Annotated in this window: 56 protein-coding genes and 2 tRNA genes (1 of these 58 running past the window's edge); 31 read left to right on the top strand and 27 right to left on the bottom strand. The window is 69.0% G+C overall.

All coding sequences use genetic code 11. The features are described from left to right. Positions 1–70 carry the end of a M48 family metalloprotease gene (locus PV646_RS39950; protein WP_500347814.1) on the top strand. Its footprint begins 800 nt before the window's first position, so the window shows 70 of its 870 coding nt (coding positions 801–870); its start codon lies beyond the left edge, outside the window; the stop codon is at positions 68–70. Positions 71–101: 31 nt separating this feature from the next. Here the strand turns inward: PV646_RS39950 and pgl are convergent, their stop codons facing one another. Genes pgl through tkt form a run of 6 tightly spaced genes read right to left on the bottom strand, consistent with a single transcriptional unit; the run spans position 102 to position 8237 of the window. Next, on the bottom strand, positions 102–881 hold the full coding sequence (gene pgl / locus PV646_RS39945; protein ID WP_500347813.1) for a 6-phosphogluconolactonase: 780 nt from the start codon (positions 879–881) through the stop codon (positions 102–104). Next, complete coding sequence (gene opcA, locus PV646_RS39940) at positions 878–1891, bottom strand: glucose-6-phosphate dehydrogenase assembly protein OpcA (RefSeq protein WP_500347811.1); 1014 nt, start codon at positions 1889–1891, stop codon at positions 878–880. Before opcA ends, pgl begins: the two co-directional genes overlap by 4 nt. After that, positions 1888–3375 carry a glucose-6-phosphate dehydrogenase gene (zwf, locus tag PV646_RS39935; RefSeq protein ID WP_500348285.1) on the bottom strand — a complete coding sequence of 496 codons (1488 nt, stop codon included), beginning with the start codon at positions 3373–3375 and terminating at the stop codon, positions 1888–1890. The genes opcA and zwf overlap by 4 nt, the downstream gene beginning before the upstream one ends. Positions 3376–3425: 50 nt before the next feature. Next, positions 3426–5012 (bottom strand): phosphoglucose isomerase-related protein, encoded by a 1587-nt coding sequence (locus PV646_RS39930; RefSeq protein ID WP_500347809.1) that lies wholly within the window; start codon positions 5010–5012, stop codon positions 3426–3428. A gap of 25 nt (positions 5013–5037) precedes the next feature. Next, positions 5038–6150, bottom strand: a complete 1113-nt coding sequence (gene tal, locus PV646_RS39925) for a transaldolase (RefSeq protein ID WP_500347807.1) — start codon at positions 6148–6150, stop codon at positions 5038–5040. Beyond that, entirely contained in the window at positions 6147–8237 is a 2091-nt protein-coding gene (gene tkt, locus PV646_RS39920; RefSeq protein WP_500347805.1) for a transketolase, read from the bottom strand. Before tkt ends, tal begins: the two co-directional genes overlap by 4 nt. Positions 8238–8490: 253 nt before the next feature. Between tkt and PV646_RS39915 the strand changes: the two genes are divergently transcribed. From PV646_RS39915 to PV646_RS39905, 3 genes are read left to right on the top strand one after another with little or no spacing between them, the layout of a single operon-like run. Next, positions 8491–9423: a heme o synthase gene (locus PV646_RS39915; RefSeq protein WP_500347803.1), complete on the top strand. Its 933-nt coding sequence runs from the start codon at positions 8491–8493 to the stop codon at positions 9421–9423. 22 nt (positions 9424–9445) lie between these two features. Then, positions 9446–11458 (top strand): hypothetical protein, encoded by a 2013-nt coding sequence (locus PV646_RS39910; protein WP_500347801.1) that lies wholly within the window; start codon positions 9446–9448, stop codon positions 11456–11458. Positions 11459–11490: 32 nt separating this feature from the next. Then, a complete protein-coding gene (locus PV646_RS39905; RefSeq protein WP_500347800.1) occupies positions 11491–11739 on the top strand; it encodes a three-helix bundle dimerization domain-containing protein in 249 nt (82 codons plus the stop codon). Here the strand turns inward: PV646_RS39905 and PV646_RS39900 are convergent. The 4 genes from PV646_RS39900 to PV646_RS39885 all read right to left on the bottom strand — a co-directional run bounded on the left by PV646_RS39900 (position 11723) and on the right by PV646_RS39885 (position 14230). Continuing rightward, a complete protein-coding gene (locus tag PV646_RS39900) occupies positions 11723–12085 on the bottom strand; it encodes a hypothetical protein (RefSeq protein WP_500347798.1) in 363 nt (120 codons plus the stop codon). The two genes, PV646_RS39905 and PV646_RS39900, sit on opposite strands and share 17 nt — an antisense overlap. After that, positions 12049–12657 (bottom strand): HD domain-containing protein, encoded by a 609-nt coding sequence (locus PV646_RS39895; protein ID WP_500347797.1) that lies wholly within the window; start codon positions 12655–12657, stop codon positions 12049–12051. Before PV646_RS39895 ends, PV646_RS39900 begins: the two co-directional genes overlap by 37 nt. 103 nt (positions 12658–12760) lie before the next feature. Beyond that, a complete protein-coding gene (locus PV646_RS39890) occupies positions 12761–13408 on the bottom strand; it encodes a hypothetical protein (RefSeq protein WP_500347795.1) in 648 nt (215 codons plus the stop codon). A 6-nt stretch (positions 13409–13414) separates the two neighbouring features. After that, positions 13415–14230, bottom strand: coding sequence for a hypothetical protein (locus PV646_RS39885; protein ID WP_500347793.1), 816 nt, complete (start codon positions 14228–14230; stop codon positions 13415–13417). Between the two features lie 519 nt (positions 14231–14749). Here PV646_RS39885 and PV646_RS39880 point away from each other — a divergent pair. Continuing rightward, positions 14750–15283: an FKBP-type peptidyl-prolyl cis-trans isomerase gene (locus tag PV646_RS39880; protein WP_500347791.1), complete on the top strand. Its 534-nt coding sequence runs from the start codon at positions 14750–14752 to the stop codon at positions 15281–15283. 65 nt (positions 15284–15348) lie between these two features. On the opposite strand, the gene PV646_RS39875 is transcribed toward PV646_RS39880, so the two are convergent. After that, positions 15349–16290 carry a quinone oxidoreductase family protein gene (locus PV646_RS39875; protein ID WP_500347789.1) on the bottom strand — a complete coding sequence of 314 codons (942 nt, stop codon included), beginning with the start codon at positions 16288–16290 and terminating at the stop codon, positions 15349–15351. A gap of 143 nt (positions 16291–16433) precedes the next feature. Here PV646_RS39875 and PV646_RS39870 point away from each other — a divergent pair, with 143 nt between their 5' ends. Then, positions 16434–17222, top strand: a complete 789-nt coding sequence (locus PV646_RS39870) for a glycoside hydrolase family protein (RefSeq protein WP_500347787.1) — start codon at positions 16434–16436, stop codon at positions 17220–17222. Here PV646_RS39870 and PV646_RS39865 read toward each other — a convergent pair. Then, positions 17219–18805: a DUF885 domain-containing protein gene (locus PV646_RS39865; protein ID WP_500347785.1), complete on the bottom strand. Its 1587-nt coding sequence runs from the start codon at positions 18803–18805 to the stop codon at positions 17219–17221. The two genes, PV646_RS39870 and PV646_RS39865, sit on opposite strands and share 4 nt — an antisense overlap. A 36-nt stretch (positions 18806–18841) precedes the next feature. Between PV646_RS39865 and PV646_RS39860 the strand changes: the two genes are divergently transcribed. Both PV646_RS39860 and PV646_RS39855 read left to right on the top strand, forming a co-directional pair. Further along, entirely contained in the window at positions 18842–19132 is a 291-nt protein-coding gene (locus tag PV646_RS39860) for a hypothetical protein (protein WP_500347783.1), read from the top strand. Next, positions 19129–19974 carry an ATP-grasp domain-containing protein gene (locus PV646_RS39855; RefSeq protein ID WP_500347781.1) on the top strand — a complete coding sequence of 282 codons (846 nt, stop codon included), beginning with the start codon at positions 19129–19131 and terminating at the stop codon, positions 19972–19974. Before PV646_RS39860 ends, PV646_RS39855 begins: the two co-directional genes overlap by 4 nt. Here PV646_RS39855 and PV646_RS39850 read toward each other — a convergent pair. Next, positions 19940–21256, bottom strand: coding sequence for an aminotransferase-like domain-containing protein (locus tag PV646_RS39850; RefSeq protein ID WP_500348283.1), 1317 nt, complete (start codon positions 21254–21256; stop codon positions 19940–19942). The genes PV646_RS39855 and PV646_RS39850 overlap by 35 nt on opposite strands. 70 nt (positions 21257–21326) lie before the next feature. Between PV646_RS39850 and PV646_RS39845 the strand changes: the two genes are divergently transcribed. After that, entirely contained in the window at positions 21327–22109 is a 783-nt protein-coding gene (locus PV646_RS39845; RefSeq protein WP_500347779.1) for an alpha/beta fold hydrolase, read from the top strand. Here PV646_RS39845 and PV646_RS39840 read toward each other — a convergent pair. Together PV646_RS39840 and PV646_RS39835 are read right to left on the bottom strand one after the other, a co-directional pair. After that, the gene (locus PV646_RS39840; protein WP_500347778.1) at positions 22095–23672 is read right to left on the bottom strand and encodes a monocarboxylic acid transporter; all 1578 of its coding nucleotides are present in this window, start codon (positions 23670–23672) and stop codon (positions 22095–22097) included. The two genes, PV646_RS39845 and PV646_RS39840, sit on opposite strands and share 15 nt — an antisense overlap. Next, positions 23669–24079 carry a DUF485 domain-containing protein gene (locus PV646_RS39835; RefSeq protein ID WP_500347777.1) on the bottom strand — a complete coding sequence of 137 codons (411 nt, stop codon included), beginning with the start codon at positions 24077–24079 and terminating at the stop codon, positions 23669–23671. The genes PV646_RS39840 and PV646_RS39835 overlap by 4 nt, the downstream gene beginning before the upstream one ends. Before the next feature lie 334 nt (positions 24080–24413). On the opposite strand from PV646_RS39835, the gene PV646_RS39830 reads away from it, so the two are divergent. The 7 genes from PV646_RS39830 to PV646_RS39800 all read left to right on the top strand — a co-directional run bounded on the left by PV646_RS39830 (position 24414) and on the right by PV646_RS39800 (position 31049). Further along, positions 24414–27038 (top strand): nitrate- and nitrite sensing domain-containing protein, encoded by a 2625-nt coding sequence (locus PV646_RS39830; protein WP_500347775.1) that lies wholly within the window; start codon positions 24414–24416, stop codon positions 27036–27038. Then, the gene (locus PV646_RS39825; protein ID WP_189155995.1) at positions 27035–27454 is read left to right on the top strand and encodes a roadblock/LC7 domain-containing protein; all 420 of its coding nucleotides are present in this window, start codon (positions 27035–27037) and stop codon (positions 27452–27454) included. The genes PV646_RS39830 and PV646_RS39825 overlap by 4 nt, the downstream gene beginning before the upstream one ends. Before the next feature lie 3 nt (positions 27455–27457). Further along, complete coding sequence (locus tag PV646_RS39820; protein WP_500347773.1) at positions 27458–28003, top strand: DUF742 domain-containing protein; 546 nt, start codon at positions 27458–27460, stop codon at positions 28001–28003. Beyond that, positions 27984–28601 carry a GTP-binding protein gene (locus PV646_RS39815; RefSeq protein ID WP_189155997.1) on the top strand — a complete coding sequence of 206 codons (618 nt, stop codon included), beginning with the start codon at positions 27984–27986 and terminating at the stop codon, positions 28599–28601. Before PV646_RS39820 ends, PV646_RS39815 begins: the two co-directional genes overlap by 20 nt. 139 nt (positions 28602–28740) lie before the next feature. Beyond that, positions 28741–29349, top strand: coding sequence for a Uma2 family endonuclease (locus PV646_RS39810; RefSeq protein ID WP_500347771.1), 609 nt, complete (start codon positions 28741–28743; stop codon positions 29347–29349). A 122-nt stretch (positions 29350–29471) separates the two neighbouring features. Further along, positions 29472–29936 (top strand): GbsR/MarR family transcriptional regulator, encoded by a 465-nt coding sequence (locus PV646_RS39805; RefSeq protein WP_500347770.1) that lies wholly within the window; start codon positions 29472–29474, stop codon positions 29934–29936. Between the two features lie 9 nt (positions 29937–29945). Continuing rightward, the gene (locus tag PV646_RS39800; RefSeq protein ID WP_500347768.1) at positions 29946–31049 is read left to right on the top strand and encodes an ankyrin repeat domain-containing protein; all 1104 of its coding nucleotides are present in this window, start codon (positions 29946–29948) and stop codon (positions 31047–31049) included. On the opposite strand, the gene PV646_RS39795 is transcribed toward PV646_RS39800, so the two are convergent. Genes PV646_RS39795 through PV646_RS39785 form a run of 3 tightly spaced genes read right to left on the bottom strand, consistent with a single transcriptional unit; the run spans position 31028 to position 33646 of the window. Then, a complete protein-coding gene (locus PV646_RS39795; protein ID WP_500347766.1) occupies positions 31028–31942 on the bottom strand; it encodes a COX15/CtaA family protein in 915 nt (304 codons plus the stop codon). The genes PV646_RS39800 and PV646_RS39795 overlap by 22 nt on opposite strands. Before the next feature lie 19 nt (positions 31943–31961). Further along, positions 31962–32720 carry an ABC transporter permease gene (locus tag PV646_RS39790; RefSeq protein WP_500347764.1) on the bottom strand — a complete coding sequence of 253 codons (759 nt, stop codon included), beginning with the start codon at positions 32718–32720 and terminating at the stop codon, positions 31962–31964. Then, positions 32717–33646: an ABC transporter ATP-binding protein gene (locus PV646_RS39785; RefSeq protein WP_500347762.1), complete on the bottom strand. Its 930-nt coding sequence runs from the start codon at positions 33644–33646 to the stop codon at positions 32717–32719. The genes PV646_RS39790 and PV646_RS39785 overlap by 4 nt, the downstream gene beginning before the upstream one ends. A gap of 177 nt (positions 33647–33823) precedes the next feature. Here PV646_RS39785 and PV646_RS39780 point away from each other — a divergent pair, with 177 nt between their 5' ends. Further along, positions 33824–34399 carry a DUF998 domain-containing protein gene (locus PV646_RS39780; protein WP_500347760.1) on the top strand — a complete coding sequence of 192 codons (576 nt, stop codon included), beginning with the start codon at positions 33824–33826 and terminating at the stop codon, positions 34397–34399. After that, positions 34396–36381, top strand: a complete 1986-nt coding sequence (locus PV646_RS39775; protein WP_500347758.1) for a glycosyltransferase — start codon at positions 34396–34398, stop codon at positions 36379–36381. Before PV646_RS39780 ends, PV646_RS39775 begins: the two co-directional genes overlap by 4 nt. 60 nt (positions 36382–36441) lie before the next feature. Here PV646_RS39775 and PV646_RS39770 read toward each other — a convergent pair whose 3' ends face one another. From PV646_RS39770 to mptB, 4 genes are all read right to left on the bottom strand, one after another. After that, positions 36442–37284, bottom strand: coding sequence for an oxidoreductase (locus PV646_RS39770; RefSeq protein WP_500347756.1), 843 nt, complete (start codon positions 37282–37284; stop codon positions 36442–36444). Between the two features lie 83 nt (positions 37285–37367). After that, positions 37368–37895, bottom strand: a complete 528-nt coding sequence (locus PV646_RS39765; RefSeq protein ID WP_500347754.1) for a TetR family transcriptional regulator — start codon at positions 37893–37895, stop codon at positions 37368–37370. Positions 37896–37900: 5 nt separating this feature from the next. Further along, positions 37901–41575 carry a patatin-like protein gene (locus tag PV646_RS39760; protein ID WP_500347752.1) on the bottom strand — a complete coding sequence of 1225 codons (3675 nt, stop codon included), beginning with the start codon at positions 41573–41575 and terminating at the stop codon, positions 37901–37903. A gap of 71 nt (positions 41576–41646) precedes the next feature. After that, the gene (gene mptB, locus PV646_RS39755; RefSeq protein WP_500347750.1) at positions 41647–43194 is read right to left on the bottom strand and encodes a polyprenol phosphomannose-dependent alpha 1,6 mannosyltransferase MptB; all 1548 of its coding nucleotides are present in this window, start codon (positions 43192–43194) and stop codon (positions 41647–41649) included. Between the two features lie 124 nt (positions 43195–43318). On the opposite strand from mptB, the gene PV646_RS39750 reads away from it, so the two are divergent. From PV646_RS39750 to PV646_RS39715, 8 genes are read left to right on the top strand one after another with little or no spacing between them, the layout of a single operon-like run. Then, positions 43319–44008: a helix-turn-helix transcriptional regulator gene (locus tag PV646_RS39750; protein WP_500347748.1), complete on the top strand. Its 690-nt coding sequence runs from the start codon at positions 43319–43321 to the stop codon at positions 44006–44008. Then, positions 44005–45459 (top strand): Fe-S cluster assembly protein SufB, encoded by a 1455-nt coding sequence (gene sufB, locus PV646_RS39745; RefSeq protein WP_439660038.1) that lies wholly within the window; start codon positions 44005–44007, stop codon positions 45457–45459. The genes PV646_RS39750 and sufB overlap by 4 nt, the downstream gene beginning before the upstream one ends. A 1-nt stretch (position 45460) precedes the next feature. Continuing rightward, entirely contained in the window at positions 45461–46618 is a 1158-nt protein-coding gene (sufD, locus tag PV646_RS39740; RefSeq protein ID WP_500347746.1) for a Fe-S cluster assembly protein SufD, read from the top strand. Further along, positions 46615–46929 (top strand): non-heme iron oxygenase ferredoxin subunit, encoded by a 315-nt coding sequence (locus tag PV646_RS39735; protein WP_500347745.1) that lies wholly within the window; start codon positions 46615–46617, stop codon positions 46927–46929. Before sufD ends, PV646_RS39735 begins: the two co-directional genes overlap by 4 nt. A gap of 37 nt (positions 46930–46966) precedes the next feature. Continuing rightward, positions 46967–47740, top strand: a complete 774-nt coding sequence (gene sufC / locus PV646_RS39730) for a Fe-S cluster assembly ATPase SufC (RefSeq protein WP_500347743.1) — start codon at positions 46967–46969, stop codon at positions 47738–47740. 26 nt (positions 47741–47766) lie between these two features. Further along, the gene (locus tag PV646_RS39725; protein ID WP_500347742.1) at positions 47767–49044 is read left to right on the top strand and encodes a cysteine desulfurase; all 1278 of its coding nucleotides are present in this window, start codon (positions 47767–47769) and stop codon (positions 49042–49044) included. A gap of 1 nt (position 49045) precedes the next feature. Further along, entirely contained in the window at positions 49046–49486 is a 441-nt protein-coding gene (gene sufU, locus PV646_RS39720; RefSeq protein WP_191303847.1) for a Fe-S cluster assembly sulfur transfer protein SufU, read from the top strand. Positions 49487–49518: 32 nt separating this feature from the next. Further along, positions 49519–49869 carry a metal-sulfur cluster assembly factor gene (locus PV646_RS39715; RefSeq protein ID WP_500348282.1) on the top strand — a complete coding sequence of 117 codons (351 nt, stop codon included), beginning with the start codon at positions 49519–49521 and terminating at the stop codon, positions 49867–49869. A gap of 52 nt (positions 49870–49921) precedes the next feature. On the opposite strand, the gene PV646_RS39710 is transcribed toward PV646_RS39715, so the two are convergent. Beyond that, complete coding sequence (locus PV646_RS39710) at positions 49922–50494, bottom strand: NUDIX hydrolase (protein WP_500347741.1); 573 nt, start codon at positions 50492–50494, stop codon at positions 49922–49924. Between the two features lie 386 nt (positions 50495–50880). Here PV646_RS39710 and PV646_RS39705 point away from each other — a divergent pair. The 4 genes from PV646_RS39705 to PV646_RS39690 all read left to right on the top strand — a co-directional run bounded on the left by PV646_RS39705 (position 50881) and on the right by PV646_RS39690 (position 52480). Continuing rightward, positions 50881–50953 (top strand) — tRNA-Leu (locus PV646_RS39705). Between the two features lie 87 nt (positions 50954–51040). Further along, a tRNA-Ile gene (locus tag PV646_RS39700) sits at positions 51041–51118 on the top strand. 59 nt (positions 51119–51177) lie between these two features. After that, complete coding sequence (locus PV646_RS39695) at positions 51178–52029, top strand: DUF72 domain-containing protein (RefSeq protein ID WP_500347740.1); 852 nt, start codon at positions 51178–51180, stop codon at positions 52027–52029. 4 nt (positions 52030–52033) lie between these two features. Further along, a complete protein-coding gene (locus PV646_RS39690) occupies positions 52034–52480 on the top strand; it encodes an NUDIX domain-containing protein (protein ID WP_500347739.1) in 447 nt (148 codons plus the stop codon). On the opposite strand, the gene PV646_RS39685 is transcribed toward PV646_RS39690, so the two are convergent. The 4 genes from PV646_RS39685 to PV646_RS39670 all read right to left on the bottom strand — a co-directional run bounded on the left by PV646_RS39685 (position 52471) and on the right by PV646_RS39670 (position 56932). Further along, positions 52471–52881: a CBS domain-containing protein gene (locus PV646_RS39685; RefSeq protein WP_500347738.1), complete on the bottom strand. Its 411-nt coding sequence runs from the start codon at positions 52879–52881 to the stop codon at positions 52471–52473. The two genes, PV646_RS39690 and PV646_RS39685, sit on opposite strands and share 10 nt — an antisense overlap. A 78-nt stretch (positions 52882–52959) precedes the next feature. Continuing rightward, positions 52960–54048 (bottom strand): carboxylate-amine ligase, encoded by a 1089-nt coding sequence (locus PV646_RS39680; RefSeq protein ID WP_500347736.1) that lies wholly within the window; start codon positions 54046–54048, stop codon positions 52960–52962. 130 nt (positions 54049–54178) lie between these two features. Further along, complete coding sequence (locus PV646_RS39675; RefSeq protein WP_500347735.1) at positions 54179–55888, bottom strand: GGDEF domain-containing protein; 1710 nt, start codon at positions 55886–55888, stop codon at positions 54179–54181. Between the two features lie 87 nt (positions 55889–55975). After that, positions 55976–56932: a lycopene cyclase family protein gene (locus tag PV646_RS39670; protein ID WP_500347733.1), complete on the bottom strand. Its 957-nt coding sequence runs from the start codon at positions 56930–56932 to the stop codon at positions 55976–55978. Between the two features lie 19 nt (positions 56933–56951). Between PV646_RS39670 and PV646_RS39665 the strand changes: the two genes are divergently transcribed. Next, positions 56952–57410, top strand: a complete 459-nt coding sequence (locus tag PV646_RS39665) for a nitroreductase family deazaflavin-dependent oxidoreductase (RefSeq protein ID WP_500347731.1) — start codon at positions 56952–56954, stop codon at positions 57408–57410. Positions 57411–57671 lie beyond the last annotated feature (261 nt).

Genomic DNA, 57671 nt, shown 5'->3' with positions numbered 1-57671 from the left:
CCGATCGCGGATGCTGGCCTCGCACCCGTCGTGCGCGCAGCGGATCACCAGACTGCGCCACAAGAAATAGGCCCCCAGGCCGAAGCCTGGGGGCCGGAAACTCACGCCAGCGGTGGCTTGAACAGAGCGGGTACCGCCGAAGCGGCCGCCGAGTCCAGCAACCACAACGTCCGGCGGCGGCCACGAGCGCCGGCGGCGGGCAGTTGCACCTCGCCGGCACCGTCCAGGGCCATCGCCACGGCGGCGGCCTTCGCCTCGCCGGTGGTCATCAGCCAGACCTCCTGCGCGGACCGCACCGACGCCAGCGTCAGCGACACGCGCGTCGGCGGCGGCTTCGGGCAGTTGCGCACGGCCACGACCGAACGCTCCTTCTCGTGCACGGCAGGAGAGTCCGGGAACACCGAGGCCACGTGCCCCTCCTCGCCGACGCCCAGCATGCAGACGTCGAACGAGGGCACGTCGCCGTGGTCCTCCGGCCGCGCGAGAGACGCCAGCAACGACGCGTACTCCGCGGCCGCGGCCTCGGGGTCGTCACCGAACTTGCCGTCCGACGGCTCCATCACGTGCACCCGCGACGGATCCACCGGGACGTGGTCCAGCAGCGCGGCACGGGCCTGGGTCTCGTTGCGGTCCGCGTGCCCCGAGGGCAGGAACCGCTCGTCGCCCCAGTACAGGTCGACCCGGGACCAGTCCACCGCGTCCCGCGCGGCGTTGCGGTTCAGGTGCTCCAGCACCGCGGTGCCGGTGCGGCCGCCGGTCAGCACGACGGACGCGTGGCCACGCGCTGCCTGGGCGTCGACCACGCGGGTCACCAGGCGGGCCGCCGCGGCGGCGGCCAGCAGGTCGCCGTCGCGGTGCACCACCACTTGCGGATTGCTCACGAACTCGCCTTCGCCTTGGACTTCTTCGACGCGGCCGCACCGTTGGCGGGCTCCGCGGCGGGAGCCTCCTCCGGCTTCGCCGAGCCGACACGGCCCTTCACGACCTTCGCCAGCGACTTGAGCGCCGCCGCGTAGACCTCGTCCGGGTCGAGCCGGCGAAGCTCCTCGGCGAGGCAGTCGCGCACCGAACGACGCTGCAGCGCCACCCGGCGGGAAGGCTGACCCGGCTGGGTCAGCGTGCCGACCTTGCCGTCCGGGCGCAGCAGGTCGACGTCACCGGACGCACGGCCGAGCCGCACCTCCACGATGCCTTCACCCGACGTCGCCTTGAAGCGCTTGGCGGGCACCTTCAGCCGGTCCGTCAGCCACGCGGCGAGCAGGTCCGTGGACGGCGAGTCGGCCTCACCGGTCACGTCCGCCTCGAGGACCTTCTCGTACGGCGGAAGGTCCAAAGAGGACGCGAGCATGGCGCGCCACAACGTCAGCCGCGTCCACGCCAGGTCCGTGTCACCCGGCGCGTAGTGCGCCCGCCGGGACTCCAGGGCCTTGATCGGGTTCTTCTCGGCCGCGGCGTCGGTGATGCGACGCTGCGCGAGCTGACCGATCGGGTCCTTCGAAGGCGACACGGGCGCGTCGAACGGCCACCACGCCACGACCGGGGTGTCCGGCAGCAGCAGCGGCATGACGCACGAGGCGCCTTCCTTGGCCAGTTCGCCGTAAAGCCTCAGAACGACAACTTCCGAGGCTCCGGCGTCGCCACCGACGCGGATCTGCGCGTCCAGGCGGGGAGCCGCCTGACGGGCACCGCGGGCCACGACGATCACGCGACACGGGTGCTCGCGCGACGCGTCGTTCGCCGCGTCGATCGCGGCGTCGGTGCGCTGGCCGTCCTCGGTCACGATGACGAGGGTCAGCACGCGACCCAGGGTCGTCGCACCGCCTTCGTCCCGCAGCCGGACCAGCCGCGAGTTGATCTGGGAGGTGGTGGTCGAGGGCAGGTCGATGATCACGGACGCCTCCAGTGCCTTCCGGTCCTGGCGGTCATCGCGTCCGCCGAGGGCGGACCCCAGGTCCCAGCCTTGTACTTCTCCAGAGCCGGCTCGTCCTTGCGCGCCCAGAACTCCAGCACCGGGTCGAGGATCTCCCAGGAGAGCTCGACCTCGTCGTTCTTCGGGAACAGCGACGGTTCACCGAGCAGCACGTCGAGCAGCAGCCGCTCGTAGGCCTCCGGCGACGACTCGGTGAACGAGTGGCCGTACCCGAAGTCCATCGTGACGTCGCGGACCTCCATCGTGTTGCCCGGCACCTTCGACCCGAACCGGATCGTCACGCCCTCGTCCGGCTGAACCCGGACCACCAGGGCGTTCTGACCGAGCTCCTCGGTCGCGGTGTCGTCGAACGGCAGGTGCGGCGCCCGCTTGAACACGACGGCCACCTCGGTGACACGACGGCCCAGGCGCTTGCCGGTGCGCAGGTAGAACGGCACCCCGGCCCACCGGCGCGTGTTGACCTCGCAGGTGATCGCGCCGAACGTCTCGGTCTTCGACTCGGGCGAGAAACCGCCCTCCTCGAGCAGACCCGGGACCTTCTGGCCGCCCTGCCAGCCACCGGTGTACTGGCCGCGCGCGGTGGTCTCCTCGAACGGCGCCGCGGGACGCGTGGCCGAGAGGATCTTCACCTTCTCCGCGCGGAGGTCGGCCGGCTTGAACGAGACCGGCTCCTCCATCGCGATGAGCGCGAGCAGCTGCAACAGGTGGTTCTGGATGACGTCGCGCGTCGCGCCGATGCCGTCGTAGTACCCGGCGCGGCCACCGAGACCGATGTCCTCGGCCATGGTGATCTGCACGTGGTCGACGTAGTTCGAGTTCCAGATGGGTTCGTACAGCTGGTTCGCGAACCGCAGCGCCAGGATGTTCTGCACGGTCTCCTTGCCGAGGTAGTGGTCGATGCGGAACACCGACTCCTCGGGGAAGACCTCGTTGACCGTGCGGTTGAGCTCCTTGGCCGACTTCAGGTCGTGGCCGAACGGCTTCTCGATGACGACCCGGCGCCACTGGTCGGGTGCCGTCTGGGCGAGACCCGCGCGCTTGAGCTGGTTGACCACCGTCGGGAACGCGCCCGGCGGGATCGACAGGTAGAACGCGTGGTTGCCGCCCGTGCCGCGCTCGGCGTCCAGAGCAGCGAGACACGACGCGAGGTTGTCGAACGACGCGTCGTCGTCGAACGTGCCCTGCACGAACCGGATGCCCTCGGCGAGCTGCGCCCACACGGCCTCGTTGAACGGCGTGCGCGCGTGCTCCTTGACGGCGTCGTGGACGACCTTCATGAAGTCCTGGTCGGCCCAGTCGCGGCGGGCGAACCCGACGAGACCGAAGCCCGGCGGCAGCAGACCCCGGTTCGCGAGGTCGTAGATCGCCGGCATGAGCTTCTTGCGCGACAGGTCACCGGTGACACCGAAGATGACCAGCGCGCTCGGGCCCGCGATGCGGGGCATGCGCTTGTCCCGCGCGTCCCGCAGCGGGTTGTGCCACTTGGCGGATGTGGTCACGAGCCGTCCTCCTGGACTGCCTCGACGAGCTGGGCCAGTCCGGCGATGCGGTCCTCGAGGTGCAGGCGCAGCACCGGGCGACCGTGTTCGGCCAGGACCTGACCGTCGCCGAGCGCCTGCGCGAGCTGCAGCTGCGCCAGCGTGTAGGGACGGCCGGGCACCTCCAGGTCGTCACCGGACTCGCCGGTGATCTGGATGAACACGCCGTTCTGGTGACCGCCCTTGTGGTACTGGCCGGTCGAGTGCAGGAAGCGCGGACCCCAGCCGAACGTGGTCTGCAGGTGCGTCCTCTTCGCGATCTCCGCACGGAGCAGCTCGAACGACGCGTCGTCGATCCTGTCCAAGTACGCCTGAACGGAGATGTAGCCGTGCTCGGGCGCCACTTCAACGATCGCCGCAAGCGCTTCCGCGACGGTGTGCACCTTGCGTGGCGCCCAGTCCGTGCCGTGGCCCTGCACCGGACCGTCCACGAAGGACGGAACCGTCGCGGCGACGGCCGGCGCGTCGAGCAGCGCGCGGGAGGCCTTCTTCGCGGCCTCGACGTCGGGCTGGTCGAACGGGTTGATGCCGAGCACCCGGCCGACGATCGCGGTCGCGTACTCCCACAGCAGCATCTGCGCGCCGAGCTTGCCCTCGACCGCGACGCTCGCGGAACCGGTGGCCGGTCCGATGGCGACGGTCGTGGCGTCCGAACGTGCGTTCACGAAGCCCTCGGCACCCGGACCCTCGACGACGACCGGCAGCAGGCCGGTGCCGTTCTTGCCGGTCGACTCGGCGATGAGCTGCTCGGCCCAGTCGCCGAAGCCCTTGATGCCCGAGCCGGTGTCGGCGAAGACGATCTTCTCGGCACCGTGCGCGTGCGCGGCACCGAAGATCGCGGCCAGCTGGACCGCCGGGTTGTCGACGGAGTCCTCCGACACGAGCTTCGCGACCTCGGCGGCGTCGTCGAGCAGTTCCTCGACGTTCGCACCGGCGAGGTACGACGGCACCAGGCCGAACGCCGTCAGCGCCGAGTACCGGCCACCGACGTTCGGGTCGGCCAGGAACACCTTGCGGTAGCCCGCCTCCTCGGACGCCTTCTGCAGCGGCGAGCCGGGATCGGTGACGACCACGATGCGCGACGCGGCGTTGATGCCCGCGTCGGTGAAGGCCTTCTCGAAGATGCGCCGGTGGCTGTCGGTCTCGACAGTTCCCCCGGACTTGGACGACACCACGATCACCGTGCGCTCGAGGTCACCGGCGAGAGCGTCGGCGACCTGGGCGGGATCGGTGGTGTCCAGCACGACCAGCGGCACGCCCGCGGTCCGCGTGATCACCTCGGGGGCCAGCGACGAGCCGCCCATTCCGGCGAGCACGACGCGGTCGACGCCCTCGGCGTGCAGTTCCTCGCGCAGGACCACGAGATCGGGGAGCAGCGCTCGCGACGTCTCGTGCAACGTCGTCCACGAGAGGCGGATGCCCGCCTCGGACTCGGCTTCCGGACCCCACAGGGTCGGGTCCTGCGCGGTCAGCTTGCTCGGCACCGAATCCGCGACCAGGTCAGCAGCGATCGTGCTGACCTGGTCGGCGTTCGGTGACCTCACGATTTCGACGGAGGTCACTTGGTGATCAGCCCTTCAGTTGAGCCAGTTGGTTCTTCACCGTCTCGAGCAACTCTTCCCAGGACTTCTCGAACTTCTCGACGCCCTCGGTCTCCAGCGCGACGAACACGTCCTGGAGGTCGATTCCCACGGCGGCGAGCCGGTCGAACACTTCCTGGCCCTCGGCAGCGCGACCGGTGACCGTGTCACCGGTGATCTTGCCGCCGTCGGCGACCGCGTGCAGCGTCTTCTCCGGCATCGTGTTCACGACGTCGTTCACGACGAGCTGGTCGACGTAGAGGGTGGGGGAGTAGCTCGGGTCCTTCACGCCGGTCGACGCCCACAGTGGACGCTGCGCGTTCGCGCCGTCCGCCTTGAGAGCCTCCCAGCGCTCGCCCTGGAACGTCTTCTCGAACGATCCGTAGGCGATCCACGCGTTGGCGAGAGCGGCCTTGCCCTTGAGGGCGGTCGCCTCGTCCGTGCCGATCTTGTCCAGGCGCTTGTCGATCTCGGTGTCCACCCGGGACACGAAGAACGAGGCGACGGAGTGGATCGAACGCAGGTCGTGGCCGTTCGCCTTGGCCTGCTCGAGGCCCGCGACGTAGGCCTCCATGACCTTCTCGTACCGCTCGACCGAGAAGATCAGCGTGACGTTGACGGAGATGCCCTCGGCGATCACCTTGGTGATGGCCGGGATGCCCGCCTCGGTCGCCGGGATCTTCACCAGCAGGTTCGGCCGGTCCACGGTCTTCCACAGGTCCTGCGCCTCGGCGACGGTCTTGTCCGTCTCGAACGCCAGGCGCGGGTCGACCTCGATGGAGACGCGGCCGTCCACACCACCGGTCGAGTTGTAGATGTCGCGGAACTTGTCGCACGCGTTGCGCACGTCGGTCGTGGTGACCTCGCGGATGGTCGCCTCGACGTCGGCGCCGCGCGACGACAGCTCACGCACCTGCTCGTCGTAGGACTCGCCCTTCGACAGGGCGCCCGCGAAGATCGTCGGGTTCGTCGTGACACCGACGACGTTCCAGTCGCGGATCAGCTCGTCCAGGTTGCCGCTCGTGAGCCGCTCCCGGGACAGGTCGTCGAGCCAGATGGAAACGCCGGCGCCGGAGAGGGCGTCGAGGTTGGGCTTGCTCACTTGTTACCCCTCACGTTGTCAAGGGAACGGCGTGCTGCGGCGACGACGTTCTCGGTCGTGAAACCGAACTCCTTGAACAGGACCTGGTAGTCGGCCGAGGCACCGAAGTGCTCGATCGACACGATCTCGCCGGCGTCGCCGACGTGGCGGTACCACGGCTGGGCGATGCCGGCCTCGACCGCGACGCGCGCCTTCACCGAGGACGGGATGACCGACTGGCGGTACTCCGCGTCCTGCTTCTCGAACCAGTCGAGCGACGGCATGGACACCACACGCACTGCAACGCCCTCGCCCTGCAGAACCTTTCCGGCCTCGGCCGCCATCTGCAGCTCCGAGCCCGTGCCGATGATCACAACCTCGGGGTTCTCGTCACCGAAGAGCACGTAACCACCGCGCTTGACGCCCTCGGCGGAGGTGCCCTCGAGGATCGGGAGGTTCTGGCGGGAGAGCGCGAGGCCCACCGGGCCGGTCTGCTCGATGACGGCCTTCCACGCGAACGCCGTCTCGTTGGCGTCGCCGGGGCGGACGACCGCGAAGTCCGGGATGGCGCGCAGGGCGGCGAGGTGCTCGATCGGCTGGTGCGTCGGGCCGTCCTCGCCCAGGCCGATGGAGTCGTGCGTCCACACGTACGTGACGGCGGCCTTCATGATCGCGGCCAGGCGCACGGCGGGACGCATGTAGTCGGAGAACACGAGGAACGTGCCACCGAACGGGCGGGTCGGGCCGTGCAGCGCGATGCCGTTGAGGATCATGCCCATGGCGTTCTCGCGGACACCGAAGTGCAGCACGCGGCCGTACGGGTCGGCGCTCCACATGCCCGTGGAGATCTCCGCGGGACCGAAGGACTTCGCGCCCTTGATCGTGGTCAGGTTCGACTCGGCCAGGTCGGCGGAACCGCCCCACAGCTCGGGCAGGTGCTTCGCCAGCGCGTTGATGACCTCACCGGAGGCCTTGCGGGTCGGGACCTCCTTGCCACCCACCTCGTACACGGGCAGGTCGGCGTCCCAGCCCTCGGGCAGCTCACGGGCGATCAGGCGCTCGAGCAGCGCCTTGTTCTCGGCGTTGGCCGAGGCCCACGCGTCGAACGACTTCTGCCACTCGGCCTTGGCGTGCTCGCCGCGCTTGACGACCTCGCGGGCGTGCGCCAGCACCTCGTCGGCGACCTCGAACTGCTGCTCGGGGTCGAAGCCGAGGATCTCCTTGGTGGCCTTGACCTCGTCGACGCCCAGCGCGGCACCGTGCGCGGCACCGGTGTTCTGCTTGTTCGGCGCCGGGAAGCCGATGATCGTGCGCAGCAGGATGAACGACGGCTTGTCGGTGACGGCCTTGGCCTTCTCGACGGCCTCGAGGATGCCCTTGACGTTCTCGCCCGACTCGACGACCTGGACGTGCCAGCCGTAGGCCTCGTAGCGCGCCGCGGTGTCCTCGGACAGCGCGATCGTCGTGTCGTCCTCGATGGAGATCTTGTTGTCGTCGTAGAAGACGACCAGGTTGCCCAGCTGCTGCGTGCCCGCGAGCGACGAGGCCTCGGAGGTGACGCCCTCCTCGATGTCACCGTCGGAGGCGATCACGTAGATGTGGTGGTCGAATGGGCTCTCGCCCTGCGCGGCGCTGGGGTCGAACAGACCGCGCTCGCGGCGGGCGGCCATCGCCATGCCGACCGCGGAGGCGAGACCGGAACCCAGCGGGCCGGTCGTGATCTCGACACCCCTGGTGTGGCCGTGCTCCGGGTGACCCGGCGTCTTCGAGCCCCACTTGCGCAGCGTCTTGAGGTCGTCGACCTCGAGGCCGTAGCCCGACAGGAACAGCTGGACGTACAGCGTCAGGCTGGAGTGACCCGCCGAGAGCACGAACCGGTCGCGGCCGATCCAGTCCGCGTCGGCCGGGTCGTGCCGCATGATGCGCTGGAACAGCGTGTACGCGAGCGGGGCGAGGCTCATCGCCGTACCGGGATGGCCGTTGCCGACGTTCTGCACGGCGTCCGCCGCGAGCACGCGCGCGGTGTCCACGGCGCGCTTGTCGAGCTCGGTCCAGTCGTCAGGCAGATCGGCCTTGGTCAGCCGGGCGATGTCGTCGGTGACGGTCACGGACTTACAGCTCCAAACTTTGTCGCTAGGGCGGGTACGACGGCTATTCGGAATCGATCCCGAAGAGCCTGACCCGCATCTCTCCCACGTCCTCCGGCCAGCCTAGTCCTGGAAGATTCAGATGTTGCTCTGAAAGGTCCCAGGCACGTGTGTGGCGGGGCACACCAGCACCCGAACGGGCTGTGAATTCTTGCCGCAGTTACCATCAGTCGCTGGATTTCCCACCACTTGCAACACGAGGAGCGTTCACGCGATGAGTGCCGGCAGTCTCGTTGCCGAGGCCCCTCAAAGGACGCCTCGCCAGGTAGTCGGCGCCTACGTGGCCCTCACCAAGCCGCGGGTCATCGAACTCCTGCTGATCACCACGATCCCCGCGATGCTCCTCGCCCAGCACGGCCTGCCGCCGCTGTGGCTGATCGCTTGCACCCTCACCGGCGGTACCCTCGCCGCGGGGTCGGCAAACGCTCTGAACTGCTTCATCGACGCCGACATCGACTCGGTCATGAAGAGGACGGCGGCCCGCCCGCTCGCGCACAACGCCATTCCGCCGCGCAACGCCCTGATCTTCGGCGTCGTGCTCGGAATCGTCTCGTTCGCGTTCTTCCTGATCTTCATCAACCTGATGTCGGCCGTGTTCGCGGTGGCGACGATCCTCTTCTACATCTTCGTCTACACGCTCGTGCTCAAGCGCCGCACCTCCCAGAACATCATCTGGGGCGGCATGGCGGGCTGCATGCCGGTGATCATCGGCTGGAGCGCGGTGACGGGCACCGTCGAGTGGCCCGCCCTGGTCATGTTCGGCGTCATCTTCTTCTGGACGCCGCCCCACACCTGGGCCCTCGCGATGAAGTTCAAGGAGGACTACGCCCGAGCAGGCGTGCCGATGCTGCCCGTGGTGGCCACAGCTGCGCAGGTGACGCGGCAGATCGTGATCTACAGCTGGATCACCGTCGTCTGCACCCTCGCCCTCGCCCCCGTCACCTCCTGGCTCTACGTGTCGGTGGCGGCCGCGTCGGGCCTGTGGTTCGCGATCTTCGCGCACAAGTTGCACAACGTTGTCCGGCGCGGCGGATCCACGAACACCATGAAGTTCTTCCACATGTCGAACCTCTACCTGATGCTCGTGTTCTGCGGTCTCGCCGTGGACGCCGTGGTCGGGTTGCCGGTGCTTGGCTGGCCGTTCTAGCTGCACTTCCAGTCGTACGGCTGTGGCGCCCGTTGAGTTCACCGTCACCGGTGGTGAAGGTTCACCACTGGACTTCGTCGCGGCCCTGACGCCCGCCCGTTCGCTCGTCGTGATCACCGATCCGGGCGGGTGGGCGCAGGTCAGCCAGGGGCTGGCCGTCGGCGCGGCCGCGTCGACCGTGGTCCCGACGCAGGTGAAGGTCCTCCGGTTCGCCGTGCTCGACCTGCGGCACTTCCCGTCTGCCGCCGCGCTGCCCTCGCTCCCGGACGTGCCCGGCGACGTGGTGGCGCTGCACGACACGCGCTCGTGGGACTCGGCCCTGGTGGTCGCGTCGCTGCGCAGGCTCGGGCGGCCGGTCGTGCTCTTCACCGCCGTGCACGCGTGGGTGTCCGGAGTGGACACCGCGTCGGTCGTGATGGGCTGGAGTGCGCCGCACGTGGTGCTCGCCGAGCCGACCGGCCCCGGTGAGACACGGGTCGAGGACGCCCTGTGGCAGTTCCGCGAACTGGAGCGGCGGGGCCGCATGACCTACACCTCACTGCCCGCGCCGCCGGTCGTCGCGGACCGGCCCGTGTCGGTGGTGGTCGCGCTTCCGGGAGCCACCCAGGGCATCGCCGGGGCGTTGCGGCCGGGAGCGGACTACGAGGTCTGGGTCCGGGTCGGGGACGGTCCCGTGCTGGCGGAGGACGTGAAGCTGCGGGCCGTGCTGAGCATGTCGGGGCGGCCGGTGGTGGCCGAGACGTTCATGCTGCCCGCCGAGGGGCCGAGCGCGTGGGTGAACTTCGAGGTCACCACGCCGTACGCCGCCGTGCCGTGGACCGGTGAGCTGATCGTCTACTTCGGTGTGGTGCCGGTGCACGTGCAGCAGGTCGTGCTGCCGGTCGGTGCAGGGGAACCGCGCACTCTGCCGCGCCTGAAGCTGTCCCGGACGTTCGCGGACCTACCGCCCGCGCGGGCGGTGTCGGTCCTGGAGTTCGGTGAGCGGGCGCTGGTCGCTTCGGGGGACGTGCCGTCGTGGGTGAGCACGGCCGGGGTGGTGATGGGCCTGCCCGCGACGTCCGGCCTGGACCCCTGGTACGGCAAGGACTTCCCGTCTTACTGCGCCGATCTCGCGCACCTCGCGCGGCAGGGGTCGGCGGTGTACTCGCGGCTGTTCGGGGAGACCGGCGAGGGCCGGCACGCCGCGAAGGTGGCCGACTCCGGACCCGGTGCCGCCCTCCGGCACACCGCGCGGGCCACGGGACGTCCGGCCGGAGTGGTGATCGCGTCCGTCGCCGCCGGCTCGGTGCGGTGGCCGTTGATCTACGACCTGCCGTTCACCGACGGCCCGCACCGCCTGTGCGCCTCGGTCGGCCAGTTCGGTCCGTTCGGCGCGGGCGGGCCGGTTCCTCCGCACTGCCCGGTGCACGACCACAGCGGCAACGTCCTGTGCCCCTTCGGTTTCTGGGGTCTGTCGAGCATCCTGGAACACCCCGTCGGCCCGCTGACGCAGCGGATCTCACCGCGGCCGTGGCCGTTCGAGGTGACGATGGCGGTCGACGCCGGGATGGACCGGGGGCTGACCGACCGGCACGTCACGGAGCTGATGTCGCAGATCCCGCCGGGGTCGGTCACGTCCGCTTACGTGATCCCGGCCGAACTGGGGCGGATGCTGGCGGACGAGACCATGGACGTCGTGCACCTGCACTTCCGTGAGGGGTTCCTCGACGCCGAGGAGATCGCACGGTGGGACCGCGAAGGCGTGTGGCCGCAGCCGCATTGGCCCGTGCGCAAGCCGTTGGTCGTGGGGACGACACCGATGGCCGGGCTCGTGCGGTCGTTCGTCGAGCACGGCGCGTCGGCGGTCGTCTGTCCTGAGGAGGCTGTGCCGCAGGACATGGCCGGCTGGGTCACGGGCATGCTGCTCGCCCGGCTGGCCGCCGGGGTGAGCGCCGGTGAGGCGTTGCGGCAGGTCCGGTGGGAGATGCTCAGTCGCGGCAACGTGATGGGACTCGCGTACGCCTTGCACGGAAGTGCGGATCTGCGGATGCGCTGAACCGCGGGCCACGGCTCAGCGTTTACCTGGGCATGCTGAACTCGGAGGCCCAACTGCGGCAGGCGATCGAAGAACTGGTTCGCCGCTTCGGTGATCGCGTGGAGGACGCGCAGATCGCCGACGCCGCGGTCGAGGCCTACCTCGACCTGCGCCACGCCTCGACCGTGCACACCCACCTCGTCGTGCTCACCGTGCGTCGTGCCGCTCGCGAACTCGCGTTCACCGCCGTCGGCGTGACGATGCCCGTCCAGCAGACGGTCGGCCTCACGCCCGCTCGCTGACCTCCAGGTAGACGGTCTCGGCGCGGCTCACGGCCGTGCGCGCAAGATTCGACAACTCCACGAGGTGTGCGAACGCCTCGTGGAAGTCCATGTCCACGAGAGGTGCCCACGAGAGCGCGACGTCGTGCATGCGTGCCGGATCGGCTTTGACGAGCTGCGCCACGAGGGCTTCGGGGAGCTCGACAACGTTGTCGTCGGACAGAGGCGTCCACACCTCGTTGAACACCTCGTGCCACACGACGACGGCTGCCCGCGGGTCGTAGTCGCCGGCCGCGACCGACTCCCCGCCGCTTGTGATGAAGAACGTGCTCAGGACGCCACCTTGGTCAGCAGGTCCTCGACGCACGGGTCGTCGAGGGACTCAACGATGCACTGCCACAACTTGAGGTTCGTCTCGGCCCACTTGGTGTAGGTCGCGGCGGCCTCCGCATCGTAAAAGTAGTAGCCCTCGTCGGCTTTGCCCACCTGCTCGCCCACGATCTTGTACGCGAGCTCGCGCAGCGTGATGCCATTCTCCTGGAGGTACTTGTGCGCCAGCACGACCGGCGTGACCGGCAGCGCCTTGAACAGCGTGTCCGCGTCGGACAGGGCCTGCGCCTCCAGCGAGATGTCCCGGGACCGGGTGCGCATCTCGGCCTCGATGACGATCCGCTCGATCCAGTCGATGTCGCCCATCGAGACTCCGGCGACGAAGAGGACCTTGCGCCGCAGCGCCGCGCCGTCCGTGGGCAGCGAGTTGCGGCGGACCATGTAGTTCAGGTCGTGCACCAGTGCCGCGACCTCCACCACGTCCCGTGCGGCGCCGTTGCGTTCGGCGAAGTGCACGGACTTGTCGCGGACGAAGCTCACGTGGTGCCACCCGTGGAACTGCAGCTTGGCGGCCAGGTCCTCGCACAGCCGCCTCACGCGCTGTTCCACGTCCGCTATGACAGATCTCGGAATCCTCGTGCGCGTACGCATCATCAGCCCTCCCGAACAGGTGGGCTGATGGTAGGCGTGTTGCCGCGGCCTCGGCGGGCCTTCAGAGGTGGTTCGTCAGATCCTCCAGCCGGTCCTCCACGGGCACGTGACGATGACTGACACCGGTGTCCGGGTCGTAGCTGAGGCTCCACGGATTCACGGCACGTGACTTGACCAGGAACGTCATGGTCCCGTCTGCTGCTCGCGGGATGCGGTGGAACTCGTGCGCGAGCAACATGCCAGTGGCGCCCTCTGTGCACTGAGTGCGGTTCGTGAGCTCCGTGCCCACGATGGAGCGGCCGCCGACGCCGAGCCGGGCGTCGAAACGTTCGTGCAGGTAGGCGCCGCTCAGGATGGTCGTGCAGAAGTGGTAGCGGTGGTTGTGCACCGAGTCGGCGTAGCCGGTCCGCCAGTCGGCCAGCGGTTTGTACTCGTGCAGCCAGAACGTGAACGGTTCGGCCGCGTCGTCGCGCAGGCACCAGGCGAAGTGCGTCGTCGTCTCGCGGGAGTGCGCGATCACCCAGGTCGCCTCCTGGGGTGTGAGGCCGTCGATGTGCGCGCGCAGCTCCTTGCGCAGTTCGGGCCGGGCCGCCCACTCGGTGAACCACGTGCCGACGTCGGTCCAGTGGTCGACGACGGGGAAATCGGCGCGCTTCATCCGGGCGGCGAGCTCCTCGAGCGCGGACAACCCGGTGAACTCGGCTAGCAAGATCGATCAGCTCCTCAACTGAGCAGACGTGGAGAATTCGCGACGGAATGCGTGGAACTTGTCTTCGAGTTCCGTGAAACCGTCTGTGGTGAGTGTTTCGCCGGTGATCTTCTCGAACAACGCCGTGAAGTCGGTTCTCGTCGTCGCTGGCGTGATGGCGAAGTGGTAACCGGCCCTGGAATTGCTGATGCGCAGGAACTCCGCGCGTTCCATGGCGTAAAGGAACGAACTCTCGGTGAACCTGAGCGTGCGCGGATAGGGCCTGAGCACTCCCGCGGTGTTGCTGTAGAGCGTGAGCCACGCGGAGTCGTCGAACAGCTCGAGCCGGTCGAGCGGCGGATCGGAAACGATCGTCACGTCGATTCTCGTGCACCTGCTGCGGGCCGCGTAGAGCCCGACGAGCCCGATGCCGATCTGCTCCTTGAGCCGTTCCTGGATCTCGTCGTAATCGCCGTCCGCGCCTTCGTTGCGCAGCAGGTACCGCGCCCGTCCGCTGATCGCGTTGTCATCGCGCGGATCGGCCAGCACGGCCCTGAGCTCGCACTCCGACTGGCTGAGCAGCACCCTTCCCGCCGCGTACCGGCCGGCGAACCCGCGGAAGCAGTACAGCCGCGTCCGGTCCAGGTCCTGCATCATCAGCTGGTTGAACACCGGGTCGGGCTTGGCCGTCGGCTCGAACACGTGACTGGGGAAGAACTCCCGGTCGAGCGCGCGGTACTCCTGGGTGAGCTCTTTGAGAGCCTTGCGACTCTCCTCGATGACCGGGGCGAGCAGTGCCTTCTGCGCCGCTTTCGACGTGATCAACGTTTGCGTGAAGCTCACCACGGCCGAAATGAGCGTGCCCGTACCCACTGCGGTCAGCAGGTTTCTCGCTGTCCCGGAATCCATTTGACTGGAAATGGCCAGCGACGCACCCGAGGTTACGACGAGTATGAGGAGGAGCAACCCGGTCCGAGTCCAGAACAACTCACTGATCAGGTTGCTGCGGATGCCTCCGGCCTCCGCGGACACGTGTCCCACCTCCTGGGTCACCAGATTGGCCGCTACCCGAACGGACGAATGCGGTCGGTGTCCGATCATGTGCGCGGAGTTACTGTACGCGTCGGTCAAAAGATAAGGAAGCTGCTATTCGTGCGACATTCACGACCGGAATAACCGCCTTTGGACCCAGTTGTCGGCCCGCACTCGTGCACTTCGGTGACGCCCCGTCGCCGCCGCCCCCGGACGTGTCGGATGAGGGTGACCACCCCACCCACATGCACCCATGCCGGGTGTCATAGGCCGGAGGGCCGCGTGGGTTGCTACACGCCGCTCACACCCGCCCGAATACGCTCACCCACCATGCGTAACGTCCTGCTCATCGCTTCCGTGGCGCTCGCGGCCGCCATCGGCCTCACCGGGTGCGCCGGTTCGGCCCAGCCCTCGGCCGGCGGAACCACCCCCGCCGCCGCGCCCACGAACCCCTGCAAGGCCGACGACTTCAAGGTCACCGGCGACTTCGGCGCGGCGCCCAAGGTCGAGATCCCGAGCTGCAAGCCCACCGCCGAGCTCATCATCAAGGACCTGGTACCCGGCACCGGTGCCGAGGTGAAGACGGGCACGACGGCCACGGTCAACTACCAGCTCACGACGTTCTCCGACAAGAAGGTGCTCGACAGCTCCTTCGAGCGCGGGGCCCCGTTCGACGTCGAGAACGTCGGCCAGGCGCCGGTCATCGACGGCTGGAACGAGGGCATCGTCGGCCTCAAGGAGAAGGGCCGCCGCCTGCTGATCGTGCCGCCGACCAAGGGCTACGGCCAGGGCGGTCAGGGCATCAAGCCGAACGAGACGCTGGTCTTCGTCATCGACGGCGTGAAGGTCACCCCCGCCGCCTGATCCACGAACGCGAAGCGGCCCCCGAACCAGCACTCCTGGGTTCGGGGGCCGTCGCTTTCAGTTCGTCACGGCAGGAGCAGCAGCTTGCCGGTCGTGCGGCGCGACTGCAGGTCCGTGTGCGCCTGCGCGGCCTCCTCCAGCTTGTACCGCCCGCCGATGCGCACGTTCAGCTCCCCGGACGCGATCGCCGCGAACAGGTCGCCCGCCCGCCACTCCAGTTCCGCGCGGTCGAGCAGGTAGTGCCCGGTCGACGGCCGCGTCAGGTACAGCGAGCCGCCCGCGTTGAGCCGCTGCGGGTCCACCGGTGGCACCGGCCCGGACGAGGCGCCGAACAGCGCCAGCGTGCCGCGCGGCTTCAGCGAGGCCAGCGACTGGTCGAACGTGTCCTTGCCGACCCCGTCGTAGACGACGTCGACCTTCTCGATCTGCGACGCGAAGTCGCCGTACCGCAGCACCTGGTCGGCCCCGGCCTCGCGGGCCAGCGCCTCCTTCTCGTCGGTCGACACCGTCGCGACGACGGTGGCCCCCTTCGACTTCGCCCACTGCGTCAGCAGCAGCCCGACACCACCCGCGGCCGCGTGCACCAGCACCCGGTCGCCCTCCTTCACGACGTACGTCGAGTGGACCAGGTAGTGCGCGGTGATGCCCTGCAGCAGCGCGGCGGCGGCCAGTTCGACGTCGAGCCCTTCCGGTACCCGCACCGCGGAGGCGGCCGGCACCACGACCTCGGACGCGTAACTGCCCAGCACGCCCATCCACGCGACCTTGTCGCCGACGGCGAAGTCCGCGGAGTTGCTCACCACGACCTCACCCGCGCCCTCGAGCCCGAGGGTGGTCGGCAGCGGGATCGGGTACTGGCCGCTGCGCTGGTAGGTGTCGATGTAGTTGACGCCCGCGGCGCTCACCTTCACCAGCAGCTCACCGTCACCGGCCACGGGCGACGGCACGTCCGCGTGCTCCAGCACCTCGGGGCCACCGGCCGAACGCACCACCACTGCCTTGGGCATCTGTCCTCCTTGATCGACTCAACCCGCTCAACCCAGGTCGCACCCCCGATGTTCCCCGTTCCGAGGGGTGGGAGCCATTCGGCGCCGCTACCTGCGGTGTTCCCGCAGTGACAGGCGGCATCCGGTGCTGGTACGACCGATCCATGCGAAAGACATCCCTGCTGCTGATCGCATTGCTGCTACTGATGGGAGCGCTTCCATCCCACGCCGCCTCGGCCAAGAAGGGCGTGAACGCGGCCGACGACCCCGGCCCGGCCGGTGCCGCCATGGCCGCCCTCGACGCCCGCTGGTACTACACCTGGGCCTCGGACCGCCGGGGCGTCCAGAGCAACGCCGAGTTCGTCCCCATGATCTGGGGCGCGGCCAGCGTCACCGACACCGAACTCGACAAGGCCAAGGCCAACGGCAAGCAACTGCTGGGGTTCAACGAACCCGACATGGCCGGCCAGGCCAACATGACCGTCGAACGCGCCCTCGACCTGTGGCCACGCCTGCAGAGCACCGGCCTGAGGCTCGGCGCTCCGGGCGTCGCGTTCGGCGGTGACGTCGCGGGCGGCTGGCTCGACCGCTTCATGGCCGGCGCGAAGGCGCGCAACCTCCGCGTCGACTTCATCCCCATCCACTGGTACGGCCAGGACTTCTCCGCCGCGGCCACCGGACACCTGGAGTCGTACCTGCGCAACGTCCACAACCGCTACAAGAAGCCGATCTGGCTCACCGAGTACGCGCTGATCGACTGGCGCTCCGGCCGCGCGGTCTACCCGAGTCAGCAGCAGCAGACCGCGTTCATCACCGCGTCGACCAGGATGCTGAACGGACTGTCCTTTGTGGAGCGGTACTCGTGGTTCACGTTGTCCACGAAGACCAGCCCCACCGGACTCTCCACCGGCACCGCGCTGACGGCGGCGGGCAACGCCTACAAACCCGCCTAGTCCTCCCCGAGGGCGACCCGGCGCGCGAGCCCCAGCGGCAGCGCGCCGGAGCCCGCGATCCGGTCGTGGAAGTCGCGCAACGACCCCAGCCCCGCGGCCAGGTACTCGTCGCGGATCAGGTCGATCTCCAACGCACCGGTCAGGTACGACGGCGCCTGCGTCGGCCACGCGCAGTACCGCTTCACCTCACCGGTGGCGGTGCCCGGCGTCAGCGCCGTGCGGGCGACCATGAACGACTCGGCCTCGGCGGGAGTCATGTCGCCGCAGTGCAACGCCGTGTCGACGATCATCCGCGCCGCCCGGAACAGCCGCGCCTCGACGTGGCCCATCAGCGCGCCCTTGGTGGTGTAGTAGCCGACCGAGCGCAGCAGCTTCTCCGAGTACAGCGCCCAGCCCTCGGAGAAGTAGGACGTGCGGAACACCTTGCGCAGCGGGTGCGCCGGGCCCTGCGCCGCGAGCCACGCCGAGTGCCAGTGGTGGCCGGGGTAGGCCTCGTGCACCGAGATCGTCGGCAGCTGCGACCGCGCGTTGGTGCGCAGACGTTGCGTGACCTGCTCACCAGAGGCGTCGTCCGGCGTGAACGGCACGAAGAAGTAGCCGGTGCGCCTCGACGTCAGCGGCGGCGGACCGAGGTAGCTCGCGACCGACATGACCGCCCGCTGGAACGGCGGCGACGCGACCACCTGGCAGTCCTCACCCTCGGGCATCGTCACGAGCGAGTGCTCGATCAACGCGGCGCGCGCCCGCGAGGTCTCCGCCTCGTACTCGGCGCGCAACGCCTCCATCGTCGGCGGGTGGTCGTCCTGCAGCGACGTCATCACCGCACGCCAGTCCGGCGACCCCGCCAGTTCGATCAGCTCGGCCTCCAGCGCCGCGTAGGCGTCCTGGCCGCGCTGGTGCAGCTCCGGAGCTCCGTAACCGAGCAACTCCTTGTCCTGCAACACACTCGAGTAGAGCTTCTCGCCCATCCGCCAGTCGCCGGCCGCCCGCACGGCCAGGTCCTCGAGGAACACCGCGTGCCGGTCGAACGCCTCGGCGGCGGGTCCGGCGGCCTCCAGCAGCGTCGCGCGCAGTTCCGGGGACGACACCTGCAGCGGAAGCTGGTCCAGCAGGAACGACCGGCCCGTCCGCACCTGCCCGAGCGTGCGCAGCACGACCAGCGACGACGCGAGCGACGGGTCGAGGTTCGCCTCGGCGGCGGCGAGCACCGACGGCACCTCGCGCAGCTTGGCGACGGTCGACGTGACCAGTTCGGCCTCGGGCAACAGCCCGTGCAGGAACGGTCCCAGCAACCCGAAGAAGATCATCCCGGAGTACTCGTGCGGGTCGCGCCGCCAGCCCGGCCACGCCTCCAGCGCCGACGACCCGCGCAGCACCGACACGGCGAGATCGCGGTCCACCGACCGCGGCAGCGTCTCCAGCTGTGCCAGCCAGGACTCCTTCTCCCTGGCCCGCTGCTCGAACGCCGTCGCGGAGAAGTCCCCGAAGGTCGAGTAGTGCTCCAGCGAGCCGACTCCGGCCGCGTGCGCGGGGTGGTGGTCGAAGTACCAGGAGAGGAACGACGTGAGGGTGTCGGTGGTCACCCGATGGAAGTTACCCGGTGGTTTTACAGTGTGGGGGTGTCTGATCAAACCACTCAGAAGCGCATCGCGGAGTTCGTGAAGGCCCACGGCAAGCCGGGCACGGCGGTCAGGGCCGTCGTGGAGCCGATCGGCCGGGCCGGCGCGCGGATCGTGCTGGTCGGTGCCGACGGCGCCATGGGCGACGTGATGACCAAGGACGTCGAGTCCGCCACCCAGGCCGTCGAAGCCGCCGACAACGTCGAGCAGGCCGAATGGGACCGCGAGACCACCGCGGCCGCCAAGATCGGCTCTGCTCACCGTCGCAAGATGGCGAAGATGCAGTCGTGAGGGTCGTACTCGTCTCCTGCGATCTCCTGCCCGAGGGTGACGGCGACGAGGAGTCGCTCGTCGCCGCCCTGGTCCGCGACGGCGTCGACGTCTCGTGGCAGCCCTGGGGCGGCCCGGTGGACGCCGACCTCGTGGTCCTGCGGGCTCCCTGGGACTACACCGAGCACCTGGACGAGTTCCTCGAGTGGTGCGAGGGCGTCCCCACGCTCGCGAACCCGGTCTCCGTAGTCCGCTGGAACATCGACAAGTCGTACATGGCCGAACTCGCCTCGCGCGGTGTTCCGGTCGTGCCGACCTCCGTGGTGCGGGCGGGGGAGGAGCCCGCGTTCCCGGACGGCGAGTTCGTGGTGAAGCCGGCGGTCGGCGCGGGCTCGCGCGGTGCGGGCCGGTTCACCGACCACGCCGCGGCCCGCGCACACCTGGAAGCCCTCGGCGTCAAGGTGCTCGTGCAGCCCTACCAGTCCAGTGTGGACGCCAACGGGGAGACCGCTCTGGTCTTCTTCGCGGGTGAGTACTCCCACTCGTTCCACAAGGGACCGATGCTCGCCCAGGGCCTCGGTGAGGCCGAGTCCGGTCTCTACGTCGAGGAACGGCTGGGCAGCATCGAACCGTCCCCGCGGCAGGTCGACCTCGCGAACCAGGTCCTCGACGTGGCCGCCGAGCTGCTCTCGTTGCGGCGCAGCGACTTCCTCTACGCCCGCGTGGACGTCGTCGAGGGCCCTGACGGCGCACCGCTGCTGCTCGAACTGGAGCTGACCGAGCCGTCGCTCGGCTTCCGGCTCACGTCCAGCGAGGCGGCGGCTCGGCTCAGCAAGGCGATCCAGGCGGCTGCCGCGCGGTAGACCGGGCGATGCCCGCGAGCACGTCCAGTGCGGTGCTCAGCACGTCCGGTGGCGGAGACGCCAGTGCCAGCCGGACGGCGTTCGGTGCCGCGCCGACCGCGAACGCCGCCGCCGGGGTGACCGCGATCCCCTCTTGGGCGGCCGCGGCGGTGAACGTGTCGGCGCGCCACGGCGGTGGCAGCTCCCACCAGCAGTGGTAGGAACGCGGATCGGCGCGCACGGTGAACCCGGCGAGCCGGTCCGCGGCGATCGCCTGCCGTGCCGCCGCGTCCGCTCGTTTGGCGAGCTGGATCGCCGCCGCCGTGCCGTCCGCGATGTGGTGCGCGGCAACGTCGACGGCGAACCGCGGCGCCGTCCACCCGCCACCACGCACGGCCGCGGCGATCTCGTCGAAGAGGCCGGGCGGAGGGACGACGAATCCGAGCGTCAGCCCCGGCGCGATCCGCTTGGACAGGCTGTCGACCAGCACCGTGCGGTCCGGCGCCAGCGCGGCCAGCGGAGGTTCGTCGGCCAGGAACGTGTAGACGGCGTCCTCGATCAGCGGGACGTCCAGTTCCTCCAGCGCCGCAACGACTTCCGCCCGCCGGTGTGGAGGCATCGTGACGCCGAGCGGGTTGTGCAGGACGGGCTGGAGGTAGACCGCGCGGACCGCCGCCGCGCGCAGGGCGTCCGGCAGCACGCCGTGTTCGTCCATCTCCAGCGGGACCGCGGTGATGCCGAGCCGGCCGCAGATCGTGCGCACCACCGGGTAGGTCAACGCCTCGACCCCGAGCCGTCCGCCGACGGGGACGAGGGCCCCGATGGCCGCCGCGAGCGACTGCTTCCCGTTGCCCGTGAACAGGATCTGCGACGGTGAGGGGCGCCATCCGTCGCGTGCCAGCAACTCCGGCACTGCGGCACGAGCGGCGCCGGTCCCCGTCACACCGCCCGCCTGCAACGCCTCCGCCAGCACGTCCGGCCGCAGCATCGTGGTCAGGCTCGCCGACAGGAGTGCGGACTGTGTCGGCAGCACGGGAAAGTTCAGCTGCAGGTCGACGGGTGCGCCACCGGGATCGGCGAGCGCGGGTTCCGCCGCCCCGGCCCGCACGAACGTGCCGCGGCCGACCTCGCCGACCGTCAGCCCGCGCCGCGCCAGTTCGCCGTACACCCGAGCGGCGGTCGACGCGGCGATGCGCCGGCGCCGGGCGAACGCGCGTTGCGGCGGCAGTCGTTCGCCAGGCCTCAGCCGTCCGGCCGTGATGTCCGCGGCCACGGCGTCGGCGATCCGCCGGTAGTCCTCCACGAGAAGCCCCATTGCACCGAGAGCAATGTTTTGATTGTACCGAGCGAAACCCCTGGTTACGGTCGGGATCATGAGCACCGCGAACGTCAACGGCATCACCGTCGGCTACGACGACGAAGGCACCGGCGAGGTGTTGGTGCTGGTGCACGGCCACCCGTTCGACCGCACGATGTGGCGCCCGCAGGTGGAGCACTTCAGCGCGAAGGGGTGGCGCGTGATCGCCGCGGACCTGCGCGGCTACGGGGAGACCACCGTGGTTCCCGGCGTCACGCCACTGGACGTCTTCGCCGCCGACATCGCCGCGCTGCTGGACCACCTCGGCGTCGAGAGGTTCGTGCTCGGCGGGCTCTCGATGGGCGGGCAGATCGTCATGCAGTGCGTCCAAGCGTTCCCCGGACGACTGAAGGGCGTGATCCTCGCCGACACGTTCGCGCAGGCGGAGACCGAGGAGGGCCGCCGCAACCGCAACGCCATGGCGGACAGGTTGCTGCGCGAGGGCATGTCCGGCTACGCCACCGAGGTGAAGTGGAAGATGGTGGCGCGGCACAACCCCGAGGCCGCCGAGTTCGTCGCGCGCCTCATGCACGCCGCCCCGCCGGAAGGTGCGGCGGCAGCGCTGAGGGGCCGCGCGGAACGGCCCGACTACAGCGAGATCCTGCGGACCATCACCGTGCCCACACTGGTGATCGTCGGCAGCGAGGACGAGTACACGCCGGTGAAGGACGCCGAGTACATGAGCGAGCGCGTTCCAGGTTCGGCGCTCGTCGTGGTCGACGGTGCCGCCCACATGCCGAACCTGGAACGCCCCGAGGTGTTCAACAGGGCAGTGGAGGAGCTCCTAGCGCAGACCTGAGCCGATGCCGGTCAGGCTGCGCACCTCCATCTCCGCCTGCTTGGCCGGATCCGCCTTCTCCCCACCGAGGACCGTGCCGAGGAACCCGGCCAGGAACGACAGCGGGATCGACACGATGCCGGGGTTCGACAGCGGGAAGAACGCGAAGTCGGCGTCCGGGAACATCGACGACTTCGAGCCGGAGATCGCGGGGGAGAACACGATGAGCAGCACGCACGACGTGAGGCCGCCGTAGATGCTCCACAACGTGCCACGCGTGTTGAAACGCTTCCAGAACAAGGAGTACAGCAGCGTCGGCAGGTTCGCGGAGGCCGCGAGCGCGAACGCCAGGGCGACCAGGAAGGCGACGTTCTGGCCGTTCGCCGCGATGCCGCCGACGATCGCCAGCACACCGACGCAGACCGCCGTGATGCGCGCGACCCGGACCTCGTCGGCCGGCTCCGCCTCACCGTGCTTGATCACGTTGGCGTACACGTCGTGCGCGAACGAGGCCGACGCCGTCAGGGTGAGGCCCGCGACCACGGCGAGGATCGTGGCGAACGCCACCGCGCACACGATGCCCAGCAGCACCGTGCCGCCGACCTGGAACGCCAGCAGCGGGGCCGCCGAGTTCTCGCCGCCGGGAGCGCTGGTGATCTTGTCCGTGCCGACCAGCGCCATCGCGCCGAAACCGATGACGAGGATGCACGAGTAGAAGATCGCCATCATCCACGTGGCCCACACGACGGACTTACGCGCCTCACGTGCGTTCGGCACCGTGTAGAAGCGCATCAGGACGTGCGGCAAGGAAGCCGTGCCGAGCACCAGGGCCAGGGCCAGCGAGATGAAGTCGATCTTGGACAGGTCCGATGCGCCGTACTTCACACCCGGCGACAGGACGGCCTCGCCCAGCGGCGAGCGCTGCGTCGCGCGGTCGAGCATCGACGAGAAGTCGAAGCCGAACTTGCCGATCAGGAAGATCGTCAGCATCGACACCGACAGGATCAGCAGCACGGCCTTGATGATCTGCACCCACGTGGTGCCCTTCATGCCACCGACCAGCACGTACAGCACCATGACGATGCCGACGACGGCGATGATGATGGCCTGGCCGACCTTGCTGTGCACGTCCAGCAGCAACGCCATCAGGCCGCCGGCGCCCGCCATCTGCGCGATCATGTAGAAGAGCGAGATGACCAGGGTCGCGTTCGCCGCAGCCGCGCGCACGGGGCGCTGGCGCATGCGGAACGCCATCACGTCGCCCATGGTGAAGCGGCCGGTGTTGCGCAGCCGCTCGGAGATGAGCATCAGGCCGATCAGCCAGGCGACGACCCATCCGATCGAGTACATGAAGCCGTCGTAGCCGTTCACGGCGATCGCGCCGGAGATGCCCAGGAAAGACGCCGCGGACAGGAAGTCCCCGGAGAGGGCGATGCCGTTCTGCGTGCCAGTGAAGCTGCTGCCCGCCGCGTAGTAGTCCGACGCGCTCACGTTTCGCGTCGACGCCCGATACACGATGTAAAGCGTCAACAGCACGAAGACGCCGAAGACGGACAGGTTGATCGCGGTGTTCGCCCCGGTCACGCGAGCTCCTCGTCGGTTTCCACGAGCGCGCGCACCTTGTCGACCTGGGGGTCGAGCTTCCGCTTGGAGTAACGCGCGTACGCCATTGTGATGATGATGGTGGTGACGATCTGGAGGAATCCCATCGTCAAGCCGACGTTCACAGTTCCGAACAGCGGAGTGCTCATGAACCCGGCGGCGTAAGCGGAAAGCAATACGAACGTGACGTACCAAGCGAGGAACAGCACCGTCGCCGGGAGAATAAATCGCTTGACCCGACGCTTCAGATCGAGGAAATCGTCACTCGTTTGGATGGCATCGAAATCAGGCTCACCGTCACCATCGATAAGCAATGAGTGATGTGGCTCGTCAAAGGTCGCGAAACCGGGGGTGGCCGGGCGTGACACGGAGGGCAGCGCCTTCGTCATCAACCGCTCGCATTCGTTACGGGGAGTGCCCGGCGAGGCTCCGCGCACACAGCGCGTCGAGTCCGGGGGTGGGAGGCGCAAGCGTAACCACGCGTGGCGGCGAGTCAATCCCCGAAGGCCGCAGGACCACCCCAAAAGGTCCAGCGTCACACTGGGTGATCGATCGTGCACGCCCCAGGTCGTTGTCGCGTCACGCTCTCTGGCCTACTATCCGCTCACACCCGATACGGCTGATGGAGATATCGAGCTGCGGGGGACATCGACTCGCGGGGATTCACCAGGCCAGGAGGTAGCCGATAGTGGGGCACTTCGAGCGCGCCTTGGGGATCATTTCGTGAATGTCGAGTGGAGAAAGATCAGCGACTGGCGCAACTGGCGCCTGCCGGTCAAGCTCGGCGTCGTGCTGCTGGTGCCGGTCGCCGTGGCCGTCGGCGCGGGCGCGCTGCAGATCTCGGGTTACGTCGACAGGTCCGACAACTACGTGCAGATCCAGGGCCTGGTGCGGCTCAGGGCCGATCTCGCGCCGTTGATCTCCAGCGTCCAGCAGGAACGCACGCTCGCCGCGCAGAGCGCCACGAGCGGATCCGGTGTCGGCGCCTACCAGAACCAGATCAGCGCCACCGACAACGCCGCCTCGACCGTGCGCCGCCGTCTCGACCGCACCGAGGGCATCAGCGACGTCTCACGCCAGCGCTTCGCCGAGGTCGGCGGTCAGCTGGAGACGTTGAAGAACCTGCGGGAGAAGGTCGCGCAGGGCGGCGACGGCGGCGACCCGTCCGGCGGCACCTACGGCTACACCGCGATCATCAAGTCGTTGCTGGACTTCGAACAGGCACTCGTCGGGCAGTTCAACGACAACGCCATCTCCGGCACCGCGAACGCACTGCACAACATGGTCATCGCGCAGGAGCAGGTCTCGCTGCAGCACGCGTTCGTGTTAGCCGGGATCGGCCGCGGCAAGCTCCTCGGCCCCGAGGTCCGCGCGCTGGAGCAGTCCGACATCCGGCTGCAGGACCGGCTCAGCGACTTCCAGGCCATCGGCACCACCGAACAGCGCCGCGTCTACGACCAGACCGTGACCGGCGCGGCCGTCGCGAACCGCAACGCACTCGTCGAACGCGCGCTCACCCAGCCCGACGGCACCCCGCCGCCCGCCACGCGTCCCGGCCAGCCGAAGCCGCCGCAGGAGTTCGGCATCGCCGTCGACGACTGGAACAAGTCGTCCGGCACCACCGCCCGCCTGATGGAGCAGGTCGTCCGCGAACTGCAGGACGAGCTCGCGAACACCGCCGCCGCGCTGCAGGACGACACGTCCAACAAGGCCGGCGCCGCCGCGGTCATCCTGCTCGCGATGTTGCTCATCGCCGGCACGCTCGGCTTCGTCATCGGCCGCTACCTGCTGCGCTCCCTGTCGGAACTGCGCCGCTCCGCGCTGAACGTGGCGCACCACCACCTCCCCGAGGTCGTCGCCGCGATCCGCGCCGACCGCAAGCCCGACACCGAGATCGAACCGGTGCCCGTGCACACCTTCGAGGAGTTCGGACAGCTGGCCCGCGCGTTCGACGCCGTGCACGAGCAGGCCGTCCGCGGCGCGATCGAGCAGTCGTCGCTGCGGTCGGGCATGAAGAACATCTTCGTCAACCTGTCGCGCCGCTCGCAGGGCCTCGTCGAGCGCCAGCTCAAGCTCATGGAGGAGCTGGAGCGCCACGAGGAGAACCCCGAGCAGCTCGCGAACCTGTTCAAGCTCGACCACCTCGCGACGCGCATGCGCCGCAACAACGAGAACCTGATGGTGCTCTCCGGCACCGACACCGCCCGCCGGTTCCACCAGCCCGTGCCGCTCGCGGACGTGCTGCGCGCCGCCGCGTCGGAGATCGAGCACTACCAGCGCGTCGTGGTGAAGTCGACGCCGTCGGTCGAGATCGTCGGCTACGCGGCCGGCGACCTCGTGCGCCTCGTCGCGGAGCTGCTGGACAACGCCACCGCGTTCTCCGCGCCCACGACCCAGGTCATGATCGGCTCGCGCGTCGACCAGCAGGGCGCCGTGCTCGTCGAGGTGGCCGACCAGGGCATCGGCATGGGCCCCGCCGAGCTCACCGAGGCCAACGAGCGGCTCTCGACCGGCACCGACGAGGACGTGCCCGTCTCGCGTCAGATGGGCCTGTTCGTCGTCGGCAGGCTCGCGGGACGCCACGGCATCACCGTCCGCCTGCGCGGCGCGGGAGACGGCCGTGAGGGCCTGCGCGCGTTCGTGCTCGTGCCCGCGGAGCTCGTGCGCTCCCACGAGGAGGCCCCGGCGCCGTCCCAGCCGCGGCACGCCGCGCTGCCCCAGCCGAAGCAGGCCATCCCCAAGCAGCCGCACGTCGTCGTGAAGACGCCGAACCTGGCGCCGCCCCCCGCACCCGCGCCGGCCATCGACAGCCCGCGCGAGTCCGCCGAGTGGACGTCGTTCCGCGGCGCCGCGATCGACGAGTCGCTGCCGCAGCGCACACCCCGCGCCGCAACGGGTCAGCACAACGGAGTGCCGCCCGAGTCGCCAAATGAGACGACGTCGTCCTGGTTCAGGGGGAGCGGAGCCTCGGCCGAACAGATCAACGGTGAACCCTCACCGGCGCGGACCAATCCGGGACCCTCACCGTCGTCGTCACCGTCAGTAGTGGCATCCTGGTTCGGGAAGAAGCCCGGAGGGACGGTCTGGGAGCAGCCGGGAGATCCCGCGACGGACGCGGGGGAGACCGACGCCGGGTTGCCGAAACGGGCACCGCGCAAGAACCTGCTTCCCGACCTAGCGGAACCCTCCGAGATCGGCCCGCGGCCCGCCGTGAGCCCCAAACGAGATCCGGAACGAGCACGAGGCTTTCTCGCCAGCTACCAGACGGGCCTGCGCCAGGCGCCGCTCGGCGGCAACGGGAGTGGAAGCGGCCAGGGGAACGGCCAGTACAACGGGGAGAAGGCATGAGCACGCCTCAGTCGCGCCAGGTCGACCAGTTCGGCTGGTTGATCACGAACTTCACCGATCGCGTGGCCGGTGTCGCCCACGCGATCGTGATCTCGGTGGACGGCTTGCTGCTCACCAAGTCGACAGGTCTGCCGCCCGAGCGCGCCGACCAGTTGTCCGCCATCGCATCGGGGGTCGCGGCGCTCACCACGGCCGCCTCACGATGCTTCGAAGGTGGCGGAGTGTTGCGCACCGTGATCGAGATGGACTACGGGATCATGCTCCTCATGTCCATTCGAGACGGGTCTTGTTTGGCGGTGCTCGCCGCCCCCGACAGCGATGTCGGCCAAGTGGCCTACGAGATGACGGTCGTCGTCGACCAGGTCGGCCAGATCCTCACCCCCGAACTGCGAGCGCAGCTGCACAGCGTGAGGTGATCAATGAGCCCGTCCCCTGACGCGCCCCGACGACGGAAACGGGCCGAAACGCCCGCCGAGCAGACGTTCGCCGACCTGATGAACGGGTTCTCCCTGGATTCGGGCCGCAAGCGTCCGCGCACGACGGAGCAGGCGCCCGCGCGGGAAGCGACTCCCGTTGTCCCGCAAGCAGATGCCGGGGCCTTCGAGTCGTCCGTTCAGGAGACTCACGAGTCGTCGATCGTTCGTGCATATGCCTGGACGGGCGGGCGCACTCGGTCGAACATCGACCTCGAGATCGAGACACTTGTCTCCGCCAATGATCAGAGCCGGCAGTCTGCAGGTATCTTGCAGGCTGAGCACCAACGCGTTGTCGAGCTTTGTCACTCCCCGCGATCCGTCGCGGAGGTGGCCGCACTGATGCGCCTCCCACTGGGAGTCGTGAAGGTGCTGCTCGGCGACATGGCGGAACGAGGTCTGGTGGACGTGCACCAGACCGCTTCCGCAGGCGGTGACACGCCAGACCTCGGGTTGATGGAGAGAGTGCTTAGTGGACTACGTCGGCTCTAGATTTCCCGAATTCGGCCCTCCCGGGCCGCCCGGTCGGGAGCTGACCTCGGCCAAGATCGTCGTCGCCGGTGGCTTCGGCGTGGGCAAGAGCACTTTCATCAGGTCCATCGTGGAGAACGATCTCCTGACGATGAGTTCCCTCGCGCCGGAACGCGCCGGTGGCGTGACGGAGCTGGTCCGCATCCAGTTCGGCCGCGTGTGGCTCGACCCCGGCCTCGCGCTGCACCTGTTCGTGGCGCCGCAGTGGCAGGACCCGCGCGCGGGCTGGAACGACGTGGTGCGCGGTGCCGTCGGCGCCGTGGTGCTGTTCGACGTGATGCGCCCCGCGGACTCCGTGGACGCGATGCGGTACTTCGAGGACCAGAACATCCCGTACGTGCTGGCGCTGAACAACATCCACGCGTCCGTTCGGTCGGACGTGACGGCGATCATCCGCGGGATGGGCATCTCGCCCGACGTGCCGGTGATGAACTGCGACCCGCGCGTGCGGCTGTCCGTCCGGGAGGCGTTGATCTCGCTGACCGAGCACGCGAAGCTGGACCGCTGGCGCCGCCGGCCCGGGCCGGACGAGACGACCCCGCTCGCGCCCGTCTGCTGACTTGGAGCTACTCCAAGCCCTCGCTCTTTCTGGTTGTCCGGCTGTCCGTGACTGGCGTTGGAAGGCTTCTGTTTCCTAGCGTCGGTTCCGGCGGTTGTCGTTGCTGTGGCAATGGCGGCCCCACGTGTAACACTGAACTGTGGGCCGACCAGAGTCAGAGAGCCAGGCAAGGGGAGAGTCTGTGACCACTGCACGGCGTCTGGACGGCTACACGCTGGACGACTGGGAGAGTCTTGACCCCCAAGAGGGCCGTCGAATCGAGCTGGTCGACGGGCGGTTCGTCGTGAACGCCGCTCCGGCGTTCAAACACCAGCGGGTGGGCGACAGGCTGGCCAGAATTCTTGACGACGCTGTTTTCTCAGAGGGCATGGAGGCGGTCACAGCCGTCGGTGTCAGGGTTGGCGAGCACTTCGGGTACATCCCTGACGTGGTCGTGACGACAGAGCGGGTCGAGACCGTCTCGGTCGACGTCGCGAACGTCGCGTTGGTGGTCGAGATAGTCAGCCCGTCCACCAAGAAGAGCGATCGTCTGGAGAAACCGGCCGCTCTCGCCGCAGCCGGCGTACCCGCGTATTGGCGAGTCGAGCTCGACGTCGCGGACGGTCCGATCATCTATTGCCACCGGCTGAGCGACGGCGTCTACTCGGACGTGGTGACGCTGACGCCGGGAAATCAGGAACCGGTGTCCGTGGTGGGCACGATCTCCGTCACCTTCGATCCCGCGGATCTCCACAGACCTCGACGCTGAACACGAAACGAAAGGCCAGGAGGAGCGCCTCCTGGCCTTTTCTCGTGCACGAACGTTGACAAGATCGCTACGATAGTTTCAGTGTTGACCGAAAGCAGTGTGTTCGCGGGGGAGGGCCAGGCATGAGCGTCGGGCGGGAGACCAGGCTGTCGGCCTGGATCGAGCGGTTCGCGGCACACTTCGCCGAGGAGGGCATCCCGCTGATCGGTGGCCGCATCCTCGGTTACCTGCTGGTGTGCCAGCCGGTCGAGCGCACCGCCGCCGAGCTCTCCCAGGAGCTGGAGGCCAGCAGCGGGTCGATCAGCACGAACCTGAAGTACCTGGTCAACGTCGGCCTCGTGACCAAGCGGACGCGGCGTGGCCGGCAGGCGGCCGAGTACCGGATCAACGAGAAGGCCTGGACGGACTTCATCCAGCGCAAGTTCACCGCGATCGCCAGCGTCCAGCAGCTCACCGACGACGGCATGCGGCTGCTCAGCGGCGACCCGGAGCGGTCGATGCGGTTGAAGACCGTCGACAACCTCTACGGTTGGCTCTCAGAGGAACTCCCCGCTTTGTGGGAGCGCAGGCCTGCCGCGCCGAAGTAGCGTGGTGCCATGTGGCACCCGTTTCGTGACGACGTCGAGTACTACGAGGAGCGAGCCAGAGGCCTGCTCGCCTCCGCGTGGGACGGTGTGCCCGGCGCTCTCGAGGTGTTCGACGACGTACCGCTGACGGACGAGGGCGCGCACATGGTGCTCGCTCGTGCGCACGGCTGCGAGGACTGGAAGGCCCTCAAGGCCAACATCCGCAAGCCGCGCCCGTTCGCCCGCGCCTACCAGGCCATCGAGATGCAGAACCCCGGTGAGCTGAAGGCGATCATCACGCGCGACCCGTGGCTCGTGAAGGCCAGTGGTACCAACGGCAACGACCTGCTCGGCCTCGCGACGGCCAAGTGCGACGAACGTCTGGTCGAGGTGCTGCTCAACGACGGCACGGACATCGACCACCAGAACGTCCACGGCTGGACGGCGCTGCACCAGGCGGCCTACGCGAACCAGCCGAACCTGGCCGAGCTCCTGCTGAGCCGAGGCGCCCGCACCGACCTGGACGCCCGCGGTGAAGGCGGCACCCCGCTCGCCGTCGCGTTGTTCTGGGGCAACACCGGCACCGCCGAACTCCTGGCACGGCACGGGGTCCGGCCGCCGAACCTGCGCACCGCCGCCGGCCTCGGTGACCTCGACCTGGCCACCGCGCCGGAGTCGGGACGCGGCTATTACCGGCCCCACAGCGGTTTCCCGCGCTGGTGGCCGACGAACGACCCGCAGGAGGTGCTCGACGAGGCGCTCTCGTGGGCTGCCCGCAACGACCGTGCCGAGGTGTTCGGCGACCTGCTCAAGCGCGGCGCCCGGATCGACGCGGACGTCTACCGGGGCACGGCGCTCGCGTGGGCGGCCTGGTGCGGGCTCGAGAACACCACCCGCGCGTTGCTGGACCTGGGCGCGAATCCCAACCAGCGCACCACTTTCGGCGGTCCGATGCACGGTGAGGGCGTGACGGCGCTGCACCTCGCGGCCGAACGCGGCCACCTGCCGGTCATCCGGGTCCTGCTGGACGCGGGCGCGGACCGGACCATCACCGACGTGAACTTCGAGGCCACGCCCGCGAACTGGGCCGGCCACAACGACCAGGGTGAGGCTCAGGCCTTGCTGAGCGCCTGATCCTCCGAGGGCAGCGCGACCTCGTGCGTGCGTTCACGCGACGACGTCCAGAGCATCGCCGTGGCGACGACGACCGCGCCGGCGCCCAGCACGTGCAACGACACGAGCACCTCGGGCACCCCGGTGAAGTACTGGACCATGCCCAGCGCGCCCTGGGCGACGACGACACCGATCAGCACCCAGTAAGCCTTGGTGCGCACGAAGAAGCCCATCGCGATCAGCATGCCCAGGAAGAGGAACAGCAGGTCGGCGTGGATCTGCGCGAGCGTCGCCACCGGCACGTCGAGGCGCGGTGTCTTCGAGTCGCCCGCGTGCGGCCCGGCGGCGGTGACGAAGGTGCCCGCGATCAGCAGCGCGTACATCACGACTGCCATGACGATCTGCAGGCCACGGGCGCCCGCGGGGACCAGCCAGCGGGCCGGGCCGTCGCCCTCGCTCAGTGAACGCAGGAGCAGCACGGCGAACCACACCAGGACCATCGAGACCATGAAGTGGACCGAGACGCTCCACCACACCAGGCCGAGGCGGACGGTCGCGCCACCGATGACGGCCTGTGCGAGCACACCGCCGACCTGGGCGGCGGCGAGCCAGATGACGCGCTTGCGGCGCGGCTTGTTCAGCCACGCGGCGACCAGGCACAGGCCCGTGATGATGCCGATGACGCCGAACAGCGTCCGGTTGCCGAACTCGACCCACTGGTGCAGCGCGGCGACGTCCGGGTGCTCGACCGGGATGATGCTGCCCGGGACGCACTCCGGCCACGTCGGGCAGCCGAGCCCGGAGCCGGTGACGCGCACGATGGACCCGGTGACCGCGATGCCGCCCTGCGCGATGATGGCGGCGATCGCAAGGGCGCGTTGCAAGGGAACGATGAAAGCGGTCAATCGAGACACGGACTGATGGTAGGCCGGGTCAGGTCAGCTTCGTCGTCCGGGTCGCCAGAGCGCCCGCGACAACACCCCAGGCCACGAGCACTGCGACGGGGCCCACACCGGGCGCCGTGCCGTGCACCACAGAGGTTTCCAGCGCCTGGGCCAAGGCAGCGGACGGCAGCAGGTGCACGAACGACACCGGCACGCTCAGCGCCACACCGCCGACCATCAGCAGCACGAACCAGATGATGTTCGCCAGCGCCAGCACGATCTCGGCGCGCAACGCACCACCCAGCAGCACGCCCAGCGCACCGAACGTCAGCGTGCCCAGGACGATCAGCAGCACGACCCACGGCAGCCCGGCGAGCGGGAACCGCCAGCCCAGCAGCAACGCCGTGACCGCCAGCAGCACGATCTGGAGCGCGACCACGACCAGCGCGCCGCAGACCCGTCCGGCCACCAGCAGCCACCGGGGCAGCGCCGAGGCCGCAAGCCGCTTCAGCACGCCGTAACGGCGGTCGAAGCCCAGCGCGATGGCCTGCCCGGTGAAGGCGCTCGAGATGATCGCCAGCGCGAAGATCCGCGCGGTGGCGGAACCGACGCGCGGCTCCGGCATCGGGATCACCGACATCAGCGACAAAGCGATCAGCAGCGCCAGCGGGATGATCACGGTGAGCAGGATCTGCTCGCCGTTGCGCAACGTCAGCATCGCCTCGGTGCGCGCGTGCACGAACAGCATGCGCGGCAACGAACCGCGACCGGGCGAGGGCTTGAAGGTGCCGGGAGCGAAGGTGGTCACGAGCGCAGCTCCCTGCCGGTCAGCTCCAGGAAAACGTCTTCGAGGCTGCGCTTGGCCACCGTCAGCTCCTCGGCCAGCACGCCCTGCTGCGCGCACCACGACGTGACGGTCGACACGACCTGCGGGTCGATCAGACCTTCCACGACGTACGCGCCGCGCGTCACCTCGCGCACCTTCAGCCCCTCGGGCAGTGCGGCGGACAGCAACGAGAGGTCGAGACCGGGCCGCGCGCGGAACCGCAGCTGCTGGTCGTCCGGCCGGTTCGCGGTCAGCTCGGCGGGCGAGCCCTGCGCGACCACGCGGCCCTCGTCGATGATCACGACGTCGTCGGCGAGCGCCTCGGCCTCGTCCATGAGGTGCGTCGTCAGGAGCACGGCCACGCCGTCGTCCCTCAAGGCCGCCACCAGGTCCCACACGAGTCGGCGCGCCTGCGGGTCCATGCCCGCGGTCGGCTCGTCCAGGAACACGAGCTCGGGGCGTCCGATCAACGCGCACGCGAGCGACAGGCGCTGCTGCTGGCCGCCGGAGAGCCTCTTGTACGGAGTGCGGACCGCGCCGCCGAGTCCGAGGACCTCGATCAGCCACTTCGGGTCGAGCGGGTTCTCCGCGCACGTGGCCACGAGGTTCAGCATCTCCTCGGCGCGGATGCCGGGATAACCGCCACCGCCCTGCGGCATCACGCCGATGCGGGGCCGCAGTGCCTCGGAACCGGCGGGGAGCCCCAGGACGCGCACCGAACCGTCGTCGGCGGTGCGGAAGCCCTCGCAGATCTCGACGGTCGTCGTCTTGCCCGCGCCGTTGGGCCCGAGCAGGGCGAGAACGGTGCCGGGCTGCTGAACGAGGTCGAGGCCGTCGACGGCGGTCTTCGAGCCGTATCTCTTGACCAGCCCCGACACTTCCACCGCAGGCTGGGGATTCGGGCTCACGAGCACGCAGCCTAGGCGGTCGGGGCGATCCGCACGCAGTTGGGTCATTCGGCCCATTCCTGAAGCACAGCTGAAAAAGGTGGGGCTAGCCCTACCCCGGTGACTCAGGGACACCTCAGGGTCTCCTCGGGGGAGTTCCCCATTGGTTGATCAACGTGTTCGCAAGAGACTTTTCCCGTGGTCGAAGCGGGGGCGAAAAGACGAAGCTTGGCGGTCGGGGGACTGGTGTTCTCACTGGTCCCGATTCTCTACCTGCATGTCATGTCGGCAGGGCAGCTCAACCCGGTCTCGGACGTGATCAGCGACTACGTGTTCGTGGACAACGGCACGGGCTGGCTCGCGGCGACGTCTCTTAGTCTCGCGGCCGTTTCGGCGTTGCTCGCCGTCAACCTCCGGGGTGTAGGCAGGTCAGCGCAGTGGCTGATCGGGATCTGGTCGGCGGGGCTGACCGTGGCGACGATCTTCCCGACCGATCCGACGGGAGAGCCGACCTCGATGTCGGGCTACATCCACCGGTACGCCGGCGCGGTGATGTTCGTGGCCCTGCCGGCCGCGGGGGTGCTCATCGCGCGCCAGTTTCCGGCCCTGCTCGGTATCGCGACAACGGCGACCGTCTCCAGCGCCGCGTTTCTCGTCAGTCACGTTTCCTTCGGCGGTTTCGAGGCGCGCGGACTTACGGAACGCGTTTTGTTCGCATCTCTTTACGTACTCCTTTTCGCCATCGCGGCACTTCAAGTGAGGCGCACGTCATGACCATGCTCGCCATCACGCTCGCCGTGTTCGGCGCGGTGTGCTTCGCACTCGCCGCCCGCCTGCAGCACGACGCGGTCGCCCTGACCGGTGCGCGTGCCAGCGTCCTGCGCGAGCCCCGGTGGCTCGGCGGGCTCGCGTTGCTGGTCGCCGGTGCCGGAGTGCACGCCGTCGCGCTGGGCATGGCGCCGTTGACGGTCGTGCAGCCGATCGGTGTGCTCGCGATCGGCATGACCGCGTTGATGGACCGCCGTTTCCGCGAGTTGCCGGCGATCCTGCTCACGACCGTGGGTGTCGGTGCGTTCGTGTTCTTCGCCTCGGGCAGTGCGACCTCGACGAAGGTCGTGCCGGACGTCGAACTCACCGCCGGACTGGTGACCCTCGGCCTGATCGCGGTCCCAGGCGTGATCGCAGCCCTTACGCCGAACGCACGCGTACGAGCCGTGGCGTTCGCATCAGCCGGTGGTGTCGCGTACGGCTATGTGTCCGTGCTGATGCGTGCTGTCTCTCAGTCCGTGCAGCAAGGCGGGTTCGGGCTCTCGCACCTCGCGTCCGTGCTCGGCATCGCCCTCTCACTCGCCGTCGGCGGCTGGCTCGTCCAGCACTCCTACGCCGGCGGACCGCCTCATCTCGCCGTCGCCTGCCTGACCGTGGTCGACCCGCTGGTCGCCGTCGGCCTCGGCGCCTTCCTGCTCGGCGAAGCCGCGCATTTGTCTCCTTTGACCGGTGTCGCGCTGTTCGCCTGCGCTCTCGCCGCCGTTTGCGGCGTGTTCGCACTTGCTCGTCAACCTCGTGAAAACATCCGAACGGAGCTCCCCGTGAACACCTCCAGCACGCTGCGCGTCGTCATCGCCGCCGACACGTTCCCGCCGGACGTCAACGGTGCCGCGCGCTTCGCGCAGCGCCTGGCGGTCGGTCTCGCCGAGAAGGGCCACGACGTCCACGTCATCGCCCCGGACTCACCGCGTGCCACGGAAATCCCGGGTGTGACAGTCCACCGGCTGCGATCGCACCGGCTGCCGTTCTACCCGGACTTCCGCTTCTGCCTGCCGTGGCAGGCCTCCCGCGAGGCCGACGCGTTGATCAAGGCGCTGAAGCCGGACGTCGTGCACGTCCAGGCGCACTTCGTGGTCGGCCGGTTCGTCCTCAACTCCGCTGTGGCGCAGGGCATCCCGACGTTGGCGACCAACCACTTCATGCCGGAGAACCTGTTCAGCCACGCTCACGTGCCGTCGTTCCTGCAGGGCTGGGCCCGCAAGTTCGCCTACCGCGACCTGGCCCGCGTCTTCGCCCGCGCCGACGTGGTGACGGCGCCCACCCCGCGCGCCGTGCAGCTGTTGCACGACAGCGGTTTCCCGGAGCCGGCCGTGCCCGTGTCGTGCGGCATCGACATCTCCCGCTACCAGCGTTCCGTGACGCACAACGACCGCCCGACCGCGCTGTTCGTGGGCCGCCTCGACGAGGAGAAGCGCGTCGACGAGTTCCTGCGCGCCCTGGCCCGGGTCCCCGGCGCGTTCGGCGAGATCGTCGGCGACGGCACCTGCAAGGCGGAGTGGGAACTCCTGGCCCGCGACCTGGAGATCACGGACCGCGTGAAGTTCCACGGCTTCGTCTCCGAGGACGACCTGCTCGACGCCTACGCCCGCTGCGACCTGTTCGTCATGCCCGGTGTCGCCGAACTGCAGAGCCTCGCCACGATGGAGGCGATGGCCGCGGGCAAGCCGGTGATCGCCGCGAACGCCATGGCACTCCCGCACCTCGTGCACTCGGGCCGCAACGGCTGGCTGTTCGAGCCGGGCGACGTGAACCAGCTGTCCCAGCGCCTGCACACGCTCGTGCACGACGCCCCGATGCGGGCCCGGATGGGCGCGGCCAGCAGCGAGATCATCTCGCACCACGCGCTGGCCACGACGCTGGACCGCTTCGAGGCGCTGTACGCGCGGGCGATGGGCCAGACGGTCCCGGTCATCGCGCTGGCGGCCTGACGTTCGGGAGGGGCGACAGGCTGTCGTTCGGGGGAGACCCGGTCGCATGACGCGGCCGGGTCAGCCCGCGTCCGAGGGAAAGTCCGCGGACGCGCTGACCGCCGCCCACTTCTCCGTCTCGGCACTCCGCTTCGCCTCGGCGGCCAGCACCGTGTCGACCGCGGCCGCACCCAGCACCAACCGGCGCGGCGGCGCGTCCGACCCGACCACGTCGAGCACCACCCGCGCACCACGGGCAGGGTCACCAGGCTGCTTGCCGTCGGTCTCGTCCCGGAACCGGTTGATCGCGCCGACCGTGGACTCGTAGTCCTCCCCGACCGAGTGCCGGACCATCGACGAGCCCTGCCAGTCGGTGCGGAACGCGCCCGGCTCGACGATCACGACCCGCACGCCGAACGGCGCCACCTCGTTCGCGAGCACCTCGGAGAATCCCTCCACCGCGAACTTCGCGGTCTGGTACGCGCCCATGCCCGGGGTGCCTCCCGCGCGGCCGCCGACGGACGAGAACTGCACGAAGGTGCCGGAACGCTGCTGCCGCAACACCGGCAGCGCCGCGCGGGTCACGTTCACGACGCCGAACAGGTTCGCCTCGACCTGGGCGCGGAAGTCGTCCTCGGTCGTCTCCTCGATGGGCGCGCTGTTGGCGTACCCGGCGTTGTTCACGACCACGTCTAGCGTGCCGAACGCCTCGACGGCCCGTTGCACCGCACCACGGGCGGCGGCGGGGTCGGTGACGTCCAGAGTGATCGCCAGCACGCGGTCCGGGAACCGTGCCACCAGGTCTTCCAGCTGTTCCGGCCGCCGTGCCGTCGCGACGACCCGGTCACCCGCCTCGGCGGCGGCCACGGCGATCTCGCGCCCGAAACCGCGGGACGCCCCGGTGATGAGCCACGTCTTCGACATCGTCCACTCCTTAAGTGTCACTCTTGATGACACTTAAGACGCTCAGGGCAGAGCGAAAATGCCCGGCCAAGGCATGGCCCTCGTCACACACGGCCGCCGACGCCGTGCAGGAACGTCCCGACCACCAGTTCGGCGGCCGGACCGGGATCGAGCGCGGGCATCTCCTGCGCGACCGTGTGCAGCTGGGTCTGCAGCACCCGCAACGCCCAGCCGTCAGGCAGCCCGGACGCGATCAGCCCGGAGCTCAGCAGGAACTCGTCCATGCGCGCGTCGAGTGCGGAACGCCGCTGCTGGATCGCGGGGTCGGTGACCGCGCGGATGTCGACGGGCCAGTCGCGGCTGAGCCGGATCCCGCCCTCGGCGAACGCCAGCAGCGCGTCGCGACCCGAACCGGTGAGGGTCGCGACGATCAACGCCTCCAGCTCGTCCAGCCGCGCGCGGTAGACCGCCAGCAGCAGCTCCTCGCGCGAGTCGAAGCGGCGGTAGACGGTCCGCTTGTCCACGCCCGCCGCGGCGGCGACGTCGGCCATGCGCGCGAGCGGGTCCGCCGAGAAGACACGGGCGGCCGCGCGCAGCACCGCTTCGACGTTGCGAGTCGCATCGGCCCTCATCCGCGTCAAAGTACAGGGTCGGGATTCCGTCCTTTGTGGAGCTTCGTCTCGATTCGCTGCGCCACGACGACTCCGGCCGGGGAGAGCGTGAGCTCGGAGGGGTGTTCACCCTCGCCCTCCACCAGGAACCGGTACAGCGAGGCGTGCCCCTCCAGTCGTTCCCGCAACGTCGTCGCGACGTCGTCGCCCTCGGGGTAGATCGCCGGGATCGCCTCGGCCACCAGCTGTTCGCGCAACCGGCGGCGTTCGGCCCGCGGCACGTACCAGGACGTGATCAGCAGCAAGGTCAGGCCGAACGCCAGTGCCGTGCCGATCACCGCCTGCCAGCCCCACCCGCGCGGCCCGGCGACCAGCAGCACGTCGGCGACCACGAGGTAGCCGATGCCGTAGACCACGGCCCAGCCCGCGGTCGCGGCGGCGGGCGGCTCGGCGCGTTCCGTGCCCCACACGCCCTCGACGCGGCGCCAGCGCTGCAGCGACTTGCCGCCGGACAGCGCCATCCACACGCCGAACGCTCCACACAGGACCGACACGGGGATCACCAGCCACGGCTTGGTGTGCAGCTCGAACCGCCACACCGACCAGACCAGCCCCGCCATCACGAGCAGCACCGCCGCCTGCTTCCAGCGTCGCTGGACGATCTCCAGCGGCCGGAAGTCGGCCAGCACCGCGAGCGGCGTGCGGATCGGAGCGGGCAGCGATCCCAGGACCAGCAGCGCCGTCACGACGAACGCGACGCCGGCCACCGTGATCGTGCCGGTCGTGATCTCCGCGCTGTCGCGGGGAAGCCGCTCGACGGCTATGGCCACCAACGGGATCACGGGTGACAGCAACACCAGGCCGTGCAGCAGCGTGCCGCTGCGCAGTGCCGCGTACCCGAAGGCGCCGAGCAGGCTGGCCGCGCCGAGCGCCGCGCCCGGACCGGCGGCCCACGGCGGCAGCATCCCGAACAACGCCATCACGACGAGCGCGCCACCGACCGCGAGGCCGAGCAGCCCGAGGAACCGGGCCAGGTTCCCGCCGCGCGTCAGCCCGGTGATCGTCCAGTAGGGCAGCAGGGCCGCGCCGCGCACCACCCGCGTCACCGGCCGCACCGCCGCGAGCCCGGACCGTTCCGAGTCGGCGACCGTGACCGCGACGGCCGCGGCGGTCGCGGCCGTGCGGATCATCTGGTCCGACGCCGCCTCCTGGGTCAGCGGCTCACGGCCGATGCCCGCGCGGTCGAAGGCGTTCAACGCCGACATGCCCAGCGTGACCGTGTGCTCGTGCGGGTATTCCAGGCGCCGCAACAGGTCCGCGTGCTCCTCCAGGAACAGCTCACCCCGCGAACGCCGGTCCGCGCCGTCACCGCGGTCGGCGATGATCGCGGCCCGCAACCGGGGGAGCTCCTCGCAGATGATCCGCCAGTGCAGGCCCCACGCGGCGAGCTCGGCGAGCTTCATCGACGACGGCGACAGCTCGTTGTCGGTCTCGTAGATCCCCGCGAGTTCCACGCGGGCCTCCTCGGCGCAGGCCGCGACCTGGATCGGCAGCTCCACCCCGAACATGCTCTTCAGCACCTGGTCGACCACGGCCTTCGCGCGCTGATCAGCCGTGCGCTGATCACCTTCGGGCCGGCCCAGCAGGTCCATCCGCCGCAACCGCCGCGGGTCGAACAGCACCCGGCACAGCATCGTCGCGCCGTCGAGCCGGCCCCAGATCCAGTCGTTGACCCGCCACGACCGCTTCAGGAACCCGGAGAACCGCGACAGCGACGCGCCACCGGCCTTGTCGTCGGCCGTGATCGACTGCCGCGCGAACGCGTTGCGCGTCTGCAGCGACACCTGCACCAGCTCGACCGGCGTGTCCATCCCGGTCGAGGCGTCGTCGGACAGGCACGTGCCGGCGATCTCCAGCGCCAGCAGGCGACTCAGCCACCGCTCGCCGTCGCCGAGCCCGGCCTCCGCCTCGACGGCCGGGGCACCGAGCAGCGCGTGCCAGCAGACGAGTCCGCCGAGCTTCAGCCGGTGGCCGTCGAGCGCGGTGATCACCTTCTGCGCCTCGCCGACGATCCGGCCGATCTCGGTGACCTGGGCCCTGACCTCCAAGCCGAGGTGCCCGTCGATCATGTTCTCGTGGTAGCTCGCGAGCCGCCCGGTCCAGTAGGTCTCGCCGAGCGAGTCCGACGGCTTCCAGTCGAACAGCTCCTCCCGCAGCCGGCGCAGCTCCGCACGGACCTGGTGGAGTTCGCGGCGGGACTTGGTGATCCCTTCCGCTTCCGCTTCGGGGATGACCCACACGAGCCGCTTGAGCAGGTCGAGCGCCGACGCTCCGAGGCGTTCGGCCATCGTGATGCCCCACTCCCAGCCCGTGTCCTCGCGGCACACGAGATCGGGCAGCTTCACGCCCGGCACGTACGGCAGGACCCCGTGCTGCTTCTTCCACTTGCGCTGCGCGGTCTCCGCGGCCCGGCGCGCCCGTTCGAACGACCAGTTCGCCGGATTCCCCTTGGGCAGCGCGAACTGCTGCGCCGTCACCTGCCGCGCGGCGAGCCGGATCTCGACGTCCTCGTAATGGCCGAAGAGCTTGTCCGCCAGCGAGTACACCTCGCCGACGACGTCCTCACCACCCGCGTGCATCCGCTCCAGCAACGCCATCCGGCCGCCCCTGCTGCTGGCCGCCCGCCGGTTGTGCTCCTCGATCTTCTCGACGTAGGTCCTGTTGGCCTGGCTGGACATCGCGCCCAGCAGCTTGCCGCCGGACCCGACCGTCGTCAGACCCTTGTCGACCGTGTCGGCCACCGGCTCGGACCCCAGCGGCTCGGCGTGCGGGAAGACCAGCAGCATCACCCGCCGCACCGGCCCGTCCGCGGGCATCCGGTCGATGGCCTCCAGCGCCTCGCGGGTGGGCGTGTTCACGAGCACACCGCCGTCGACCGCGAACCTGCTGCGGTCGCCGCCGTTGGACCAGCTCGCGACGTCCGCCATGTCCGGGCGGTCCGGCGAGGCCTGGCCACCGACCGGGATGAAGCTCGGCTCGAACGCGAACGGGAAGCTGGCACTGCTCCGCGCGGCCAGCGCGAGCTGCAGCACGCGGTCGTTCAGCGTGCCGGCCGCGAAGTCGTCACGGGTCTGGGCGGACACCCAGTTGTACGGGTCGCGGCGGAACGAGAACGAGCCTTGGTGCACCGACTGCGTCAGCGGCTGGCCCAGGTCGTCGTAGGTGATCGTGGGCACGCCACCGAGCAGGGTGGTGGTGATCCGCAGGTCGATGGGGCGCTGGTCGGGCTCGGTCGGCTCGAAGTCCGTCGTGAGCCGGGCCAGCGCCTCCTGCAGCCGGGGCAGGAAGAACTCGTCACCCTTGAGCAGCGACGCGGGCGAGCCGCGGAACGGCGTCCGCAGCAACTGCTCCATCCGCCCCTGCTCGGCCCAGAGGTCCCGCAGCCTCGTCAGGTCGGCCTTCTTGTTGACCTGCGACAACGCCAGCGCGGCACCGTTGATGCCACCCGCCGACGTGCCGGAGATGACGTCCGCCCTGGCCGTGCAGCCGACGAGGTCCAGCAACGGCTGGTACACCGATCCGGGCCTGGTCAGACGGTCGAGCTCCAGCACCGTGCCGCCCATCCAGACGGCGAGGCTCACGCCCCCGTTGAGCACGACGGCGAACCGGACCTCTTCCCGCGACATGGGTTGCTCGCTCACGCCGCACCACCCCCTCCGGCGACGATCTTCCCTTGCCGGTTACTCGTCCGCCGGAGGTTCGGGGTTACCGATCAGACGTGTCCGCCGCCGGCCGGGTCGGACTTCAGGAACGGCCCGACCCGCTTGCGCGCGATCAGCACGCAGATCGCGAACGTGATGACCGCTCCGGCGACGGCCTGCGGCACCGTGTAGGCACGCCCGTCGAACGCGGACCCGGTCGGCGGCAGGATGATCGCGATGATCGCCGAGGTGACCATGGCGAACATCCGGAACTTCGGCCCGACCACGGCGGTGGCCAGCGGGATCGCCGCCCACAGCACGTACCAGGGCTGCAGCACCGGCCCGAGCACCAGGATCGCGCCCAGCGCCGCGCCGAGGCCGTTCATCGCCTTGATCCGGCCCTTGAAGCTGCGCCACAGCAGCCCGACCGTGATCACGACGGACACCGCCTGCCCGAGCATCCGGGTCAGCGAGATCATCGCCTCGGTGTGGTTGCCGAGGCCGAGCATGAGGCCGGTGCCCGCGCCCAGGAAGCCGAGCGCGGTCGGCGGCGACATCCACGACTTCACGGTCGACGCCACGTTCAGGGTCTCGACCCAGCCGAAGCCGAACCCGGTGCCGAGGCAGATCACCACCACCCCGACCGCGGCTATGCCGGCCATGATCCCGGCGACCATCGCCAGGTGTTTGAACTGCCCGCCGAGCTTGCGCGCCACCATCACGCCGAGGAAGCCCAGCGCGGCCATCGCGGGGATCTTCACCATCGCGCCGCACACGATGACCACGGCGCCCAGCGAGATCCAGGTCCACTTCAACGGTTCCAGCCCGCGCATCGCGAGCTCCAGGCCGACCAGCATCAGGCCGAGCGCCAGCCCGTCGTTGTGCACGCCGATGACGATGTGGAACAGCACCAGCGGGTTCAGCGCGCCCAGCCACAACGCGCCGACCGGCGGCACCCCGAACCGGGCCGCGAGCCGCGGCAGCGCCCACACGATCATCCCCAGGCCGACCAGGACCAGCAGCCGGTGCACGAACACGCCGGACACCACGTGGTCGCCGGTCAGCATCGCGGTCAACCGGCCGAACGCGAGGAACAACGGCCCGTACGGCGCCGGCGTCTCCCGCCAGATGTTCGGCACACCGCGCGTCAGCACGTGGTCGACGCCCAGCGCGTTGGCCGGACCCAGCTCGTACGGGTCGAGCCCGCGCGCCGCGATCTCGCTCTGCGCCAGGTACGAGTAGACGTCGCGGGAGAACATCGGCACGCAGAAGACCAGCGGAACGGTCCACATCAGCAGCGTGCGGTCCATCTGACCGCGCGAGATCAGCCGCGGCCTGCCCGGCTTCACGAACCGGCCCAGCGCGAGCCAGGCCGACACGATCATGAAGATGCCGGTCCAGACGACCCCCATCGCGACACTGGGCATCCTCGAGAAGAGCCCGAGCACGGGCACGCCGTAGAGGGGGGAGTAGATCGGCGCGGCGCCGCCACCCAGGGATCCGACGGTCAGCAGGAGAGCGCCGATGGTGCCCCAGCGCCGGACGATGTCCAGTTGACGACGCTCTCGACCGTTCAAGAGGTCGCTCTCCGGAGTCACGGCTCCGCCGGAAGTGGGCATGCGGGCAGCGTATCTAGCCCGTCTCAGCCGTGAGTCAGGTCACCCTGTGACCGCGATCTTTGCGACCTCCGGCTAAATACGCAACACTGGTGTTGTGAAATACGCCGAGACCCACCTTGACGCCGTGCCTCAGCACGACGGCAAGACTCGGCGTGCCGTCGCCAGGCTCCTGCTGGAGCAGGGCCCGGTCACCGCGGCAGCCGTCGCGGAGGAACTGGGCATCAGTCCCACGGCCGTGCGTCGTCACATAGACGCGCTGCTCGCGGACGGCGAGGCACTCACGAGGGACGCACCGCGGCAGACTCAACGTGGTCGTGGCCGTCCCGCGAAGCTCTTCCTGCTCACCGACGCCGGACGCGCCCAGTTCGGCCACGCCTACGACGACCTCGCGGTCGCCGCGCTCAGGTTCCTCGCCCAGACGGGCGGGGAAGAGGCTGTGCGTGCTTTCGCGCAAAGCCGTGTCGACGCACTGGTGGACCGTCATCGTTCCGCGATCGTGGCCCAGGTCACGCCCGCCGAACGGGCGAAGGCCCTCGCAGCCGCGTTGACCAGGGAGGGCTACGCTTCATCGGCGCGAAACGTCGGGGTGGGTGAGCAGTTGTGCCAGCACCACTGCCCGGTCGCCCACGTTGCCGCCGAGTTCCCCCAGCTGTGCGAGACCGAGACGGAGACGTTCGCGAACCTCCTCGGTACCCACGTGCAGCGCCTCGCGACGATCGCCCGCGGCCACGCCGTGTGCACGACGCACATCCCGAACGTTCAGCCCGGCTCTGCCGGAAAGCTCATCCCAGATGATGGAGGGGAGCCCGCATGACTGCCGCTGCCGAGCAGCGCACGCCCACCACGGTGCAGTCTCCGCTCACGCAGGAAGAGACGATTGCGTCTCTTGGTAACTACGAGTTCGGCTGGGCCGACTCCGACGTTGCCGGCGCGAGCGCCCGCCGAGGAATCAACGAGGACGTCGTCCGCGACATCTCGGCGAAGAAGGACGAGCCCGAGTGGATGCTCGAGTACCGGTTGAAGGCGCTGAAGCTCTTCGACCTCAAGCCGATGCCGAGCTGGGGCGCTGACCTCTCTGGGATCGACTTCGACTCGATCAAGTACTTCGTGCGTTCGACCGAGAAGCAGGCCACCTCCTGGGAGGACCTGCCCGAGGACATCAAGAACACCTACGACCGCCTGGGCATCCCGGAGGCCGAGAAGCAGCGCCTCGTCGCCGGTGTCGCCGCCCAGTACGAGTCCGAGGTCGTCTACCACCAGATCCGCGAGGACCTGGAGGAGAAGGGTGTCCTCTTCCTGGACACCGACACGGCCCTCAAGGAGCAGCCGGAGCTCTTCAAGGAGTACTTCGGCTCGGTCATCCCCGCGGGTGACAACAAGTTCTCGGCGCTCAACGCCGCGACGTGGTCCGGTGGCTCGTTCATCTACGTGCCGAAGGGCGTGCACGTGGACATCCCGCTGCAGGCCTACTTCCGGATCAACACCGAGAACATGGGTCAGTTCGAGCGCACGCTGATCATCGTCGACGAGGGTGCCTACGTGCACTACGTCGAGGGCTGCACGGCGCCGATCTACTCCTCGGACTCGCTGCACTCGGCCGTCGTCGAGATCATCGTGAAGAAGGGCGGCCGCTGCCGCTACACGACGATCCAGAACTGGTCGAACAACGTCTACAACCTGGTCACCAAGCGCGCCAAGGCCGAAGAGGGCGCGACCATGGAGTGGGTCGACGGCAACATCGGCTCCAAGGTGACCATGAAGTACCCGGCCGTCTTCCTGATGGGCGAGCACGCCAAGGGCGAGGTCCTCTCGATCGCGTTCGCGGGCGAGGGCCAGCACCAGGACGCCGGCGCCAAGATGGTCCACATGGCACCGCACACCTCTTCGACGATCATCTCGAAGTCGGTCGCGCGGGGCGGTGGCCGCACGTCGTACCGCGGCCTGGTGCAGGTCAACAAGCGGGCGCACCACTCGAAGTCCACGGTGAAGTGCGACGCGCTGCTGGTCGACACCATCAGCCGCTCGGACACCTATCCGTACGTCGACGTCCGCGAGGACGACGTGCAGATGGGTCACGAGGCCACGGTCTCGAAGGTCTCCGAGGACCAGCTGTTCTACCTGATGTCGCGCGGCCTCAACGAGGACGAGGCCATGGCGATGATCGTGCGCGGGTTCGTCGAGCCCATCGCGCGTGAGCTCCCCATGGAGTACGCCCTCGAACTGAACCGCCTGATCGAACTGCAGATGGAAGGGGCCGTCGGCTGACATGGCCGCCCTGTCTACGAAACCTCACTCCCACGGTGCCGTCGTCCCCGTCTCCTCGCGCGCGGAGCACTTCACGTCTTTTGACGTGAACGCGTTCGAGGTCCCGGGCGGCCGTGAGGAGATCTGGCGCTTCACGCCTCTCAAGCGTCTTGCCGGTCTGCACTCCGGCGCTGCGGCAACGGGTTCCGCTGCCGTCGAGGTGTCCGCCGCTGAAGGCGTCACCGTCGAGACCGTGGGTCGTGACGACTCACGGCTCGGCACCGCCGGCGTCCCCGGTGACCGCGTCGCGGCGCAGGCGTACTCGTCGTTCGAGAACGCCACGATCGTGACGCTGCCCGGTGACGTGAAGTCCGAGCCGACCACCGTCACGGTGACCGGCGCGGGCGTCGGCGCCGTCGCCTACGGCCACATCCAGGTCAAGGCCTCGCAGTTCGCCGAGGGCACCGTGATCCTGGACTTCCGCGGTTCCGGCGCGTACGCGGACAACATCGAGTTCCTCGTCGCGGACGGCGCTCACCTCACGGTGATCACCATCCACGACTGGGCCGACGACGCCGTGCACGTCTCGCAGCACCACGTGAAGCTCGGTCGCGACGCGACCATCAAGCACACCGTGGTCACGCTCGGCGGCAACGTCGTGCGCGTGACGCCGGTCGTGCAGTACGCGGGCCGCGGCGGAGACGCCGAGCTGTTCGGTCTGTACTTCGCGGACGCGGGCCAGCACCAGGAGCACCGGCCGTTCATCGACCACGCGCAGGCCAAGTGCCGCAGCAACGTCGTCTACAAGGGCGCGCTGCAGGGCGAGGGTGCCCACGCGGTGTGGATCGGTGACGTGCTCATCCGTGTCGCTGCCGAGGGCACCGAGACGTTCGAGCTGAACCGGAACCTGATCCTGACCGACGGCGCGCGCGCCGACTCGGTGCCGAACCTGGAGATCGAGACCGGCGAGATCGAGGGTGCGGGCCACGCCAGCGCCACCGGCCGGTTCGACGACGAGCAGCTGTTCTACCTGCAGGCGCGCGGCATCCCGGAAGACCAGGCGCGGCGTCTCGTCGTGCGCGGCTTCTTCCAGGAGCTGATCGCGAAGATCGCCGTCCCCGAGGTGCGCGAGCGTCTCGAGGCGGCCATCGAGGCAGAGCTCGAGGCGGTCGGCACGTGATCAAGGTGTGTGCACTGTCCTCACTGGACGACCGCAAGCCGTTCGCCGCCAGCGTCGACGACGTCGATCTGGTGCTGGTGCGCGACGGCGAGCGGGTGCACGCACTCGCTGATCTGTGCTCGCACGCAGCGGTGTCGCTGAGCGAGGGCGAGGTCTCCCGCAAGGGGATCGAGTGCTGGTTGCACGGGTCGTGCTTCGACCTGCAGACCGGCCAGCCCTCCTCGCCGCCCGCCAGCGAGCCGGTCGACGTCTACGCCGTCGACATCCGTGACGGCGACGTCTTCGTCGACGTCACCGTCACCACGAACTGACTGACTTCTAGCTACACCACCAGGAGAACGGCAAGTCATGGCCACCCTTGAGATCAAGGACCTGCACGTCTCGGTCGTCAGTGAGGACGCTCCCAAGGAGATCCTCAAGGGCGTCGACCTGACGATCAAGGCCGGCGAGACGCACGCCATCATGGGCCCCAACGGCTCCGGCAAGTCCACGCTGTCCTACGCGATCGCCGGACACCCGAAGTACACGATCACCTCGGGCACCGTCACCCTCGACGGCGAGGACGTCCTCGAGATGTCCGTCGACGAGCGCGCCCGCGCGGGCCTCTTCCTCGCCATGCAGTACCCGGTCGAGGTTCCCGGCGTCTCGATGTCGAACTTCCTGCGCACCGCCGCCACCGCCGTCCGCGGCGAGGCCCCGGCCCTTCGCCACTGGGTGAAGGAGGTCAAGGGCGCGATGGCCGACCTCGACATCGACCCGGCGTTCGCCGAGCGTTCGGTGAACGAGGGCTTCTCCGGCGGTGAGAAGAAGCGCCACGAGATCCTGCAGCTGGGCCTGCTCCAGCCGAAGATCGCGATCCTCGACGAGACCGACTCCGGTCTGGACGTCGACGCCCTGCGCGTCGTGTCCGAGGGCGTCAACCGCTACAAGGCCTCCGGCGAGGTCGGCGTCATGCTGATCACGCACTACACCCGGATCCTCAAGTACATCCAGCCGGACTTCGTGCACGTCTTCGCGAACGGCCGGATCGTCGAGTCCGGTGGCCGCGAGCTGGCCGACGTGCTCGAGTCCGAGGGTTACGTGAAGTACACCGGCAAGACGGAAGCCGCTGCCCTTTCCTAGCGTTATAGGTGTTGAGAGGAGGCGCTGTGACCACCACCGCAGCACCACTGGACGTAACCGCTCTTCGAGCGGACTTCCCGATCCTGTCTCGCACCGTTCGTGACGGGAAGCGCCTGGTCTACCTGGACTCCGGCGCCACCTCGCAACGCCCGACGCAGGTTCTGGACGCGGAAAAAGCATTCCTGCAGCAGCACAACGCCGCTGTGCACCGCGGTGCCCACCAGCTGGCTGAAGAGGCGACCGACGCGTACGAGGGTGCGCGTCAGCGCATCGCGGACTTCGTCGGCGCCGACTTCGGCGAGCTGGTGTTCACCAAGAACGCCACCGAGGGCTTCAACCTCGTGGCGTACGCGATGGGCAACGCCGCGACCTCGGGTCCCGAGGCCGCGCGCTTCGTCGTGGGTCCCGGCGACGAGATCGTCGTGACCGAGATGGAGCACCACGCGAACCTCGTTCCGTGGCAGCAGCTCGCGTCCCGCACGGGTGCGACGCTGAAGTGGTTCACGCTGACCCCGGACGGTCGTCTCGACCTGTCCGATGTGGACAGCGTGATCACGCCGCGCACCAAGGTCGTCGCGTTCACGCACCAGTCGAACGTGACCGGCGTGATCAACCCGGTTTCCGTTCTGGTCGCGGCAGCGCAGAAGGTCGGCGCGCTGACCGTGCTGGACGCGTGCCAGTCCGTTCCGCACAGCCCGGTCGACTTCCGCGCGCTGGGCGTCGACTTCGCTTCGTTCTCCGGCCACAAGATGCTCGGCCCGTCCGGCATCGGTGTCCTCTATGGACGTCGTGAGCTGCTGGAAGCGTTGCCCCCCTTCATCACCGGTGGCTCGATGATCGAGCAGGTGAAGATGGAGGGCTCGACGTTCGCCCCGCCGCCGCAGCGCTTCGAGGCCGGTTCGCCGATGACGTCCCAGGCCGTCGGCCTGGGTGCCGCGGTGGACTACCTGGGCATCGTCGGCATGGAGCGGATCAACGCCCACGAGCACGACCTGACCGTCGCGGCCCTCCGGGGTCTGGGCGCGATTCCCGGTGTCCGCTTGATCGGGCCCCAGGACGCGGTCGACCGGGGCGGCGCCGTGCCGTTCGAGATCGAGGGTGTCCACCCGCACGACGCCGGCCAGGTGCTCGACAGCCTGGGCATCGCCGTTCGCGTGGGCCACCACTGCGCGTGGCCGCTGCACCGCTGCCTCAACGCCCAGTCGTCGGTGCGCGCGTCGTTCTACCTGTACAACACGCTGGACGAGGTCGACGCACTGGTCGACGGCGTCCGCGAGGCGCAGAAGTTCTTCGGGGTGGCCTGAGATGCAGCTCCAGCAGATGTACCAGGAGATCATCCTGGACCACTACAAGAACCCGCACGGCCGAGGCCTGCGCGACCCGTTCGACGCGGAGTCGTTCCAGGTCAACCCGACCTGCGGCGACGAGGTGACGCTGCGGGTCAAGCTCGACGGCGAGATCGTCTCCGACGTCTCCTACGACGGCCAGGGCTGCTCGATCAGCCAGGCCTCGACGTCCGTGTTGACCGACCTCGTCGTGGGTAAGCCCGTGGGCGAGGCGTTCAAGAAGATGGACGCGTTCGTCGAGCTGATGCAGAGCCGCGGCCAGATCGAGCCCGACGAGGACGTCCTCGAAGACGGCATCGCCTTCGCCGGCGTCTCGAAGTACCCGGCGCGCGTGAAGTGCGCGCTGCTGGGCTGGATGGCCTTCAAAGACGCAGTAGCACGAAGCCAGGGAGCAGCATGAGCACCGAAGAAGTCGTCCGGGGAGCCGAAGGCATGCCGGTCTTCGAGCCCAAGGCTGACGTCGCCGCGCTCGACGACCTCGAAGAGGCGATGCGCGACGTCGTGGACCCGGAGCTCGGCATCAACGTCGTCGACCTGGGTCTCGTCTACGACATCCACGTCGACGAGAAGAACGTCGCCACCATCGACATGACGCTCACGTCCGCGGCCTGCCCGCTGACCGACGTCATCGAGGACCAGACCCGCGCGGCCCTCACCGGCGGCACGGGTGGCGGTCTCGTGTCGGACTTCCGCATCAACTGGGTGTGGATGCCGCCGTGGGGCCCGGAGAAGATCACCGACGACGGCCGCGAGCAGTTGCGCGCGTTGGGCTTCACCGTCTGACCTCTGTTCGTTCGAACGGCGCGCGTCCTGCGGGGTGCGCGCCGTTCGTCGTTCAGAGCAGGTCGAGGAACGTCGTCGCCAGCGGACCGTTCAACGACTTCTGGCGTGCCTCGGCGACACTCACGAGCCGGGAGCTCAGCTCGTACCCGTCGGTGTCGACCCAGTCGGACCCGCCGGCGCGCTCGGTCGCGACGCCCTGGAAGACGACCTGCAGGAAGTCCGGGTAGGGGTAGAGGTACTCGGGACGCCTGGGGGCCAGGTGCTCGAAGTGCAGCCACCCCAGCGGGAGAAGGCTTTCGGGCTCGAGCAGCCACCCGGTCTCCTCGTGCACCTCTCGGCTCGCTGTGTCCGCGTGCGTCTCGCCGGATTCCCGCCTGCCACCGGGCAGGACGTGGCCGCCGTCGACGTTCTCGCAGAAGACGACCAGCTCGCCGACCCGCACGACGCACCGGACCGACGTGACCAGCTCGTCGGGCAGGTCGGCCGGGCCGAGGTGGGCGCCGACTCGCAACGGCAGCGCGCCGTCCATCCAGGCCACCTCGTCGGTGGCGGCGGGCGGATGCGCGGCCAGCAGCCGTGCCATGTCCGGGTGGCGTGTCCCGAATCCAGGCGTGGTACCCCTCATGAACACCATCGAAACAGAAATCCACGATCTGGAACACCGCGAGAAGCTTCAATAAATGCGTTGCACGGCCGTCCGGCCGTCGCCTAGCTTGGTCCCATCACGAACGACAGAGATCAACCGGAGGAAGACATGCTTGCCAACGCACAGCTCGCGGGATGGCGAATTCTCGCCCTCATCGCCGGCGGTCTGCTGGCGGTGGCGTGGGGCTCCACGCCATGACCTGATCCCCAGGTCATGACCTCGGAGCCGCCCATGGGAAACCCTGGGCGGTTTTCTTTTTCCTGCCGGTGAGCTTCGGAAGCGGAACTGCCTCCAAAACAGTTTCCCGAGGGTTCGACTCCTTCCATCGGTGCTGCTCAAAACAATGCTCGCAGTCAGTGGTCCCAGCCCCGGTAGCCCAACGGAAGAGGCAACGCGCTCAGAACGCGTTCAGTGCAGGTTCGAATCCTGCCCGCGGCACTGCACAACTGAATCGGGGGACGCGCCGGCGCGCAGGTGATCCTTGCAAGATCGCCCCGGAGGGTTCGACACCCTCGTCTTCCACTCCGTCCCGTAGCTCAGTCCGGTGAGAGCGTCCGTCTGATACGCGGTAGGTCCCAGGTTCAAATCCTGGCGGGACGACCAACGTTCGTGCACGAACCAGTGAAGTAGATTCGCACCCACGACCGATGGGAGTGGGTGGAGTGGCACGTCTTCACGTCGGCTGCGCGATGTGGACCCACAAGGCGTGGCCCGGCCGGTTCCTGCCGCAGCCCCTGCCGCCGAAGGAGCGCCTGCGGGCGTACGCGGGCTGGTGCAACGCGGTCGAGGGCAACACCACGTTCTACGCGACCCCTACCCGCAGCACAGTGGAGATGTGGGCGCAGCAGATCGACCCGGATTTCCGGTTCATGGTGAAGGTGCCCAAGGTCGTCACGCACGAGCGCCGGTTCGTCGGTGTGGAGGCGGACATGCGCGCGTTCCTGGACGCGATCGAACCCCTCGGTGAGCGGGCCGTGCTGTGGACGCAGCTGCCCCCGTCGTTCGGCCCGGCCGACGTCGACGCCCTCGGCCGGTTCCTGCGCAGACTGCCCGCCGACCGTCGCCGCGCGGTGGAGGTGCGCCACCTCGACTTCTTCACCGACGCGCGCTCGGCGTCACTGCTCGAGGGCACGCTCGACGACGTGCGCGCCGAGTGGGTGCCGTTCGACACCGAGGTCCTCTTCCAGAGCCCGCCGACCAGTGAGGGTGAAGCGGAGGCGTGGGCCAAGAAGCCGAGGATGCCCCGGCGGACCCGCGCGCTGACCGACCGGCCGGTCGTCCGCTACCTGGGCAGGGACTCCGTCGAGGAGACGGTGCGGGGGTGGGGGCCGTGGACCGAGGTGGTCGCGGGCTGGCTCCACGAAGGCCACTCGCCGACGTTCTTCATGCACACCCCCAACAACGACGACGCACCCGCGCTGGCCCGTCGCTTCCACGACGACGTGCGCGCGCTGGTCCCCGCGCTCGATCCACTGCCCGAACCGGAACCCGTCGAGCCCGCCACCCTGTTCTGAGCCCGTGGACCACAGCAGCAGAGCGATCTCGGCGGCCGGCGCGTTGTTCTTCGACGACGCCGGCCGCCTTCTGCTCGTCGAGCCCACCTACAAGCCGCGCTGGGAGATCCCAGGCGGGGTGATCGAGCACGGCGAGACGCCGAGCGAGGCGTGTCGCCGCGAGGTCGAGGAGGAACTCGGCCTGGTCAGGGAACCCGGCCGGCTGCTCGTGGTCGACTGGGCGCCCCAAGGGGATCAGGACCGGGTGCTGTTCGTGTTCGAAGGTGGCCTGCTCACCGCGGACGACCACATCCGGCTGCAGGCCGAGGAGCTGAAGCGGTACGAGTTCGTGCCGCCGGACCAGGCGGCGTCGCGCCTGATCCCCAGACTCGCGCGGCGGGTGACCGAAGCGTTGCGAGCCCGGGAGTCAGGCGAGACCCGGTACCTGGAACACGGCAGACCTCAGGCGTAGACCCGTTCGACGAACGCCGCGAGCTGGTCCTCTGGCAGGTGCCGGGCGAGGTCCGCCTCCGACACCATCCCGACCAGCCGGTGGTCCTCGATCACCGGCAATCGCCGGATCTGGTGCTCTCCCATGGTTTCGAGCACGTGCTCCAGCGGGTCCGAGGCGTCGACCCAGTGGACGTGGCCGCCGAACTCGCCGGCGCGGGTGGCCGCGAGGTCGAGCCCCTCCGCCACGGCCCTGATCACGATGTCGCGGTCGGTGATGATCCCGTGCAGCCGGTCGTCCTTGCCGCAGATCGGCAGGGAGCCGACGTCGAGGTCCCGCATCATGCGGGCGGCCTCGACGAGACTCGCGTCCTCGTCCACGCACCGCACACCGGGGTGCATGATGTCGCGCGCTGTCGTCACAACCCTCTCCTTCCGGCCTTTCGACCAGCATCCGCCCGTTCGGAGCGCTTCGCAGAACGCGCCGGAGGGTGCGAGAGGTCAGACCGGAGAAGTCTGCGCCACCAGGAAACCCACCACGTCGTCCCGCCTGCCCCGCCGCGCGAACGCCCGCCGTTGCCGCACCGCCCCCGTGCCGTCGAGCAGCAACCGGTCGATCGCCGTCGTCACCATCTCGTGGTCACCGGAGAACTCCAGCGCAGGCCGGATCCACCGCAGCAACGACGCCACGATCGACGACGCGGGTGTGGGCGCGCCGGTCACCGGGTCGATGCCGAAGCCCTCCAGGCCGTCGCGCGCTGCCCGCCACATCGCCACCTTCAGCAGGTGGGGCGGGATCTTGAGCGGCGCCGCGCCGGAACTCAGTGCGGTGGCGGCGATCCCGCGCACCAGAGCGGCCATCAGCACCGCCTCCTCGACCGTCGGCGCGACGTCCGAGACCCGCAGTTCGAGCGTGGGGTGGCGGGCGGAGAGCCGGACGTCCCAGTAGAGCATCCCGGCGTCGATCGCCGCGCCGCTCGCGACGATCTCCTCCCGTGCCGCGTAGTACTCGGCCGCCGAGTCGAAGTGCGGCGGCGCACCCGAAGTGGGCCAACGGTTCCAGACCACGTACCGCCAGCTCGCGTAACCCGTGTCACCGTCGAGCCAGTACGGCGAGTTCGCGCCCAGCGCGAGCAGCGTCGGCAGCCACGGCCGCAGGTGGTTGCTCACGAAGATCTTCGACTCGTCGTCGGGCAGACCGACGTGCACGTGACAACCGCAGATCGCGAGATCGTTGGTGAGCGCGCCCATCTCCTGCGCCATCCGGTGGTAGCGCGGGGAGTTCGTCAACGGCGTCGGCATCGTGAGGCCCAGCACGGGTGTCCCGGTCGCGGCGAGCCTCGCGTCGTGCCGCGCGGCCCGTTCGATCAACGCCCGGCGCGCGGCGGCCAGTTGCTCGCGCAGCACGGCCATGTCCGTGCAGATCCCGCTGGCCGATTCCACCTGGTATTGCGCGATTTCCGGCTGCAGGTCGACCTCGAACTGGTCCGCTCCCGCCAGCACTTCGTTGGCACGGTTGGCCAAATGCCCCGTGGAAGCTTCTACGAGAACGAATTCCTCTTCCACGCCAACGGTCAGGAGGCCGTCCATGCTTCTGCGTTGCGCGGGAACCGATTGAGTTCTGCTGCCGACCTGCACGCCGAACCTCCTGTGCACTGAGTAACAGTCTCGATGCTATGAGTGATCAGCGCGCCGCACAGGAGGCGTTCGGTTGTACTTGTCAGCTCACCGCGCGTTGCGCGACACCACGCAGCACATCCCGTCGTTCGGTGCCCGGCCGTCCCATCACCCAGCTGGACCCGGCGAGCGACTTCGCGTGCTCCTTCACTGGTGCCAGCAACCGCGACACCTCGCGATACGACCCCACTGATCCCGGGGCACAGACAAGGGTCGCAAGAGAGAGGGTCACGTGTCGTCCCTCTGCCGTGTATGGCTTGTCGAGCAAACGAGCACTCAGCGGCACCGTCTCGTCGAGCCCGGCGAGGAGCAGGAAGTCGTCCCCACCGACGTGCCCGACGTGCACACCGGGGAACGTGTGCGCGAGATCCGCCAGGTCGTGCCCGATCTCGCGGATCAGATCGTCCCCGGCCGCGAACCCGACCGAGTCGTTGACCAGCTTGAAGCTGTCGACGTCCAGCCAGGAGACCGAGAAGATCTCGCCGGCCTCGATGCGCCGGTCCACCTCTCTCGCAACCGCGTCACTGCCCGGAAGACGTGTCAGGGGACTCAGCGCGGCCGCCTGCTCCACCTTCAGTTCGGCGACACCGCGCACAACGTCCGCCACGCGCACGACACCCATGCACCGCTCGTTGTGGTCCACGACGATGAGGTCGTCGTTGGTGCGCTCACGGTTCGCACCCGCCACCACGTCCAACAGTTCGAGCGCCGACGCCTCGGTGCCGATGACGTGAGGCTTGTCCGCGAGCCGTGCGGCCTCTCTCTTCGCATGCAACGCGTGCCCGTACGGACCCGTCACGGCCAGAAGGAACCGGTTGCGGTCCACGGACCACTTCGGGCGGCCCTCGTCGTCCAGCAGCACGACACCCGTGACCGACTGCTGCGAGGCGAACACCTCACGCACCTCTTCGCTCGTCGCGTGCTCCGGCAACACCGTGGCGGGGTGCAGGAACGCCGTGATCCGCGGGCCCGTGCTGGCCCGGCGGATCTCCCCGGTCTCGGTGACCGCCTCGGGTGCGATGCGGGCGTTCACCGCCGGCCGCCGCTGCGGGGGAGCGAGAAGCCTGCCCTGCGCGTACCCCACCCCGAGCTTGCGCAGGTAGGTCAGTTCCGCCTCGGTCTCCACACCCTCGGCCACGACCTGGCCACCCGTGTACTCGCCCAGGTGCACCAGGGACTTCACCAGCGCACCCCGCGCGGCGTCGTCGGGCAGCGAGCGGACGATCTCGCGGTCGAGCTTGATGTAGTCCGGTGAAGCGCTGGTCAGCAGCCCGAGAGGGACGTCGCCCTCACCCACGCAGTCGAGCGCGATCCGGAAGCCGTTGTTCCGCAGCGTCTGCATGCCACGGGCGAGATGGCCGCGGTTGGCACGGGAGTACGGCTCGCCGATCTCGATGACCACGGTGTCCGGAGACCGTCCCGAGTCCCGGAGCGCACCGTAGAGCGGACTCATGACCTCGGGCTTGTCCGCGACCGTGATCGCGAGCAGGTTCACGTGCAGCGGCAGCATCAGGTCGAAGTCGGCCGCGGACCGGATGGCGCGGCAGGCGAGTCCGACGTCGGCGTTGGCCAGCAGACCCGCCCGGAAGGCGGCCTGGAGCAGATCCTGCACGCTGCCGTCGTGCGGCCGGGCCAGAGCCTCGATCGCGACGACGCCCCCGGTGTTCAGGTTGAACAGCGGCTGGAAGGCGAACCTGACGTCATCCAGCAAGGCGGGCACGTCCTCGATCGTGCCGGTGCGAACGAGCGCCACCAAGTGGGTTCACCAGCTGTTCACGAGCTTGGCGACCATTTGCCACACCGGGGGTGCGTTCGGTGACACGGCGTTCACGCTGGGGATTCAGCGGGGGAGTTTCCACCTGAGGTGGCCTGGAGCGGTGCGGAACAGGGCGAGCATGGCGGCCGCTGTTCCCCTGACGTCCTCCCGGCCGGACAGGTAGGCGCGCTGCAACTCCACGTCGAGCCGGAAGAAGACCTCGAAGAAGTCCAGGGTCTCCGCGGGGCTGAGCCTGAGGAGGGCTTCGAGACCTCGCGCGCGCATGGCGTGCACCATGCGCGCCTTGCGGGACCAGATCACGCGCTTCGGGTCTTCGCCCGCCTTGACCGCCCGGGCGACCTGCGGCGCGAGCGTCAGCGAGGTGGCGACGCTGTAGCCCGTGGCGGGGTGGATGAACCCGGCCGCCGCACCGAACCCGTTGTCCGTGGCTCGTGGTGCGTCGAGGGGGAAGCGGACGCGTTCTTCTTCGTCGGTGGGTACGAGGCGTGCGTGCAGGCGTTCGCGAAGCTCGCTCAGCGGCATGCCCGGCCTGCTCGCCAGACAGGTCTCTTCGACCAGGACGCGGTTGTCTCCCAGCGGGACCGTGTAGAGGAACGTGTCGCCGTTGCCGCGCCAGTCCATCAACGTCGTCTCGGTGCTGTCCGACTCGATGACCGTTCCTACCGCTGTTTGCTCGGCACGGCCCTTGCGCGCGCCCGTGGCGTTGAACGTGAAGCGCGCTGCTTCTGGCCGTTGGAGCACTTCGACCGTGTCCGGCAGTTCGTGCAACTTGGCGTTGTCGAGGACGACGTAGGTGCGTTCGATCAGGTGCTCCTCGCGCGCGTACGCGCGAACAGTGGTGCTCACCGCCCTGGTCGGAGTGTCTGGCGGGAGCTCGTCGGCCCACGCCCCGTAAGTCGCGGTCCAGGGCCGTTGTGGGTGACGGTCCACGATCGCCGTGTGAAGCCCTTCGTGTGCGCAGGCCCGTGCGAGCGCACGGCCCGCAGGACCTCCACCAATCACCACTACGTCGAACGTCATGAGGTCCATGATTGACCTTGTGGCCAAGACTTACCGTCAGCACCTCGTGCGCCGTGTCGGCAACGTCGTCATCAGCCGTGCCGTAGCGCTCGGCATCGCGCCCTCCTACTACGTGCTGTTGACGATCCGTGGCCGGCGCAGTGGTGCGGAGCGGACGATTCCCATTCGCCTGATGTCCCATGACGGGCAGGAGTGGCTCGTCGCGCCGTACGGGGTTCGCGACTGGGTGCACAACGCACGGGCGGCCGGCTCGGCGGTCCTGCGAAGGGGACGTAGGTCACGTCAAGTCGTTTTGAACGAGGTTTCCGCGGCCGTCGCGGCGCCCGTGCTGGCCGCTTATGTGCGCAAAGAGCCCGTGACAAGGCCTTTCTTCGACGCGCGGGTCGGTGACCCCGTCTCGGCGTTCGAGGCGGAGGCCGACCGCCATCCGGTCTTCGCGGTGACGAACGCCCAGGTCAGTGGCGGTTCCGAGGCTTAGGGGACCCCCGATTTGGAGATCGAAAGTGCCCCGTGTAATGTTCTCCAAGTCAGAGCGACACGGGCCGGAAAACAAGCCGGAACGGGCCTGACGAAAAAACCGGAAGACAAAGAAGGCCTAGCGGCCGATTTGACACCGGATCGCAAGACCAAATAAGCTTTCAACACAGCCCCGGAAGTAAGTCAGCGTGAAGCTGATGTGACTGCGGTGTGCGCGTGTTCTTTGAGAACTCAACAGCGTGCCGAAACACAGCCAGTAATA

Origin of the sequence: Streptomyces sp. ID05-26A, assembly GCF_033794685.1 — a bacterium.
Lineage (GTDB): Bacteria > Actinomycetota > Actinomycetes > Mycobacteriales > Pseudonocardiaceae > Lentzea.
The sequence above is the reverse complement of the archived record's forward strand: the minus strand, read 5'-3'. Positions and strand labels throughout refer to the sequence as shown.

Coding starts and splice junctions, on each gene's coding strand:
- zwf (WP_500348285.1), bottom strand. CDS start 3,375: ATGCCCCGCATCGCGGGCCCGAGCGCGCTGGTCATCTTCGGTGTCACC.
- PV646_RS39915 (WP_500347803.1), top strand. CDS start 8,491: ATGAGTGCCGGCAGTCTCGTTGCCGAGGCCCCTCAAAGGACGCCTCGC.
- PV646_RS39905 (WP_500347800.1), top strand. CDS start 11,491: ATGCTGAACTCGGAGGCCCAACTGCGGCAGGCGATCGAAGAACTGGTT.
- PV646_RS39880 (WP_500347791.1), top strand. CDS start 14,750: ATGCGTAACGTCCTGCTCATCGCTTCCGTGGCGCTCGCGGCCGCCATC.
- PV646_RS39875 (WP_500347789.1), bottom strand. CDS start 16,290: ATGCCCAAGGCAGTGGTGGTGCGTTCGGCCGGTGGCCCCGAGGTGCTG.
- PV646_RS39870 (WP_500347787.1), top strand. CDS start 16,434: ATGCGAAAGACATCCCTGCTGCTGATCGCATTGCTGCTACTGATGGGA.
- PV646_RS39845 (WP_500347779.1), top strand. CDS start 21,327: ATGAGCACCGCGAACGTCAACGGCATCACCGTCGGCTACGACGACGAA.
- PV646_RS39835 (WP_500347777.1), bottom strand. CDS start 24,079: ATGACGAAGGCGCTGCCCTCCGTGTCACGCCCGGCCACCCCCGGTTTC.
- PV646_RS39825 (WP_189155995.1), top strand. CDS start 27,035: ATGAGCACGCCTCAGTCGCGCCAGGTCGACCAGTTCGGCTGGTTGATC.
- PV646_RS39820 (WP_500347773.1), top strand. CDS start 27,458: ATGAGCCCGTCCCCTGACGCGCCCCGACGACGGAAACGGGCCGAAACG.
- PV646_RS39805 (WP_500347770.1), top strand. CDS start 29,472: ATGAGCGTCGGGCGGGAGACCAGGCTGTCGGCCTGGATCGAGCGGTTC.
- PV646_RS39800 (WP_500347768.1), top strand. CDS start 29,946: ATGTGGCACCCGTTTCGTGACGACGTCGAGTACTACGAGGAGCGAGCC.
- PV646_RS39775 (WP_500347758.1), top strand. CDS start 34,396: ATGACCATGCTCGCCATCACGCTCGCCGTGTTCGGCGCGGTGTGCTTC.
- PV646_RS39770 (WP_500347756.1), bottom strand. CDS start 37,284: ATGTCGAAGACGTGGCTCATCACCGGGGCGTCCCGCGGTTTCGGGCGC.
- PV646_RS39765 (WP_500347754.1), bottom strand. CDS start 37,895: ATGAGGGCCGATGCGACTCGCAACGTCGAAGCGGTGCTGCGCGCGGCC.
- mptB (WP_500347750.1), bottom strand. CDS start 43,194: ATGCCCACTTCCGGCGGAGCCGTGACTCCGGAGAGCGACCTCTTGAAC.
- sufB (WP_439660038.1), top strand. CDS start 44,005: ATGACTGCCGCTGCCGAGCAGCGCACGCCCACCACGGTGCAGTCTCCG.
- sufD (WP_500347746.1), top strand. CDS start 45,461: ATGGCCGCCCTGTCTACGAAACCTCACTCCCACGGTGCCGTCGTCCCC.
- sufC (WP_500347743.1), top strand. CDS start 46,967: ATGGCCACCCTTGAGATCAAGGACCTGCACGTCTCGGTCGTCAGTGAG.
- sufU (WP_191303847.1), top strand. CDS start 49,046: ATGCAGCTCCAGCAGATGTACCAGGAGATCATCCTGGACCACTACAAG.
- PV646_RS39715 (WP_500348282.1), top strand. CDS start 49,519: ATGCCGGTCTTCGAGCCCAAGGCTGACGTCGCCGCGCTCGACGACCTC.
- PV646_RS39710 (WP_500347741.1), bottom strand. CDS start 50,494: ATGAGGGGTACCACGCCTGGATTCGGGACACGCCACCCGGACATGGCA.
- PV646_RS39680 (WP_500347736.1), bottom strand. CDS start 54,048: ATGGACGGCCTCCTGACCGTTGGCGTGGAAGAGGAATTCGTTCTCGTA.
- PV646_RS39670 (WP_500347733.1), bottom strand. CDS start 56,932: ATGACGTTCGACGTAGTGGTGATTGGTGGAGGTCCTGCGGGCCGTGCG.